Here is a 56,813-nt window from a genome sequence, read left to right as displayed (position 1 = left end):
ACTTCGCGCCGAGGGCGATCGAGGCGACGATGTCCGCCCCGTTCATGATGCCGGTGTCGACCATGACGGTGGCGTCCTTGCCGACCTCGCGCACGACCTCGGGCAGGAGGCGGAACGGGATCGGGGCGCGGTCGAGCTGGCGGCCGCCGTGGTTCGACAGGATGATGCCGTCGACGCCCGCATCGATGAGGCGCTTCGAGTCCGCGACGTTCTGCACGCCCTTGACGACGATCTTGCCCGGCCAGATCTCGCGGATGATCGCGAGGTCGTCGTAGCTGATGGTCGGGTCCATGGCCGAGTTGAGGAGCTCGCCGACCGTGCCGCCCGTCGTGGACAGCGACGCGAACTCCAGCTTCGGCGTGGTGAGGAAGTCGTACCACCACCACGGGCGGGGGATCGCGTTGACGATCGTGCCGAGCGTGAGCTGCGGCGGGATCGAGAAGCCGTTGCGCTTGTCGCGCAGGCGCGCGCCCGCCACCGGCGTGTCGACCGTGAACTGCAGCGTGTCGAAGCCGGCCTCGGCGGCGCGACGGGCGAGGCCGTACGAGATCTCGCGGTCGCGCATGACGTAGAGCTGGAACCAGTTGCGGCCGTTCGGGTTCGCGGCCTTCACGCCCTCGATCGACGTCGTGCCGAGTGTCGACAGGGTGAACGGGATGCCGGCGGCACCGGCCGCACCGGCACCGGCGACCTCGCCCTCCGTCTGCATCAGGCGCGTGAACCCGGTGGGGGCGATGCCGAACGGCATCGCCGACGGGCCGCCGAGGATCTCGGTCGACATGTCGACGTTCTCTGCCGGGCGCAGCACGTCGGGGTGGAACTCGATGTCCTCGAACGCCTGGCGGGCGCGCGAGAGCGACAGCTCGCCCTCGGCTGCCCCGTCCGTGTAGTCGAACGCGGCCTTGGGTGTACGGCGCTTCGCGATGTCGCGCAGGTCGTAGATCGTGAGCGCGGCGTCGAGGCGGCGCTTCTTGCCGTCGAGCTCGGGCTTCTTGAACTGCATGAGCTCGAGGAGCTCTTTGGGGTTGGGGAACTGGCGGGTGACCATGAGTGCCTCTCCGATGGGTCAGGTCTGCGTGGGCGCGGCGGTCGAGCGGGCGAGACCCGCCGCCGCGTAGTAGCCGACGATGTGGTCGTGGACGAGAGTGCGGGCGCGTGCGGGATCGCCCGCGTCGACGGCGTCGAGGATCGCGTGGTGCTCATGGCGAAGGCGGTCGGCGGCGGCGTCCCATTCCGCAATGCCAGCCGCACCCGCTTGCACGTAGGACTCGATGGCCGTGCGCAGTCCCGCCATCATCGCCGCGATGACGACGTTGCCCGAGGCCTCGGCGAGGGCGAGGTGCAGCTGGGCGTCGAGAGCGAGGAACTCGGGGGCGGTGAGGTCGTCGGCGTCCATCGCGTCGAGCACCTCGCGCGCCGGGGAGGTCGAGCGCGCGGGGTCGGCCGCGAGGGCCTGGACGACGGCCGACTCGAGCACGAGCCGCGTGGCGACCACATCGTCGAACGGGAAGCCCTGCGCAGCGACCTGAAGCCGCAGCAGCGCCGACATGCCGCCCTCGGGCGTCGCGATGATGATGGCGCCGGAGGTCGGCCCCGACCCGGTGCCGGTGCGGATGAGCCCCATCACCTCGAGCACGCGCAGGGCCTCGCGGACGCTGGAGCGCCCCACACCGAGCGTCGCGGCGAGCTCCCGCTCGGGGGCGAGCCGGTCGCCGGGCCTGAGGGCGCCGTCGAGCAGGTCGGTCTCGATCTTCTCGAGCACGACGCGCCAGGCGCGCGCGGGCGCGAGCGTGGGCGGAGTCGGGGTGCCTGCCACGGATCTCCTCGTCGATGTCGGATCCGGCGCCCTCCGTCTTTGAAGGACACGGTGTGGTCAGACCACGATAACCTGTGGTCGGACCACAGACAACCCGCGTGACGCCGGATGTCCCCCCGGGGGGCACTACGCTGACCCCATGGACCCCCTCCTCCTCGTCCTCATCGTCGCGGGCGTCGCTGCCGCATTCTGCTGGATCACCTCGCTCGTCACGAACGAGACGTCGTGGATCGACCGCCTGTGGTCGATCGTCCCGGTGATCTACGTGTGGATCTTCGCCGGCGCCACGCTCGTCGCGGGCGTCGACGCGACCCGGCTCGTCGTGATGGCGCTGCTGGTCACGGCCTGGGGCGCGCGCCTCACCTTCAACTTCGCGCGCAAGGGCGGCTACACCGGCATGGAGGACTACCGCTGGGCGATCCTGCGCGGCCGCATGAGCCGGTGGCAGTTCCAGCTGTTCAATCTCCTCTTCATCGTGCTGTTCCAGAGCGCGCTGCTCGTGCTCATCTCACTTCCGGCATACATCGCGTGGCAGCATCCCGTGCCGTTCACCGGCTGGGATGCCGCGTTCGCGGCGCTGTTCGCCGCGTTCCTGGTCGGCGAGACCGTCGCGGACCAGCAGCAGTGGGCGTTCCACCAGGCAAAGAGGGCTGCGGGCGGCACCCTCGAGCCCGGCTTCGTCACGACCGGCCTCTTCGCCTACAGCCGCCACCCGAACTTCTTCTTCGAGCAGGCCCAGTGGTGGGCGTTCTACGCCCTCGGCGGGACGGCCCTCGTCGCCGACGGCGGCAGCTGGCTGAACTGGACGATCGCCGGCGCCGCGCTGCTGACGATCCTCTTCATCGGCTCGACCGTCTTCACCGAGTCGATCTCGGCGTCGAAGTACCCCGCCTACCGGGAGTACCAGCGCACCACGTCGATGCTGGTCCCGCTCCCCCGCCGCCGCGGGCGTGCACCCGAGACGGCCTGAACCCGCGCCGTCTCGGAAGAGCGTCAATCCAGACGTCCGCCCGACGCGCGGAGGTAGTCCTCGGCGCACAGCGACTCGTATGTGACGCGGTCGGTGGTGAGCTCGTCGATCGCGACCTGGTCGCCGTCGAAGACGAACCGGCCGCCCACGAGACGAGCGTTGAAGAGCGCCTTGCGGCCGCAGCGGCAGATGGTCTTCAGCTCTTCGAGGCTGTGGGCGAGCTCGAGCAGCCGGGCCGAACCGGGGAACGCCTGGGTCTGGAAGTCGGTGCGGATGCCGTACGCCAGCACGGGCACGCCGTCCATGACGACGATCCGGAGCAGGTCGTCGACCTGCGCGCGCGTGAGGAACTGCGCTTCATCGATCAGCAGGCATGCGACGTCGACCTCGTGCTCGTCGGCCTCTGGAACGAGAGTGTCGGCGGCCTCGGCCTTGACGCGCGCGCGATGCTCGGCGAACAGCGCGCGGATGTCGTCGTCGGGGCGCACCAGGAAGTCGACGGTGCGCTTGACGCCCAGGCGGCTGTCGATCTGGTCGGCGCCTTTGGTGTCGATGGCGGGCTTCGCGAGGAGCACGTGCTGGCCGCGCTCCTCGTAGTTGTATGCGGCCTGGAGGAGCGACGTCGACTTGCCGGAGTTCATCGCCCCGTAGCGGAAGTAGAGCTTGGCCACGGATCGAGCGTAGTCGGTGGAGCCGCGCGCCCGCCGCCCGGGCCGCCGCGGCGCTGGACGGGCGTCAGCGCCCGCCGAAGCCGCCCCCGCCGCCTCCGCCGCCCGAGAACCCGCCACCGGACGAGCCGCCCGAGAACGACCAGCTCGAGCTCGACGAGGAGCTCGACGACGAGCCCGGCCGCGACACCGGTGTGGCCGCGAGCCGACCGATCGACGACGACGCATCGGAGAGCGATCGCGAGGTGACCGCGTCGAACAGGGCGAGCTGCGAGGTCACCTCGACCGCTCCCGTCGCGCGGATGACGTCCACCCACTCGCGCTCCATGCCGAAGAGCACCGCATACGGCAGCAGACGCTCGTAGAGGTTCACGACGGACGCGCCCGGCGCGCCCGGCGCGTCACCGTACGGGCGGCGCCCCGCCGACACGAGATCCGCGGTCTGGGGGGACTGCGCCGCGCGCAGGCGATCCTCCTCCGCGAGCTGCAGGTAATCGCGGATGCCGGCGAGATACGTCTTGTGCATGCCGCCCGCGACCGTCAGCACCGACTTCGGGAGCGAGAAGAACGGCAGCCCGATGAACGCGAAGAAGGCGCTGCCCAGTGCGGCGAAGTAGATGAGGTTCCCGAAGGATCCGAGCGGGTCGAGTACCACGAACGCACCGTCGGCGAAGAAGATGAGGAGCATCGCCAGCGGCAGCCCGGTCAACTGGATGAAGCCGCGCAGCAGCGTGACACAGTCCGGCAGCTTGCTGCGATATCCGCGCTGCACCGTGAACTCGTCGATGCGGCGCACGTAGGTGACGGCCCGCGACGGCGGCTTGCGAGCGAACGCGCCGAGGTCGACGTCGGCGCCCGGCTCCGCCTTGCGCCCGAACAGCGTGTCGACGATGCGACGTTCGTCGCTGTCGAGCCCGGCGGTGTCCCGCAGCACGACCTCGAAATCGTCGGCGTCCTGCCGGTCTCCGGCCGCCCGGATCTCGACCGCGTCCTTCACCGCGAGATCGACGACGTGCGCCGCCAGCGCCCGCTCCGGAACGTCGAGCACGCCGGCCGAGAGGGTCAGCGACTCGTCGTCAGGCGGCGTGTACTGCACGATCACCGGCGACCGGTCGGGATTGCGTCGCGCGGCGGCCTTCACCACGAGCACGAACACCAGTCCGCCGATGCCCGACAGCAGCGCGAGCGCGGGGAGGATCCAGAGCCACCACGGATAAGGGGGCGGAGGGGGTGGGCTCGACGCCGCGAAGGTGCCCTGCTCGAAGCCGAGCGCCACCGTCACGTTCTCGTACGGGCCGAGGCCTTCGTCCCTCGCTGTGAAGGTCACCGCGGTCGTCGCCGAGGAGCCGACGGCCTCCGCCCAGGCCTGGACGGCGTCCGGCAGTGAACCGGGTTCCGCCGCCCGCTCGATGGTGCACTGCCCGGTGGACCCGGACTCGCCGGTGTAGCAGAACGCGCGCCCGTCGATGAGGCCGGCCGCAGCATCCGTCGCCACATGCACGTCGGCGGTCACGACGCCGAACGGCTGCGCGTGGTCGGTGCCGACGGTGTCCCAGTAGAACTCATCGGCGGCGGTGTCTTCGTAGCGCAGCACCACGTCGCTCATCTCGTACGTGATGATGTAGGTCTGCGCGCCGTGCACGTAGGAGTCATCGCCGGTGAGCACGTAGATCCAGTCGCCGTCACGCTCGGTCCACCACGGGATCGCGGCGCCGTCGGCGCCGGTCACCGTGTAGACGACGGTGCCGAGGTCGAGGCCGCCGTCGACGACGGGCAGTGCCCGCACCAGGCCCTTGTTCTGATCGAAGTCGGGGAAGCGCGCCACGATCGTCTCGCTGGTGAGAAGCCGGCTGCGCTCGCCCGCACCACGCACGAGCCAGTAATCGGCCTGGAACGAATCGAACGTGAAATCGTCGACGGATGCTGCCGCCACCGCGCCGAGGACCGCGGGGCGTTCGCTCCCCCGCGCCGCGATCACCGTGGGCGAGGCCTGCGCACCCGCGACGCCGAGAGTGATCGCGCCCGCGACGAAGACCGCGACGACCACCCCTGCGGCGATCCCCCAGCGACGCCATCCGCGTCGTGACACCGACATGCACCCACCCTAGGGGCGGGTGGCTCGCATGCCCAGGATCGACGACCGGCGCCGCGGGTCAGGCGGTGAGCGCCAGTGCCTCGGCGGTCTCGCCGAGCGACTCGCGCGCGACCTCAGGGCGCGCGTTGAGCGTGTCGCCGTAGCTCGGGATGAGCTCGCGCAGACGCGGCTCCCACGCCTCGATGCGATCGGGGAAGCACGTCTTCAGCAGGCCCAGCATGATGGAGACCGCGGTGGAGGCGCCCGGGGAAGCGCCGAGCAGTCCGGCGATCGTGCCGTCGGCACCCGTCACGACCTCCGTGCCGAACTGCAGCACGCCGCCCTTCTCGGGGTCCTTCTTCATGACCTGCGCGCGCTGGCCGGCCTGGATGATCTCCCAGTCCTCGTCCTTCGCAGTGGGCATGAAGACGCGCAGGCTGTCGACCTTCTTCTTGTGGTTCTTCAGCAGTTCGCCCACGAGGTAGGTGATGAGGCTGGGGTTGTCCCACGCGACCTTGAGCATCGGGCCGAGGTTGCCAGGGCGCACCTGGCCCACGATGTCGAACCACGAGCCGGTCTTCAGGAACTTGGGGCTGAACGTGGCGAAGGGGCCGAAGAGGAGCGACGCCTCGCCGTCGACGACGCGCGTGTCGAGGTGCGGCACCGACATCGGCGGCGCTCCCACCGAGGCCTGCGAATACACCTTGGCCTTGTGCTGCGCCACGACGGCGGGGTTCGACGTCTTGAGGAACTGCCCGCCGATCGGGAACACGCCGTAGCCCGAGATCTCGGGAATGCCCGAGCGCTGCAGCAGCTTGAGAGCCCAGCCTCCGGCGCCCACGAAGACGAACTTCGCGCGGATCTCCCCCGGAGTGCGGCCGATCGTGCGGCGGTACTTCACGCTCCAGGTGCCGTCGGACAGGCGCTTCAGGCGGCGCACCTCGGTGTTGGTGCGCACGTCGGCGCCGTTCTCCGCGAGCCGGTCGACCAGCTGGCGGGTGAGGGCGCCGAAGTCGACGTCCGTGCCCGCGGGCACCCGCGTCGCCGCGAACGGCTCGCCCTTGCGGCGCTTCTGCATGAGCAGCGGCGCCCACTGGTTGATGACGCGGGAGTCCTCGCTGTACTCGATGCCGGCGAACAGCGGCTCGTCCTTGAGGGCCTCGTAGCGCTTCTTGAGATACGCGACATCCTTCTCGCCGCGCACGAAGGTCATGTGGGGTGCGGAGTTGATGAACGTCGACGGAGCGTCGAGCACGCCGGCGTCGACGAGCGACGACCACAGCTGCCGGCTCTGCTGGAACTGCTCGTTGATCGAGATCGCCTTGGCGGGGTCGACGGAGCCGTCCTTGGCCTCGGGCATGTAGTTCAGCTCGCACAGGGCGGCGTGGCCGGTTCCGGCGTTGTTCCACGCGTTCGAACTCTCCAGCGCGACGTCGCTCAGCCGCTCGAACACGGCGATCTTGAGGTCGGGCTGCAGCTCCTGCAGCAGCGTGCCGAGCGTCGCGCTCATGATCCCGCCGCCGATCAGCAGCACGTCGACGGTCTCGACGTGGGAGGTGAGTTCGGTGTGGGTCTCAGCGGGCGTTGCGGTCACCAGACGATTCTAGTTCGGCGTGAAAGCACCCCCGACCGGGGCCGGGCTCTCACAGCGAAAATCCTGCGGTTCTTGCCGAAACGACAAGGCGCTCCCCGTCCTTCCGCCCGCTCCCACGCCCCTCCCTCTTCGTTCATTCGTCACAGATGTACGGGAGAGCCTGCGATCGGCGTGCATCTGTGACGAACGAACGAGGAGGGCGAGCGGATGCCGATGGCCCGGCATCCGCTCGCCCGGAGCTTCGGCGCGCGAAGCGTCAGGCGGTGACGCCCAGGTTCGCGGCGACGACCTCGGCGATCTGGACGGCGTTGAGCGCGGCGCCCTTGCGGAGGTTGTCGTTTGAGATGAAGAGCACGAGGCCCTTGCCCTCAGGCGCGGACTGGTCGGCGCGGATGCGGCCGACGTAGCTCGGGTCGTTGCCGGCCGCCTGCAGCGGCGTCGGCACCTCTTCGAGGACGACGCCGGGGGCCGAAGCGAGGACCTCACGGGCACGGTCGGGCGTGATGTCGCGCGCGAATTCGGCGTGGATCGACAGTGAGTGACCGGTGAACACGGGCACGCGCACGCAGGTTCCGGCGACACGGAGGTCGGGCAGCTCGAGGATCTTGCGGCTCTCGTTGCGGAGCTTCTTCTCCTCGTCGGTCTCGTTCAGGCCGTCGTCGACGAGGTTGCCCGCGAGCGGGATCACGTCGAAGGCGATGGGAGCGACGTACTTCTCGGGCTCCGGGAAGTCGACCGCCGCGCCGTTGTGGACCAGGTCGAGCGTGTTGCCCTGCGCGAGGACGCCCTCGACCTGACCGAGCAGCTCCTGCGCGCCGGCGAGGCCCGAGCCCGACACGGCCTGGTAGGTCGAGACGATGAGGCGCTCGAGCCCGGCTTCGGCGTCGAGCACCTTCAGCACCGGCATCGCGGCCATCGTGGTGCAGTTCGGGTTCGCGATGATGCCCTTCGGCGGGTTCGCGATGACGTGCGGGTTGACCTCGCTGACGACGAGCGGCACCTCGGGGTCCATGCGCCAGGCGCTCGAGTTGTCGATGACGATGGCGCCGGCCTCGGCGAACCGGGGCGCGTGCGCGCGGCTGCCGGTGGCGCCGGCCGAGAACAGGGCCACGTCGATGCCCGACGGATCGGCGGTCGCGACATCCTCGATGATCACGGTCTCGCCGGCGAACTCGACGGCGGTGCCGGCCGAGCGTGCGGTGGCGAACAGACGCAGCTCGCGGATCGGGAAGTTTCGCTCGGCGAGAATCTCGCGCATGACCGTCCCGACCTGGCCGGTGGCGCCGACGACGGCGACGGAGAGTCCTGAATCGGAGATGCGGGTCATGGGGGTTTCCTCAGCGTGGGGCACAAGCGTGGAGCGGACGCGCGGGCGCCGTCGGTCGCGCGGGGTTTGGGCGATTCTACCGGCCCGTGCCGGACACTGACCGCGGTGTTACCAGTCAGAGCGGACAGCGTGCGTGTGATTCCTGCCGTTAGCCGACCGGTCGGCGAGATCAGGAGATCTGGCGGATGCAGGACGTTTCGCGCGAGGTCTTCCTGTCTGAGCCAGATCGCCTGATCTGGGAGACGGATGCCTCGGGCCGAGGCATCCGTCGATCGCGACCCGGTGTCAGCGGCCGGTGCCGGCGTAGACGGTCGCCTCGATGTCGCCGTCCAGTCCGTACGCGGTGTGGACGACGCGGGCGGCCTCGGCGAGGTCGTCGCCGCGCACCACGACCGAGATGCGGATCTCGGAGGTCGAGATCATCTCGATGTTGATGCCCGCGACGCTCAGCGCTTCGAAGAGCGTGGCGGAGACGCCCGAGTGCGTGCGCATGCCGGCGCCGACGACCGACAGCTTGCCGATCTGGTCGTCGTGCACGAGGTTCTCGAAGCCGATCTCGGACTGGTCGGCGGCGAGCGCCTTCAGCGCGATCGCGGCGTCGGTCTTGGGGAGCGTGAACGAGATGTCGGTGCGGCCCGTCGTCGCGGCCGACACGTTCTGCACGATCATGTCGACGTTGGCGCCGGACTTCGCAACGACCTTGAAGATCTCGGCGGCCTTGCCCGGCACGTCGGGAACACCGATGATCGTGATCTTGGCCTGGCCGAGGTCGGTGGCGACGCCGGCGACGATGGGCTCTTCCATCTCTTCTCCCTTTTCGCCCGCGGGAACGTTCATCCCGGGGCCGAGCACGTATGTCCCCACGCCCGAGCTGAACGTGGAGCGGGCGTGGATGAGCACGCCGTGACGGCGTGCGTATTCGACGGCGCGGATGTACAGCACCTTCGCGCCGTTGGCGGCGAGCTCGAGCATCTCTTCGGCCGAGACCACATTCAGCTTCTTGGCCTTGGGCACGACGCGCGGGTCGGCCGTGAAGATGCCGTCGACGTCGCTGTAGATCTCGCAGACATCGGCCTCGAGTGCGGCCGCCAGCGCCACAGCCGTGGTGTCGGAGCCGCCGCGGCCGAGCGTCGTGATGTCGCGGGTGTCGCGGTTGAAGCCCTGGAAGCCGGCGACGATGACGATCGCGCCCTCGTCGAGGGCCTCGCGCAGGCGGATCGGCGTCACGTCGACGATGCGCGCGGAGCCGTGGTCGGCGGTCGTGATCATGCCGGCCTGGCTGCCCGTGAACGAACGCGCCTCGAAGCCCATCGAGTGGATCGCCATCGCGAGGAGCGCCATCGAGATGCGCTCGCCGCTCGAGAGCAGCATGTCGAGCTCGCGCGGCGCCGGGATCGGGGCGACCTGGCCCGCGAGCTCGAGCAGCTCGTCGGTGGTGTCGCCCATCGCGCTCACCGCGACGACGACGTCATGACCGGCACGACGCGTGTCGACGATGCGCTTCGCGACGCGCTTGATGCTCACGGCATCAGCAACCGACGACCCGCCGTACTTCTGGACGATCAGCGCCACATCGAACTCCACGCGTTTGTCTGAGAGCGGGCGAGAACGGATGCCGCATCCCGCGGCCTCCGGTCACCCAAGGGTCCATCTTACGGACGCGGTCATGCGCCCTCGGCCATGTGTCGGGCGGCGGCGCGGGGCGGCGCACCGCAGCACAGGATCGGAGATCGGCGCCGACACGCCGCGCCGGGCGTGACCCGACCGGCGTGTCGGCGAGAGGTTCCGATTCTGCGCGCCGCGGCGGCACGCCAGTAGCATCCGAGCATGGAGCAGATCGAGACGTGGTCGGAGTTCAACGTCGCGATGGTCGGGGCGACGGCGGCGCTCGCGGGTCTCGTGATCGTCGCCGCGAGCGTCAACATCGGCGACATCATCAAGGAGGCGTCTCTCACCTCCCGCCTCGCGGCGGGCATCTCGGGGCTCGTGCTGGCCCTCATCGGCTGTGCGATCGGGCTGATCCCGGACGTCGGGGCCGTCCCGTACGGTGTCGCGATGATCGTCGTCGCGCTCGGCGCCGGCGTGTTCCAGGTGCAGGCGACCCGCAGAATCTTCGAGAATCGGCATCCCGCCAACCGCATGCGCGGGCTCAAGTCGGCCGTGGGCTTCTTCGCGCCGCTGGCTTATGTCGTCGGGGGCGGGCTGCTGGCGAGCGGCCGGACCGACGGGCTGGTGTGGTTCGCCGTCGGGTCGATCGTCGCCATCGTCGCCGCGCTGCTCGTGTCGTGGATCGTGCTGGTCGAGGTGCTCCGCTGACGATCACCCGGTCGACATCGGCAGATCGGCGCTCTCGGTCTTGCGGGCGCGCAGGGCGCCGCCGGTGGCGGCGAGCCAGCAGCCGAGGATCACCAGCGGGAAGCCGATCAGCAGGCCCGGGGTGAGCGGCTCGCCCAGGATCATCGTGCCCAGGACGATCGCGACGACGGGATTGACGTAGGTGAACAGCGGCGCGCGGACCGGACCGACACGGGCGATCAGCGCGAAGAACACGATGAACGCGAGCGCGGTGCAGAGCACGGCGAGGGCGATGAGCGACATCGTGCTCTCGACGGTCGGCGCCTGGTGCTGCGTCAGGAACGCGATCGGCGTGTAGAAGATCCCGACGGCGAACAGGGCGAGTGTGATCGAGCCCAGCGACGGGACGTCGCGCAGCTTCGTCGCGATGACGAACGGGGCGATCGCATAGAGCAGCGCCACGAGAAGGACCTCGCCCACCGCGAGGAGACCGCCACCACCCTCGATGGCCAGCCCGGGGCCGGCGACGATGACGAACACGCCCGCGAAGCCGATGAACAGTCCGATCGCCCGGGCCGGGCGGAGCACCGACCGATCGCCCCCGCCGAACGCGATGAGCGCCGCGAACAGGGGCACCGTCGCGACGAGCAGGCCCGTCAGGCCGGACGGCAGTGTCTGCTCGGCATGGCCGAGCAGGAGGAACGGCCCGGCCATCTCGATGGCGCCGAACAGCAGCACCCAGCCGATCTTCGCGAACGCGGGGCGCAGCGCCTTCTGACGCAATGCGAACGGGAGCAGCAGCAAGGCGCCGAGGAGCGTGCGGCCGGCCACCACCGCCGCGGGCGAGTACGACTCGACGGCCACGCTGATGAACAGGTACGGCACGCCCCACAGCAGCGCCATAGCGCCGAACAGCAGCCACGCGCGCGTGTCGAATCGCTGCGAGGAGTTCATGCGAGGTGTCTCCCAACGGTGTGTGGCGGGGCGCGGTGGCGCTGCCCGCCGGTCGTCATCGACTCAGGTTCGGGGGTCCCGGCGCTCGGCGCCAGACCGCCGACCGCCAATCTACGACAGACTTCCGACATCCTGGGCGGGTCGTCGCGTGGAGCCCACCCGCCACGGGGTCAGACGGAGCGCCGGCCCTCGAAGGCGCGGCCGAGGGTGACCTCGTCCGCGTACTCCAGGTCGCCGCCGACCGGCAGGCCCGACGCGAGGCGCGTGACCGTGATCTCGAGCGTGTGCAGCAGCCTGCTCAGATAGGTCGCCGTCGCCTCGCCCTCGAGATTGGGGTTCGTCGCGAGGATGACCTCCTGCACCGTCCCGTCGGCGAGACGCTGCATGAGCTGCGTGATGCGGAGGTCGTCGGGCCCGATGCCGGCGATCGGGCTGATCGCGCCGCCGAGCACGTGGTAGAGCCCTCGGAACTCGCGCGTGCGCTCGATGGCCGCCACGTCCTTCGCGTCCTCCACGACGCAGATGAGCGTCTGGTTGCGCCGCGGATCGCGGCAGATCGAGCAGCGGTCCTGCTCGGAGACGTTGCCGCACACCTCGCAGAAGCGCACGCGCTCGCGCACTTCGCTGAGCAGCTCGGCGAGGTGCGACACGTCGAAGTTCGGCGTCTGCAGGATGTGGAACGCGATGCGCTGGGCCGATTTCGGGCCGATCCCGGGAAGGCGGCCGAATTCGTCGATGAGGTCTTGGACGATGCCGTCGTACATGGGCTAGCTGAACCTCGTCGGCGGCTCGTAGGGCTCCTCGCGGACGAACGTGGCGCCCAGCACCTGCCGCACGACGGCCTCGCCGTACCGCTGCACGCCGCCGTTGCGCGTCGTGACAACGGGCGTCAGCGGCGGCACAACTGTGGGCGGCACGGGCGCGTCGGCGGCAGCATCCGTGTCGTCTTCGTCGTCATCGTCGTCGCGCTCCAGCGAAGGAGCGATGTCGGTGCGGGGCAGCACGTCGCCCTCGCGCGGCGGGGCGAGCGTCGCGACGCGCGCGGTCGCGGTCTCGGCCTCTTCGGGCTCGTCGTCGACCGCGAACTGCGCGGGCGTCTCGACCGGCATCGCGGCCGGGCCCGGGTCGGGCGGCGGGGCGTCGTCGTCGGACGGGATTGGCGCGACGGCCCAGTCGGTCACCGGCGCCGCGGAAGCCGGTGCCGACACCGGCGCCGTGGCCCGCGGTGCGGCCGGTGCGGTCGCGCGGGGCGTGGCCGGTGCCGCGGCTCGCGGGGCTGCGGCGGGGGCCGGCGGCGCGGTGCTCGGAGCCACGGCGGTGGCGCGCGCTGCCGCCGCGTCGGGGGCGGCCGCCTGACGGGGGGCTTCGCGGCCGGGCGCAGCCGGTGCGGGAGGCGTCGGCGCACCCGATCCCCCGCTTCCGCCCGAGCCGCCGGTGGGATCGTGACGGGCGATGTACTTCACACGGATGCCGAGCACGGCCAGGATCGCCTGCCGCAGATCTTCGCTGGGGCCCTTGCCTGCGGCGAGCTGCTTGAACTTCGCGACGTCGCTCTGGCTCGCGAACGCGAGCGTGAGCACGTCGTCGTCGAGGGCGACGGTGCGGGCGCCGGAGGCGAGCATCCACGACGAGCGGCTCACGTTCTCGAGCTGCCCGAGCACCTGCGGCCACGCCTGCTGCAGGAGACCAAGTGTGATGGGACCTGTGGGGACCGGGGGTGCCTCCGCGGGGGCCGGTGACGCGGGCTGCGCGACGGGAGCCGCCGGCGCGGCAGCAGGGGCAGCCGCGGCCGCGGGCGCTGCGGCCGGCGTCGGAGCTGCGGCGGCGGGCGCCGGCGGCGCGGCCGTCGCCGGAGCTGCGGCAGTGACCGGCGCCGCGGCGGGCGCGGCCGCTGCGCCACGCGCCAGCACGCGCGCGACCATCAGCTCGAGCTGCAGGCGCGGCGAGGTGGCGCCGGTCATGTCGTCGAGAGTCGCGATCACGAGGTCGGCGATGTGCGACAGCCGCGACGGACCGAACGCGTCGGCCTGACGCTGCATGCGCGCGAGGTCGTCGGTCGAGACGCCGCGCAGCACCGCCGCGGCACCCTGGCCGGTCGCCGATACGACGATGAGGTCGCGCAGGCGCTCGAGCAGGTCGTCGACGAAGCGGCGCGGGTCCTGCCCGGTCTGCACGACGCGGTCGACCGCGGCGAACGCGGCCGACGCGTCGGAGGCGGCGAAGGCGTCGATCACCTCGTCGAGCAGCTCGGCGTGCGTGTAGCCGAGCAGCGCGACGGCGCGGGCGTAGGTGACCTTCGCGTCCTCAGAGCCGGCGATGAGCTGGTCGAGCAGCGACAGCGTGTCTCGGGGTGATCCGCCGCCGGCGCGGACGACGAGCGGCAGCACGCCCTGCTCGACATCGACACCCTCCTGGGCGCAGAGCTGCTCGACGTACTCGAGCATCGCCGCCGGAGGCACGAGGCGGAACGGGTAGTGGTGCGTGCGCGAGCGGATCGTGCCGATGACCTTCTCGGGCTCGGTCGTCGCGAAGATGAACTTGACGTGGTCGGGGGGCTCTTCGACGAGCTTGAGCAGGGCGTTGAAGCCCTGCGGGGTGACCATGTGCGCCTCGTCGAGGATGAAGATCTTGAAGCGGTCGCGTGCCGGCGCGAACACCGCGCGCTCGCGCAGGTCGCGGGCGTCGTCGACGCCGTTGTGGCTCGCCGCGTCGATCTCGACGACATCGAGCGACCCGCCACCGCCGCGCCCGAGCTCGAGGCAGCTGTCGCACGTGCCGCAGGGCGTGTCGGTCGGGCCCTGCGCGCAGTTGAGGCAACGCGCCAGAATGCGGGCCGACGTGGTCTTTCCGCACCCGCGGGGACCCGAGAACAGGTACGCATGACCGACCCGGTCGCCGCGCAGGGCGGTCATCAGCGGTTCGGTGACCTGCGACTGCCCGATCATCTCGCCGAACGACTCGGGCCGGTAGCGGCGGTACAGGGCGGTGGTCACTCCCCCAGCCTACGGCGTGGGGCCGACACTTCGGCAGGCTCACGGGTTCGCATCGCGACGTGCGTCGACAGGGCCAGCGCCCGAGCCATCAGTCGCACGACGGGCGATGCCGACACACGGCACCGGCCCGTCGAGATCGCCTGCTAGATTGCTCCGCAGTGACACGGGGTGCCCGCGCGGCGGGCTGAGAACACACCCGTCGAACCTGATCTCGATCATGCGAGCGAAGGGATGTCGCGATGACCGCGCGCACCGAAGCACACCTGTCCGCCCTGTCCCCCGCCGCCGCGCTGACGGCGCTGCGGGAGGCCGCACCCCTGGTGCAGTGCATCACGAACGCGGTGGTGACGAACTACACCGCGAACGCCCTGCTCGCCGTGGGGGCCGCCCCCGCGATGTGCGACATCCCGGGCGAGGCGGGACTCTTCGCCGGCATCGCCGACGGGGTGCTCGTGAACCTCGGCACGCCCACCGCCGAGCAGCGCGACGCCGCGCGCGAGGCGGTGCGCGCGACGTCCCGCTGGGTGCTCGACCCGGTCGCGGTCGGGATTCTCCCGGTGCGCACGGCACTCGCCGCCGAACTGCTCGAGCACCGTCCCGCCGTCGTCCGCGGCAACGCCTCCGAGATCCTCGCCCTCGCCGGCGAGGGCGGCGGCGGTCGCGGAGTCGACGCGACGGACGGCACGGATGCTGCGGCCGGCGCCGCGCGATCGCTCGCGCTGCGCACCGGCGGCGTGGTCGCCGTGTCGGGCCCGGTCGATCTCGTCACCGACGGCGAGCGCGTGGTCCGCGTGCACGGCGGAGACGCGCTCCTCACCCGGGTCACCGGCGGCGGCTGCTCGCTCGGGGCGGTGATGACCGCCCTCGTCGGCGTGTGTGCGCCGTTCGAGGCGGCGGTGGCGGCATCCGTCCTCTACGCGGTCGCATCGGAGCGCGCCGCCGCCCGCGCGGCGGGCCCGGGCTCGTTCGCCGTGGCGTTCCTCGACGCTCTCGACGCCGTCGCCGGCGACCCGGCCGAGCTCGACGCGCGCGTCGCCGGCGCCCTGGCCGTCCGATGAGCGGCCGCTCCGCACACCTGGCCCTGCACCTCGTCACCGACGACCGCCTGCCGTTCGATCGGCTGCGCGAGGTCGTCGACGCCGCAGCCGGCGCGGGGGTCGACGTCGTGCAGCTGCGGGCGAAGTCGGTGACCGCCCGTGAGCTCATCCGCCAGGCGAGGTCGCTGTCGGACGTGATCGACCGCCGGTGCCTGCTCCTCATCAACGACCGCGCCGACGTGGCGGTGGCGGCTCGGGATGCCGGAGCCCGCGTCGACGGCGTCCACCTGGGGCAGGGCGACCTGCCGCCCGAGACCGCGCGGCGCCTGCTCGGGTCGCACGCCGTCATCGGGTGGACCGCGAACTCCGCCGAGCACCGAGCCGCGGCTGCCGCGCCCCGCCGCGGAACGATCGACTACCTCGGCGTCGGGGTGATCCGGCCGACGTCGACGAAGCCCGACCATCCGCCGGCGCTCGGGGTCGACGGCTTCGCGGCGTTCGCTGCGGGCACGGACCTGCCGTGCGTCGCGATCGGCGGAGTCGTCGAGTCGGATGTCGCGGCGCTGCGCGCCGCGGGGGCCGCCGGCATCGCGGTGGTGTCGGCGATCTGCGGCGCGGAAGACCCGGCGGCGGCGACGCGCGCGCTGCGGAGCACCGCGGACGCACCCTCGCTCGAGGGGGTTGCGCGGTGACCGACACCGCCCTCTCGGCACCCGCACCGACGACGGTCCGAGCAGCGGCGGTCCCGCGCGTGCTCAGCATCGCCGGCACCGATCCGACCGGCGGCGCAGGCGTGCAGGCCGACCTCAAGTCGATCGCCGCCCTCGGCGGCTACGGCATGGCCGTGGTCACCGCGCTCGTCGCGCAGAACACACGCGGGGTGCGCGAGGTGCACGTGCCGCCGACCGCGTTCCTGGCCGCACAGCTCGATGCCGTGTCAGACGACGTCGAGATCGACGCGGTGAAGATCGGCATGTTGCAGTCCGTCGAGATCATCGGCACCGTCCGCGCGTGGCTCGCCCGGGTGCGTCCGCCGATCGTCGTGCTCGACCCGGTGATGGTGGCGACGAGCGGCGACCGGCTGCTCGACCCCGCGGCCGAGGACGCGCTGCGCGAACTCGTGGGCGAGGCGGACCTCGTGACCCCGAACCTCGCGGAGCTCGCGGTGCTGGTCGGGCGTGATCGAGCGACCACCTGGGCCCAGGCGGTCGACGATGCGCAGGCGCTCGCTCGAGCGACCGGCACCACGGTGCTGCTCAAGGGCGGCCACCTCGACGGCGCCGACTGCCCCGACGCCGTCGTCTCGGCCGGCGGAGGGGTCGAGGAGGTCGCCGGCGCACGCGTCGAGACCCGCAACACGCACGGCACCGGCTGCTCGCTGTCATCCGCGATGGCCACGCTGCGCGCGGCGGGCGCGGCGTGGCCGGAAGCGCTGGAGCGCGCGAAGACCTGGCTCACCGGCGCACTGGCGCACGCCGACGCGCTGCGCGTGGGCGAGGGCAACGGCCCGATCGACCATTTCCACGAGCACCGGGCCGCAGCATCCGTTCCCCGCCCGACCTGGTCGACGAACGTGTGGGATGCCGCGGCCACCGTGCGCGCCGACGTCGACGCCCTCGAGTTCGTACGCGGGCTCGGCGACGGGACGCTTCCCCGCGAGACGTTCCTGCGCTATCTCGCACAGGACGCCGTCTACCTCGGCGAGTACTCCCGCGTGCTCGCGAAGGCGAGTGCGCTCGCTCCGACCTCCGAGGAGCAGGCCTTCTGGGCGCAGGCGGCGGAGTCGTCGATCGTCGAGGAGCGACGGCTGCACGAGTCGCACCTCGGCTCCGTGACCGCCGCTCCTGCGCCGCAGACCCTCGCGTACACGAACCACCTGCACGCGTCGGCCCGCTCGTACGGCGAGCTCGTGGCGGCGCTGCTGCCGTGCTTCTGGCTGTACACGGACATCGGCATCCGCCTCGCCGCCCGGCGGCACGACGCGCACCCCTACGACGACTGGCTCGCGATGTACGGCGACCCCGCCTTCACCGCCGCGACCGCCCGGGCGACCGAGATCGCGGACGCGGCTGCGCTCGAGGCCGGACCTCTCGAACGGGTGCGCATGGACGCTGCGTTCGCCCGGTCGATGGAGCACGAACGGGAGTTCTTCGCGCGGGCCTGACGCCCGCGCCCGGCATCGGCGAGATCAGGAGATCTCGCAGCGCCAGGGCGATTCCTCTCGGATCGTCCTGTGCTCGCCAGGTCTCCTGTTCTCGGAAGGCGTCAGACGTCGGCGCCGTGCTCGACGTCCGCGGCGCCCACGATGATCGGGATCGTCGAGGTCACGGTGGGCACCGACGCCGAGAGCAGCGAGCCGTCCTCGCGGCGCGCGTCTCCGAGCTCGCGCAGCGACGGCCGGCCCGGAATGACAGGCCCCTGGCCGTCGAGCGGTGCGACGACCTCTTCGCCCGCGCCCACGACGTAGCCCACGCCTCGCACGCTGAAGCCGACGGGGTCGCCCTCCGTGGCGCGCACGCGAAGCTCGTCACGGGTGACGGTGACGACCAGGCGCGTGCCGTGCCAGTGCAGCACGAACTCGAGCGACGGCCACGCGGCGGGCAGCCGGGGGTTGAACGACAGCTCGCCGAAGTGGTCGCGCATGCCGCCGAATCCCGCCACCAGCGCGGTCCACACCCCGCCGGCCGACGCCACGTGCACGCCGTCGGACGCGTTGTGGTGCAGGTCGCCGAGGTCGACGAAGATCGACTGCCGGAAGTACTCCAGCGCGAGGTCCTGGTAGCCGACCTCGGCAGCGAGGATCGCCTGCACCACGGCCGACAGCGTCGAATCGCCGGTGGTGAGCGGGTCGTAGTACTCGAAGTCGGCGAGCTTGTCCTCGTCGGAGAAGTGGTTGCCCTGCAGGAACAGCGCGAGCACGACGTCGGCCTGCTTGAGCACCTGGTACCGGTAGATCACGAGCGGGTGGAAGTGCAGCAGCAGCGGTCGCTTGTCGGGCGGGGTGTTCTCGAGATCCCAGATCTCGCGCTCGAGGAACACGTGATCCTGCGGATGGATGCCGAGGCTCGGGCTGAATGGGATGTGCATGGCCTCTGCGGCTCGCTCCCACGCGTCGGGCTCGCCCGGCTCCAGCGCGAGGCGGTCGACCATCTGGCGGTAGACCTCCCCGTCGGCCTCGGCCATCTCCCGGATCGTGCGGGCGGCGAAGCGGAGGTTGAACCGCGCCATGACGTTGGTGAAGAGGTTGTCGTTGACGACGGTGGTGTACTCGTCGGGGCCGGTCACACCGTGGATGTGGAACGTGTCGCCCTCGCCGTCGAGCACGCCGTCGCTCGAACGCCAGAAGCCGAGGGTCGCCCAGAGGCGGGCCGTCTCCACGGCGATGTCGACGCCCTCACGGAAGAGGAATTCGTCGTCTCCGGTTGCGCGCACATACTTCGCGAGCGCGAAGCTGACGTCGGCGTTGATGTGGTACTGCGCGGTGCCGGCGGCGTAGTAGGCGGATGCCTCTTCGCCGTTGATCGTCCGCCACGGGAAGAGGGCGCCCGCCTCGTTGAGCTGGAACGCGCGCTTCCGCGCGGCGGGCAGCATCAGGTACCGCATGCGCAGCGCGTTGCGCGCCCACAGCGGCGTGGTGTACGCGAGGAACGGGAGCACGTAGATCTCGGTGTCCCAGAAGTAGTGCCCGGAGTACCCGGAGCCCGTCATGCCCTTCGCGGGCACCCCCTGCCCGTCCGCGCGCGCCGAGGCCTGAGCAAGCTGGAACAGGCACCACCGGGTCGCCTGCTGCAGGTCGTCGTGGCCGCCGATGCGCACGTCCGAACGCTCCCAGAACGCGTCGAGCCACTCGCGCTGCTGTGCACGGACGGCGTCGACGCTCTCGCCCAGCGCACGATCGAGGGTGCGACGGCAGCGGTCGACGAGTTCGCGCGCGGGCACGCCGCGAGACGTGTGGTAGCTCACGAGCTTCGTGACGCGGATCGGCACGCCGGCCTTCGCGTTCACCCGGAACACGTTCTTCGCGATGTCGGGCTCGATGAGCGTGCGCGAGGTGTACTCGTTCGCCGTCTCGACGAGGTGATCGGCGACGACCGCGATCGTCATGCCCGAGTCCGTGACGCGGTACGACAGGGCCGAGCGCAGCTTGTCCTGCCAGTACTCCTCCGGCTGCAGGACGCGCTCGTGCAGCTTCTCGGTCTTGCGCGGGTCGAACCCGGCCTTGCGCGGTGCCAGGGGGGTCCCGCCGTAGACGTCCTCGCCGTCCTGCCGGTTGAGGATCTGGCAGCTGACGGTGACCGGCGCGTCCGCGTTCAGCACGGTGACGTCCACCGTCATGAGCGCGAGGTGCTTCTCCTCGAACGACACCAGCCGCTCGAAGTCGATCCGCACCTCCTTGCCCGACGGCGTGACCCACAGGATGTGCCGGCGCAGCACGCCGTCGCGCATGTCGAGCGTCCGCTCGTACTCGCGCACGTCGGCGACGTCGAGCGACAGCGGCTCGTCGTCGACGTAGACGCGCATGACCTTCGCGTCGGGGGCGTTGATGATCGTCTGGCCGACCTCGGCGAAACCGTACGCCTGCTCGGCGTGACGGATCGGGAACGTCTCGTGGAACCCGTTGATGAACGTGCCGTGCTCGTGCGCGTGACGCCCCTCGGGCTGGTTGCCGCGCAGGCCCAGGTAGCCGTTGCCCACCGCGAACAGCGTCTCGGTGACACCGGTGTCGTCCAGGTCGAACGACGTCTCGACGAGCCGCCACGGGTCGACGGGGAACCGGTCGCGATCGATCATCGTGCGAACTCCTCCAGATCCTTCACCACGACATGGGCGCCGGCCTCGACGAGGTCCGCCTCGCCGGCACCGCGGTCCACACCCACCACGAGCCCGAAGCCGCCGCCGGCTGCGGACTGCACGCCACTGATGGCGTCCTCCACCGCGACGCTGCGCGATGGCTCGACCTGCAGCATCCGTGCCGCCTCGACGAACACGTCCGGTGCGGGCTTCGACGCGAGGTGGTCGCGTTCGGCGATGACGCCGTCCATCACGACCGCGAAGCGATCACGGATGCCGGCTGCCGCCAGCACCTCCTCCGCGTTCTTGGAGCTCGACACCACCGCGACGGGGGTGCCCGCCTCGGCGAGCACGTCGAGCAGCCGCAGCGACCCCGGGTAGGGGGCGATGCCCTCGGCGCGGAGCACGCGCTCGAAGACGGCGTTCTTGCGGTTGCCGATGCCGCACACGGTGTCGGCCGTCACCGGGTCGGACGGGTGGCCCCACGGCACCTCGACATCGCGCGAGCGCAGCAGGCTCGCCACGCCGTCGTAGCGCTTCTTGCCGTCGAGGTGGTCGAAGTAGTCGCGCTCGGTGTACGGCGGGGTGATGTCCCACGCCGCGAAGAGCTCCTCGAACATCGTCTGCCACGCGTGCATGTGCACTTCGGCTGTGGGCGTGAGGACGCCGTCCAGATCGAACAGCACGGCGTCGTAAGCGGTCAGATCGGGCAGGGCGTCGTCAGCCACAGAACCTCCGAGAGCGGGTGCGGGTGCGTCGGCACTGCATCGCGCCGTCCAGCAAGCGTAATGCGGGCGGGTCTCCGGTCGACACCCCGTGACGGTTACGCGCGGGCGACACTCAGGGTCTGGCGCGCGATCTCGAGCTCCTCGTCGGTCGGCACGACGAGGACGGTCACGGCCGAGGCATCCGTCGAGATGACCCGGATGCCGCGCTCGGAGCCCTCGTTGCGCGCGGGGTCGATCTCGACGCCCGCGAAGCCGAGCGTCTCGAGCGCTCCGGCCCGCACGAGCGGGGCGTTCTCACCCACCCCGGCCGTGAACGAGATGACGTCGGCGCCGCCCAGCTGGGCGAGGTAGGCGCCGGCGTACGCCCGCAGGCGGTGGACGTACACCTCGAACGCGAGGATCGCGCGCTCCTCGCCCCGTTCGATGGCGGCGCGGATGTCGCGCAGGTCGTTGGATCCGGCGAGTCCCAGCATCCCGCTGCGCTTGTTCAGCAGATCGTCGAGCTCGTCGATCGACATGCCGGCCCGGCGCGCGAGGTGGAGAAGCACGGCGGGGTCGATGTCGCCGGAGCGCGTGCCCATCACGAGCCCTTCGAGGGGGGTGAACCCCATCGACGTGTCGACCGAGCGGCCGCCGTCGATCGCGGTGACGGACGCGCCGTTGCCGAGGTGGAACACGATCTGCTTGAGATCGGCCAGCGGGCGGCCGAGGAATGCGGCAGCCGCTTCGCTCACGAACTTGTGCGACGTGCCGTGGAAGCCGTACCGGCGGATGCGATGGGATGCTGCGACCTCGGCGTCGATCGCGTAGGTGTAGGCCGCCGGCGCCAAGGTCTGATGGAAGGCGGTGTCGAAGACCGCCACGTGCGCCACGTCGGGGAACGCCGACCGGGCGGCGGCGATGCCGGCGAGGTTCGCCGGATTGTGGAGCGGCGCGAGCACCGACAGCTCGTCGATGTTGATCTCGACGAGGGGTGTGATGAGCGTCGGCTCGAAGAACCGTGCGCCGCCGTGGACCACGCGGTGCCCCACGGCGACCGGCGGCGTGTCGGCGAGCGACGGCCCGTCGGACGCGAACGCGTCGAGCATGACGGCGAAGCCCGCGGTGTGGTCGGGGATCGGCAGCTCGCGCGTGCGCGTCGCGTCGAGGAAGGCCGGCGTGGGGCCGTCCGTCGGTGTCGCGTACACGGTGTGGCGCGCGATGCCGATCGGATCCCCGATGCGCTCGACGAGGCCCGAGGCGAGCGTGCGCTCGGTGTCCATGTCGAGGAGCTGGTACTTGAACGACGATGAGCCGCTGTTGATCACGAGCACCGGGGTCATCGCGCGTTTCCTTCCTCTTCCGGTCGCCGTTTCAACGACCGGCCTCCTGCGCCTGGATCGCGGTGATCGCGATCGTGTTGACGATGTCGTCGACCAGCGCGCCGCGCGACAGGTCGTTGATCGGCTTGTTGAGGCCCTGCAGCACCGGCCCGATCGCCACCGCGCCCGCCGACCGCTGCACCGCCTTGTACGTGTTGTTGCCGGTGTTGAGGTCGGGGAAGACGAACACCGTCGCGCGGCCGGCGACCGCGGAGCCCGGCATCTTCGCCGCGGCCACCGCCGCGTCGGCCGCCGCGTCGTACTGGATCGGCCCTTCCACGAGCAGCTCCGGGGCCCGCGAGCGGACGAGGGCGGTGGCATCCCTCACCTTCTCGACCTCCGCACCCGACCCCGACTCTCCCGTCGAGTACGACAGCATCGCCACGCGCGGGTCGATGCCGAACTGCGCCGCGGTCGCGGCCGACGAGATCGCGATGTCGGCGAGCTGCTCGCTCGTCGGGTCGGGGATGACGGCGCAGTCGCCGTAGACGAGCACGCGATCGGCGAGCGCCATGAGGAAGACGCTCGAGACGACCGAGACGCCCGGCTTGGTCTTGATGATCTCGAAGGCCGGGCGGATGGTGTGCGCCGTCGTGTGCGCGGCCCCCGACACCATGCCGTCGGCGAGACCCAGGTGCACCATCATCGTGCCGAAGTACGAGACATCCGTCACGGTGTCGGCCGCCTGCGCCACCGTCACGCCCTTGTGGGCGCGCAGCCGCGCGTACTCCTCGGCGAACTTGTGCACGTGGACGGCGTCCAGCGGCGAGAGCACCTCGGCGCCCTGGATGTCGATGCCCAGCTCGATCGCGCGGGCGCGGACCTCGAACGGCTCGCCGAGGATCACGAGGTCGGCGATGCCGCGCTTGAGCACCGTCGCCGCGGCACGGAGCACCCGGTCGTCGTCGCCCTCGGGCAGCACGATGCGCTTGCGCTCTGCGCGCGCCCGCTCGATGAGCTGGAACTCGAACATGAGGGGCGTGACGACCGTCGCACGCGCCAGGCCGAACGCGACGAGCAGCTCGTCGGTGTCGACGCTCTGCTCGAAGAGGGCGAGCGCGGTGTCGTAGCGGCGCTGCGAGTCGGCGGCGAGCCGGCCGCGGGTGCCCATGATGCGCACCGCGGTCTCGTAGGTGCCGAGCTCGGTCGTGATGATGGGCACGCTCGAGCCGAGACCGTCGATGAGACGGGTCACGGGCTCGGGCAGCTCGAAGCCGCCGTTGAGCACGATGCCCGAGATCGAGGGGAAGGTGCCCGACGCGTTCGCGAGAAGGGTCGCCAGCAGCACCTCGGAGCGGTCGGCGGGAATGATGACGACCGCACCTTCGAGCAGGCGCGGCAGCACGTTGACCATCGACATGCCCGCGACCACGACCGCCAGCGCCTCGCGGGTGAGGCGTCCGGGGTCACCGGCGAGCATCTCGCCGTCGACGGAGCGCATGATGCCGCGGATGGACGGCGCGACGAGGTAGCGGTCCTCGGGGATCGCCCACACCGGCACCGGCGAGGCGGGAGCGGCGCCGTCGAGGTGCGCGTGGATCGACCGGCGGACGGCCTCGAGGGTCTCGTCGGTGCGCACCGGGTCGGCGCGGTTCGCGACGACGGCGAACAGCTTCGCGCGCCCGTGGGCGAGCTCGGCGAGCGCGAGGTCGGCGATCTGGCCCATCTCGGCGGGTGTGCGGGCGAGCGACGAGCCCAGCGCCTCGGGCTGGGTCTCGTTCTGCGCGGATCGCCCGCCGAGGACCAGGAGCACCGGCGCCCCCAGGTTGGCGGCGATCCGCGCGTTGTAGGCGAGCTCGGCCGGGCTTCCCACGTCGGTGTAGTCGCTGCCGAGGATGACGACTGCGTCGCACTGGGCCTCGACGGCCTTGTAGCGTTCGACGATCGCCGCGAGCGCAGCATCCGGATCATGTCTGACGTCGTCGTAGGTGACGCCGATGCAGTCGTCGTACGGCAGGTCGACGCCGTCGTGGTCGAGAAGCATCTCGAGCACGTAGTCCCGCTCGACGGTCGATCGCGCGATCGCCCGGAACACGCCCACGCGCGGTGTCGCGTGGCTCAGCGCGTCGAGCACTCCGAGCGCGACCGTGGACTTCCCCGAATGACCCTCTGCCGACGTGATGTAGATGCTCTGCGCCACTCGCCCAGCCTATGGGCGGCACGGATGCTGCGGCCAGGCGTGCCACCGGATCAAAAGCGGCACCCAGCACTGTCACAGGGTCGGCAGCCGCCCGCGGATACCCTCGACGGCATGCACGAATCCCGCCCTGGAATCGATGTCCCCGATCACCGCGGCCGGACGGGCCTCGACCGGACGGGGCGGGGCCTGGATCGCAATCCCGACGTGCGCGTGACGGAGGTCGAGGTGCTCGCATCGGCCTGGCACGTGCTGCGACGGACCACGCTGGACTACCGCGGGCCGTCTGGCCGGTGGGAGACGCAGCAGCGCGAGACCTACGACCGCGGCAACGGCGCCACGGTGCTGCTCTACGACCCGGCTCGGCGCACGGTCCTGCTCACGCGCCAGTTCCGCTACCCGGTCTACGTCAACGACCACCCTGACGGCATGCTGATCGAGACGGCCGCGGGCCTCCTCGACGAGGACGACCCGGCCACCGCGATCCGGCGGGAAGCCGTGGAGGAGACCGGCGTCGACATCGGCGAGCTCGAGCATGTGTGGGACGTGTACATGAGCCCCGGCTCGGTCACCGAGCGCCTGCACTTCTTCGCGGCGTCCTACGACGGCGCGGCCGGGATCGGCGAGCGCGGCGGCCTGGCGCAGGAGGGGGAGCACATCGAGCTGCTCGACCTCGCCATCGAGGAGGCGCTCGCGATGGTCCGCGACGGGCGCATCCAGGACGCGAAGACCATCATGCTGCTGCAGTGGGCGGTGCTGGAGGGCCCCTTCGCCCGGAAAGATTAAGACTCTCCGCGAACCCGGCAGAGCCTGGTTACCCTTGCTACGTTTCCGTCCTGGGGGAGTTGGCCTGGATGCCGCCTCGCGGAGAGCTGTGTCCAGTCTAACCCGTCGCGCGGGTTCAGCCGGACCGGTCTGCGCGCGGTCCCGGGCGTCCAGCGTTCTCCCAGCGCGATCGATACCGATCCGATAACGCCGTCGCTAGGATCGAGCCGTGGGCGAGGACGCCCGCGCCCACCCGCCCGACCCGCCCGTTCGAGGCGGAACAGGAGGCCTCGATGGTCGACACCGCGACGGATGCCCGGACGGGACGCGGCCCCGCGACCGGCGCGCTGAGCGCCGAAGGATTCGCCCGCGTCACGGACGCGATCCTGGACGCGGTCGGCAGCGTCATCGATGGGAAGCCCGAAGCGGTGCGCAGCTCGCTGGTGTGCTTCCTCGCCGAAGGGCACCTCCTCATCGAGGACGTCCCCGGTGTCGGCAAGACGATGCTCGCGCGCGCCCTGGCGACCTCGGTCGATGCCACGGTCCGCCGCATCCAGTTCACTCCCGATCTGCTCCCGGGCGACGTCACCGGCGTGAGCGTCTTCAATCCCGTCGAGCGCGAGTTCGAGTTCAAGCCCGGCGCGATCTTCGCGAACATCGTCATCGCCGACGAGATCAACCGCTCCTCCCCCAAGACGCAGTCCGCGCTGCTCGAGGCGATGGAGGAGCGCCAGGTGACGGTGGATGGGCGCACGCATTTCGTGCCCGAGCCCTTCCTCGTCGTCGCGACGCAGAACCCGCTCGAGATGGAGGGGACGTATGCGCTCCCGGAGGCGCAGCGCGACCGCTTCATGATGCGGATCTCGATGGGCTACCCCGATCCGCGGTCGGAGGCCCTCATGCTCCGTCAGCGCGACACGCTCAACCCCCTCGACCAGCTCACGCCGGTCGTGTCGGCCGACGAGGTCGCCGGGCTCGTCGCGTGGGCGCGGGCGGTGCACGTGGCACCCGCGATCGAGGACTACGCCGTAGCGCTCGCGCAGGCCACCCGCACGCACAGCGATCTGCGCCTGGGCGCGAGCCCCCGCGCGACGCTGCAGCTCGTGCGCGCCGCCAAGGTGTGGGCCGCGCTCGACGGCCGCACGTTCGTCATCCCCGACGACATCACCGCGCTCCTCGCGCCGGTGTTCGCGCACCGTCTCATCCCGACCCGCGCCGCGGGCGGAGCCCGGGCGTCGAGCGCCGCCGATGCGATCGCGACGATCCTCGAGCGCATCGCCGCGAGTGTGCGGGTGCCGATCGCCGCGCGTCAGTGAGCGAACCATGAGAAGCGTGTGGCCACTGAGCGTCCGGGGAACCGGTGCGCTGGTCCTCGCGATCGCGTGCTTCATCGTGGCCAACGAAGCGGGCATCCTCGAGCTGATGTACTTCGGCATCATGCTGCTGGCGGTCGTCGCCGCGAGCATCGCGTCGCTGTACGTGGGTCGCCGCTCGGACGCGGTCACGAGGGCGATCGCCCCCGATGTGGTACCTGTCGGGCGCGAGGCGCGCGTGTCGGTGCGCGTCGAGGTGCGCACGGCTCTGCCCACCGCGCCCGGCACGTGGCGCGATGCGCTGCCCAAGGGACTCCGCGGCAAGGCCGAGGGCGCCTTCCCGGCGCTCGGCTCCGCCCTGCGCGGCGGCGAGCGGGGCGGCGCGCGCAGCATCGACCTCGTCTACACGGTCACCGGCGCACAGCGCGGGATCCACTCGATCGGGCCGCTGACCGTGCGGTCCTCCGACCCGTTCGGGCTGGCGCGGCGCACGGTCGTGTTCGGCCAGCGCACACCGGTCACGGTGGCCCCGGCGGTCATCGATCTGCCGCCGCTCGTGGACTATGCGGGTGCCACAGGCGGGATGCTGCACACCACGACCGACCAGCTGGGCCAGGGCGCCGACAACCTCGTCGCTCGCCCGTACGCCCCCGGCGACTCGATGCGCCGCATCCACTGGCGCGCGACGGCGCACCGCGACGAGCTCATGGTGCGCCAGGAGGAGCAGGAGTCCACGCCCGAGGCGAGCGTCGTGCTGGACCGGGCGGCGCTGCGCTGGTCGCCGGAGGCGCTGCGCGCACCCGGCGCCGACCCCGGCTTCGAAGCCGGGATCTCGGCCTGCGTGTCGGCGGTCGCGCGCCTCGTGCACGACGGCTACGCCGTCGAGGTGCTCGACACCGAGGGGACCGTGCTGGTCGACCGCATCGACGGCGGCGACATGACCGAGGTGGACGCGATGCTCGTGCGGTTCGCGACCGTCACCGCGCACCGCGACGACGCCCTGCCGCGCCTGTCGCGGCTGTTCGCGGGCGCGTCCACCGGTCCTGTGGTGCTGATCGTCGGGCGCCTCGACCCGGCCGACGCCGTGGCCCTGGGCCCGGTGGCCCACCACAGCACGCTCCCCCTCCTCCTGTGCGCCGCTCCCATGGGCGAAGCCCTCGACATCGCCGCCGACCACGGCTGGCACGTGGCGACGGTGGGCCCCGACCGCGACCTCGGTCTGGCCTGGGCGAACGCGATCGGCCGGGGGGTGCACCATGTCTTCGGCTGACACCGTTCGCCCGGTGCGGGCCCGCGGCGGCGAACGACTCCTGGCGTTCGCGATCCTCGCGGCGCTCCTGGCTGCGCTCCTGCCGGTCGTGCGGGTCATCGAGCCCGGGTGGTGGCTCGTCGCGGCGCTGACGCTGTCGGCGATGGTGCTGGCCGCCGGCTACGCCGCCCGGCGCTACCGCCTTCCGGCCGTCGCGGTGACCCTCATCGAGGTCGCGGTGTGGGTCGTGTTCCTGACCGTGATCTTCCTGCGCGACACCGCGCTGCTATGGGTGATCCCGACCCTCGACACCTTCCGTGCCGTGCCGCTGCTGGTCGAGGCAGCCATGGTGGAGATCACCGTCGGCGCGGCCCCGCTCGAGCCGACGCTGTCGCTCGCGTTCGTCGTGGTGGGGTCGATGGGACTGCTCACGATCATCGTCGATCACGTCGTCGTGACGGCACGGATGCCGCTGCTCGCGTCCGTCGGCATCGTCGCGGTGTCACTCATCCCGGCGATCGCCGCACCGAGCGATGTCGACGTCATCGGGTTCGTGTTCCTCGCCGTGACGGTCCTGTTCCTGCTGCGCTCCGAGACGCGCTCGCGCGAGAAGCCGCTCGAGCGCGAGGCGGAGCGCGCTGCCGGCGTCCCCGCGACCGCGCTCGGCATCGGCGCCATCGCGATCGTCGTCGCCGTCGTCGCGACGCCGGTGCTGCCGCAGCCAGGTGCGCGTGCGGGGTCCGGGATGGGTCCGGGGCCCGGGATCGACGCGACGCTGCAGCTCGGCGACGACCTCCGCCGCCCGCAAGAGGCCGAGGTGCTCCGGGTCCGCACCGACGCCCCCTCGGTGCCCTACCTGCGCGCGACGACCCTGTCCCGCTTCGACGGGGGGATCTGGGAACCCGACCGCTCCCAGACCGTGTCCCTCCAGAGCGAACGCGCCTTCGGGGTCGTCGACTCCGACGAGGACATCCGCGTCGGCGAGTACACGGCGAAGATCGACGTGGTGAACCTCGACTCGCAGTGGGCGCCGGTGCCGTATCCGGCGGTCGGGATCACCGGTCTCGGCGGAGGGCTGTGGGGAGCGGTTCCTTTCAACCACACGGTGGCGACGACGGGCGGCTCGACACAGGGCCAGTCGTACGAGGTCGCCTACAACCCGCCTCGCCCCTCGCTCGAGCAGGTGCGGGCAGCCGCGTCGGTCGGCTCGCAGGTGCGCGACGAGACGACGCAGCTCCCGGCCGACATCCCCCCGATCATCGGCGAGCTCGCCCTGCAGGTGACCGCCGACGCGACGACGGACTACGACCGGCTGACGGCGCTGCAGCGCTGGTTCCGCGGAACCGACTTCCGGTACTCGCTCGAGGCGCCGGTCGAGGACGGGTTCGACGGCAGCGGCGCCGAGGCGGTGGCGCAGTTCCTGGATGTGCGCCAGGGCTACTGCGTCCACTTCGCTTCGGCGTTCGCCCTCATGGCACGCACTCTGCACATGCCGTCGCGCATCGTCGTCGGCTACCTGCCCGGCACCCCGACCACCGAGACCGTCGACGGGCAGCCCGTCTTCTCCGTATCGAGTTCGCAGCTCCACGCGTGGCCGGAGGTGTTCTTCAGCGGGATCGGCTGGATCCCGTTCGAGCCCACCTCAGGGCTCGGCGTTCCGACGACGTTCTCTTCGGAGCTCACGCTGCCCGGCCAGCCCGCGGATCCCGATGCCGCTCCTCCCCAGGTCAGCGCCACCCCGACGCCGCGCGGCGACCAGGCCCAGATCGACCTCGAAGAGCAGCGACAGAACGCGGCCGGCAGCTCCTCCCGGGATGCGCTCGACCCGCTCCCGATCCTCGGCGCCGTGGTCGCGGTGATCGTGCTCCTCGCGCTGCCGTTCCTGATCCGCGAGCTCCGACGTCGGCAGCAGGACACCGCCGCGCGAGGCGGCGACGCGGCCGCCGCGTGGCAGTCCGTCCAGGAGGCCGCGATCGACGTCAGCATCGCCGTCCCCGCCAGCGAGACGCCGCGCGCGTTCGCCGCGAGGCTCGTCGCAGAGCACGGGGTCGCAGCATCCGAGATGAACACGGTCCTGCTCGCCATCGAGCGCGCCAGCTATTCACGCGCCGGCAGCCGCTCCTCCTGGATGGGGGATGCTGCGGCCGACGCCGCGACCGCGGTGCGCGCCTCGCTGCTCGCGTCCGTTCCCCCGTCACGCCGCATCCTCGCGCTGCTCGCCCCGCGATCGCTCGTGATCCGGCCCGGCAGCGTGTACGCGGGGACCACGCCGATTCGGGCACGGTAGCCGAGCAGGGTAGGATGGTCGGCGGCCCTCCGGGGCCGCCCGGAGGATTCGCCTAGTGGCCTATGGCGCACGCTTGGAAAGCGTGTTGGGTGCAAGCCCTCGGGGGTTCGAATCCCCCATCCTCCGCCACTGTGGTCCCAGTGTTTTCAAGGGATCGCGACCCGTTCGAAATCTCGTGGCACAGTTGGTGGCACAGTTAACCGGTCTTCAACCCATATTTTCGGGTTGAGGGTTGAAGGTTTGCAGCCCCACTCCGACCGCGAGAGTGTAGCGATCGGCCGTGCTCCGTGCCGGGCTTTCGCGGCTTCTATGTCTGTCAAGGTGCTTCGAACACGGGAGCGGCAGAGCCGCGAGGGGGCGCTGTTGGGGTCGCTGTTAGATTCAGTGACATGCGAACGCCCAAGGTTGCTGCTGCCGCCGCGGTCCTCACAGGGGTGCTGGCTCTCAGCGCATGTGTTCCCCCGGGCGTCGCATGCCCGGCCATCGGATACGTCATCGAAGGGCCGGTGGTCATCGAGATAAGTCCGAACTTGGTCGGCGATGGATCGGTGGCGGCGTGTCTGGGCGACGATTGCGAGCCCGCTCTCGTCGCGCCTGTGGAAGCCGGTAGGTGGGAGGTTCCGCAGGAGCCGCCGTACGCGCCTCAGGACACCATCGGGCTTGACCTCGGCGCTGGTGTCCGAGTCGCGATCATCGACGCCTCGGGCGTAAGCATCCGCGACGAATGGTTCGAGATCCCTTTCACCAGCAGCTCCGATGGCTTCTGCCCGGGGCCAGTCGAAGTTCAGCCGGTCGTGGTGACCTGACTTGTCTCTCTCGAAGCGGCTTGCGTCGCAGTGACGACGTAGGTGTCCCCTCCGACGGCGAGAGTGTAGCGGGGCGTTGACGACTCCGTTCCTGTCGCTCGCTATTTGCAGACTGCGCTCTCCGCTGCGCTGCGAGCTGCGCTTATCAACCGCTCGCTCGGGCACTGCGTCGTCCCCGCCCCGCTTGTTCAGCCGATTGTCGGAGCGAGGGTGGAGCTTGCGGCGGACTCCGGGGGGCCTTCGTAGAGCTTGTTGAGGGTTCGGTAGAGGTGTCGGGCGAGGTAGCGCTTGATACAGCGCCGGGCCTCGCGTCGGCTGCGACCCTCGGCGATGCGCCTCTCGAGGTATGCCTTCGTGCCGGGGTCGCGACTCATTCGTGTGATCGCGATGACGTGGAGTGCCTTGTTCAGGCGTCGGTCCCCGCCTCGATTGAGGCGGTGCCGTGTCGTGTTGCCGCTGGACGCAGGAATGGGGTTCACACCGCCGAGCGAGGCGAATGCAGCCTCGTTCCGCACCCTGCCGGGGTGGGACCACGCTGTGATGACGACCGCGGCGGTGTAAGCGCCTACCCCGGTCTCCTGCAGCAGCGGCGCGGCGGGACTCGCGGTGATCAGCTCGGTCATGGTGGCATGGTTCTCGGTCAGCGCTTGCTGGAGATCCACGATCCGTCGGGCCAGCCGGACCGCCTCACTTCGCGCGGTAGCGATCGCGAGCGGCTCGTTGCGCTTCTGCCACCGCGACGCCTGCCGGATCTGCGCGACGGTGAGCGGCTTACGGGCGTCGATGCCGAGATCGTTAGTTCGCAACAGCGCAGTGAGCGCGTTCACGTTCACCGTCTTCTCGACGGCCATCTGATCCCGCGCGGCCACCAGCACACGCAACGCTTGACGCATCCCGTCGTCGGCGCGCGGGCGACGCAGCTGGTTCTGCTCGAGCGGCAGTACGGCAGCCGCTATCGCACGAGCGTCTAACGGATCGGACTTCCCTACCCCGCGGCGGCTCCTCGCGCTGATCCGAGGCGCTTCGACCACTTCGTACCCGCTCTCGGCGGCGGCACGGGCCAGTCTCGCTCCGTAGGTGGCGACGCCCTCGATGGACCACAACGTGTCGACCTCACCTCTGGTCAGACGGCCGGCCCAGTTGATCGCGCGGGCGATGCCTGGTGGGGTGGCCGGAAACTGCTGGCAGTCCACCAGCTGCCCGGACCGCGTCTCGACGACGGCATAGGTGTGTGTCTTGGCGTGGGTATCCACACCGACGACGAACGGATGAGAGTGCGCGACGATGGCCATTTGCGAATCGGTCCTTCCTGTGGGTGAACACGGGCATGGCCGCGTGACGGCCAGCGCCGGCCCGGGAGGAATCACTTCGCGGCATCACTGTGACGGGCCACGACCTGGGCGGGTCGGGCAGGCTTCTAATCAGGCCATCGAGGTGGGCTGGGGAGGCGCCGGCCGCCTTCGCCAGGACGGACAGATCGAAAGAAAGGCCCACACGGGGCCAGCGGCATAACGAGTCACGACCAAGACAAAGACGACCAACACCACCCAGCCAGCCAGTCCCAGACCAGCCACGTCAAGACTCACAGCGGCATAGCCTCGTCGCTGCGCTCCTCGTTATTCCACGGTCCCGGCACTGCACACCGCCCGATCGCTGACGGCGCTGATGTCGGATCAGGGTCCGAAGTGAGCGGACCAGTTGCCTCTAGGCGAGGGGCGACGGCTCCGCCTCGGCCGACGCGAGCAGCTGGCCCACGAGCTCCGCTGCACCACGCTGGAGAGTTCTGACCGCGTGCGAGTACGTGTTCAGGGTGGTTTGGATGTCGGCGTGCCCTAGCCGCTCCGACACGATCTTGGGATGCACGCCGGCGCGCAGCAGCAGTGTCGCGTGGGTGTGCCGCAGCTCGTGCAGGTGCAGAGCATCGAGATCCGGATGTGCCTCAACTGCCTTGGCGACCCGCTCCCTCCACTGGCGGGAGAACTGCGTCGGATTGTGCGGCTCCCCGTAGCGATTGCAGAAGATCAGGTGTTCGCCTCGGGGATGCTCCGGTGAGACGGCACGGAGCACCTCATGCTTCGCGCGGAACACTTCCGCGAGGCGGGCGTCGATGTCGACGTTGCGAACACGGCCGCTCTTGGTGGCTCGGAGGTCGATCACCGGTCTGCTGCCCGCTTCCTTCACATAGGACATGGCGCGGGCGATCGTGATCACGTTGTTGTCGAGATCGAGGTCCTTCCATCGGAGGCCGAGGATCTCGCCACGTCTCATCCCGGTGCCGAGAAGCGTCAGCCAGGCGAGCCACAGGTAGTCCCCCGAGGACTCTGACCAGTCGAGGAAGAGCCGGGCATCCTCCGCCGACCACGTCGTCATCTCCGGTGGTGCGGCTTCGAGCTTCGTCGGGGGTGACGCACGCTTCGCGGGGTTGAAGCGGATCAGCCCATCCTCGAGCGCGTGCTGCAGCACTTGCGAGATCAGGACATGAACATGCCTGACCGTTGCTGCGCCCAGCGGCTCCCCGACGTGCCCACGATCCTTTCGGCCGGTCTGCTCGAGTTGCCGATAGAAGCGATTCAGCTGGTCCTTGGTGATGTCAGCGATGGGTGCGCGCCCGACCGACGACGGAAGCACGTGGACGCGGAAATGCTTGCGGTAGCCGGCCAGGGTGGTCGCGCGCACTCGCAGCGAATCGAAGTACTTCTCGGCATAGGCGTTGAAGGTCTCACGCGTCTCGTCGACATGGACGCCGCGACGGATGTCGACCTGCACATCGACGAGTGCGTTGAGCGCGTCTCGCTCGGTGGCGAACCCGCGCCGGAACCTGCGGACGGAATCGCCATCGGGACGCTCGACCCAATAGGCAACTCGGTATCTCGTCTCCCCCGACTGCGTCGTGTACGACGAGACTGTGCCGTCCTGATTCGATCGCCGCGGCATCCGTCTTCCTTTCAGCCGATCGTCGGACCGCCGGGAGTCGGCGCGTTGATCACCGGACCCGTCGCCGACGGGTCAGGGAGATCCACTCCCGGCGCGAGACCCGCCAGACGGGCCCGGTTCATCAGCCGTGTCGCGGTGCTCTGACTGACCCCGAGGCCATCGGCGACGGCCCTCAGCGGCGGCAGATTGATGGCGGTCGCGAGGCGGTACGTCGTCGACGCGTCCACCACGCTCGCCGTGAGGTCGCGCCCCTCGCGTGTGCGCATCCGCCGAATGTAGTCCCCACCCGAGCAGACCGCATGCTCGGGCTCCTCGACTGTGGAAACCTTCAGCCCACTCACTTGCAGAGCCGTCTGGACACGCACCTCTCGCAGGGTGAGGCTCGTCACTTCGTCACCTTGCCCGCCGCGAGTCACGCTGACCTCTGTCGCCACGATCCGGCCGAGGGCAACGTCGTACGCGGCCCTGACACGGATCTCGCCAGGGACGTCGGGCTCACCCCTCAACACGACGGTCCAGCTCGCCGGAACGCTGACGCCGTTACCCACCGCGACGCGTTCGTCGCTGACGTCGACGTTCTCGAGGTCCACCATGCACGCCAGTATCGCAGGCAGGAATTCGCTGAACAAGGTACGACATGACGCATTCATGACTTGACTGGCTCACGTTCGTGCTACGGTGTGCGCATGCGATGACATTGGTGGCTCACGAAGGAGAAGCAGATGAACCGCTCGCCGAACTCACTCGCTCTCACGTACAAGGACGCGGCCGCACTGGTCGGCGTCGAGTACCGCACCATAAAGCTCGGCGTCGAGCGGGGCACGATCCCTACCGTGCAGCTCGGGCCGCGCCGGATGATTCCTCGGGCCGCCCTGCTCAGGGTGTTCGGCGTCGAGCCGTAGACCCGGCCCATCCCATCGTCATGGTCGACGCCCGCCTTCCCGCCGAATGGCTGGGTAGCATTCGCATCGACGATCTGAGCGACCGAGCCTTCCGCGTGCTCGCCGGCGCACTGATGTGGTGCAACGGGCAGGGCACGGATGGAGCGGTGCCCGCTCGGTACACCAGGTACCTGCATCCCGACGGCGATGACCCGGCCGCGTTCGAGGAGCTTGAGCGCGCGGGCCTCTGGGAGCACACAGACGATGGCTACCACCTCGTCGGCTGGACAAGCGCGCTCCGACAGTCCACGGCCGAGGAGGTCGAACGGTACCGCGACGGCGCGAGACGCCGGCAGAAGGAGTATCGCGACCGGCAACGAGCCACCACTGCCGCTCCCCTGCCTCGCGCGATCGGTGGGCGAGCGACACGTGACGTGACGCAAAACGCGACGCGTGAGGTGACGGCGAACGTAGGCTCAGGCTCCTTAACCGAGACGATGAAGAAGGGCGCCTACGAGACGCGTGACGCGACGGGCCACGTCACGCATAACGCGGACTCGCCGTTCTGTGCCAAACATCCGGAGGGCACCTCGGAGCCTTGCGGCGCTTGCGCCCGCGCCAGGACGGCGCTGGAGGCCCGCCAGAACCGTCTCACGATCGGAGGCTGGGACTGCACCGTCGACGGCCACAAGCTCGTCACCGACGGCACGTGTGCAGTGTGCTCGTTCCGCCCAGATCGCTCCGTCGCTTAGCACCCCTCAGACCCTCGGCGGCATTGTCTGCGCGTGGGCACAAGGGTCGGTCGCAGGCCGGGAGGCCCCTTGCGGGGCGCGCGAACGATGAGGAACGGCTGTCGTTCACATGGCCCACTCGAGACGTCACTCGTTGGACCACATCGAACGCTTGCTCGGATCATCTCGTGCGGGCGCGGAGAGTTCGCGGTGGCTGAGGTGCTCGCCCCATCCCACCTGTCCGCCGGCGGCGGTGTTCCCGGGCAGCGTGTGGTCCTCAGCCCTGTTGGCTCTCACGGGCGATACGCATGGCGCCCATGGTGATGAGGACCGCGAGCCCGAGACCCGACATCACGAGGGCGATGATGAGGGGGCCGACGACTCCTAGTGAGGATTCGATGGCGGAGGCGCCGGCCCATGTGCCGACGGCGGTTCCGCCGTTGAAGGCTGCGACGGCGATCGCGGCGGCGAGGGCGGGAGCGGCGGAGGCGAAGCGCACGGCGAGACCGGTGCCGACCGGCGGGATGCCCATCGCCGCGATTCCGATGAGGAACGTGAGGATGAACAAGGCCGCCCCGTTCGTCGACATCGGGATCAGCAGCGCGGTGAGCCCGAGCGAGGAGGCGGTCGCGGTGATGAACGTGGCGATCGGCCGCTTGTCCGCGTACCGTCCCGCGACGTTGGATCCAATGATGGACCCGAGCCCGAAGACGACGAAGACGAAGGGGATTGCCCAGCTTGGGATCCCAGCACGCTCGCTGGCAAGTGGGGACAGGTAGCTGAAGACCGTCATGCCTCCGCCGGTGGCCAGGATTGTCGCCAGAACCAGGATGCCCATGCGGCCGGTAGCGATCGCGCGCAGCTGACCGGCGATCGAGGGCTTGTCGTGGGTATCTTGGGACGGAGTGAATTTCGCGATCACGGGCGCGGTCAGGGCTGCGAGGATAGCCAGCGCCCAGAACGTACCGCGCCAGCCCAGCAGCTGTCCGGCGAACGCGCCAAGGGGCACGCCCGCGACGGTGGCGAGACCCACGCCGCTCATCATCACGCCGAGTGCGCGGGACCGGTTCTCTGGCCCCGCGGCGGTGGTTGCGACCGCGGATGCCACAGCCCAGAACGCCCCGGCCGCAATCGCAGTGATGAAGCGTCCGATCATGACCATCGCGAAGTCGGCGCTCAGAGCAGCAACGATGTGGCCAAGCGAGTAGGCCAGGAGCGCGAGGACGAGCGTCGCACGGCGGGGAAGGCGGAGCGTGGCCAGCGCCATGACGGGCGATCCGATGATCATTCCGATGGCGAACGCCGTAATGAGCAGCCCGATCTGGGCGATGCTGACACCGAGGTCGGTGGACATCTCCTGAAGGAGGCCGGCGACCATGTACTCGGTAGTGATCATCAGGAAGGTGCCGACGGTCAGCAGCGGCACGATGAGGGGCAGTCGTCCCCTCTTCGTCGCGGACGTGAGGGGCGTGGAGACGGCGGTCATGGGAGAGCTGGGTCCTTTGCGAGTGAGCGAGGCAGCTGCGCGCGCGAGCCGATAGCGCGACGCGGATTGCGGCGGTGGTGTCGCGCGTCCCGATTTTGGGTCGGCTCGCGACGAGGGGTTGCTGGTGGGAGTCATCGGCGGGCCGATGTATCGACGCTCTCGCAGACCGCTTATCTGAGGAAGGACTGCTTGAGACGTGGTCTGACAGGTCCTGTTTCATCGCTAACAACGTGGCTAGCGTCGACGTTGACCCCACCGTCGCGGAGCGAGTGATTCTCGCCGTGGCGCTTCAGCAGCCGCCGTCACGGTGGCAGTTCCAGCCGTGAAAGGAGTCTTCGCCATGCGCGGAGCAATGATCTACGCCCCCGGCGATGTCCGTGTCGAGGATCGGGCGCTGCCCACGATTCAGGCGCCCACCGACGCGATCATCAAGGTGGTCGCCGCATGTGTCTGCGGCTCCGACCTGCACCCGTATCGCGGCACTGAGCCGGTCGACGAGGCGACCCCGATCGGACACGAGTATGTCGGCATCGTGCAGGAAATCGGGGACGCCGTGCGCGCCATCAAGGTCGGGGACTTCGTTGTCGGGTCGTTCATGGCCTCCGACAACACGTGCGAGATCTGCCGGGCGGGCTACCAGTCCCGGTGCGTGCACGGCGAGTTCGTCGGAGCAAACGGCGCGCAGGCGGAGTATCTGCGTGTGCCCCTGGCTGATGGCACGCTCGTCGCGACCCCGAGCCTGCCCGACGAGGACCTGATCCCTTCGCTGCTGGCGGCTTCGGACGTGTTGGGGACCGGCTGGTTCGGCGCGGTCGCAGCCGAGGCGGGACCGGGGAAGACCGTGGTTGTGGTCGGCGACGGTGCGGTGGGACTGCTGGCCGTTCTCGCGGCGAAGCAACTCGGCGCCGAACGCATCATCGCGATGTCCCGTCACGAGTCCCGCCAGAAGCTTGCCCTTGAGTTCGGTGCGACCGACATCGTCGAGGAGCGCGGCGACGAGGGAGTCGCCCGGGTCAAGGAGCTCACCAGTGGGCTCGGCGCGCACTCTGTGATCGAGGCGGTTGGCACGCAGGAGTCGATGATGCAGGCGATCCGGTCGACACGTCCCGGCGGGCACGTCGGCTACGTGGGCGTCCCGCACGATGGCCAGCTTCCGTCCGGCGAGCTGTTCTTCGCGGAAGTGCACCTGCTCGGCGGGCCCGCGCCCGTGCGCCGGTTCCTGCCGGAGTTGATCGACCTGATCTGGACGCGTGAGATCGACCCCGGCAAGGTGTTCGACCTGACCCTCCCCCTCGAGCAGGCCGCCGAGGGTTACAAGGCGATGGACGAGCGCCGGGCCATCAAGACGCTCCTGCGCGTCTGAACAGGCGACGGACCCTCCAAACGCTTCTTGGAACGCGCGCGGCCGGAACGGCGCCGCTCGCATTGATGAAAGGACATCTCTCATGTCAACGAACCCGAAGTACGACTTCACCGGGCAGGTCGCTCTCGTCACCGGCGGCGCTTCCGGGATGGGCCTCGCGGCCGCCCGCGCCTTCGCCGAGAACGGCGCGGCCGTTGCCCTCGTCGATTACGACCGCGACGCCGTCGAGCGGGCCGCGCAGGCGCTGACCGACGCCGGGCACAGGGCCGTCGGCCTGGTCGCGGACGTCGCTGACGAGGCCCAGGTCGCAGCGGCCGTTGACCAGGCCGTCGAGACCTTCGGCCGCTTGGACATGGCCTTCAACAACGCCGGCGTGCAAGCCCCGCCGTCCGATGCCGCCGACGAGACTGCGGAGAACTTCGACCGGGTCAACGCGGTCAACCTGCGTGGCGTGTGGGCGGCGCAGAAGCACGAGCTACGTCACATGCGGGCGCAGGGCTCCGGCGCGATCGTCAACAATTCGTCGCTCGGCGGCCTCGTCGGCCTGCCCGAGCGTGCCGCCTACCACGCCTCGAAGCACGGGGTGATCGGGCTGACCAAGAGCGCGGCCGTCGAGTACGCCCCGCGCGGTATCCGCATCAACGCCATCTGCCCCGGCGTTGTGGAGACGCCGATGGTCGCCGGCATGCTCGAAGGCCAGGCAGAGGCGATGGCCGCGATCATGCAGGAGCAGCCCATCGGTCGGCTCGGCACCGCCGACGAAATCGCTGCTGCCGTGCTGTGGCTGTGCAGCAGCGCATCGAGCTTCGTTGTCGGCGTCGCATTACCCGTCGACGGCGGCTTCACCACGCACTGACGAGAAGACACGAGCGACGGGGAGGTACAAGAGATGAGCATCTGGACCGAGGAGGAAGTGGGCACGTTCGCGTCGGCAGATGACTTCCACGTCTCGCCTCTGCGCGAGGACGGGAAAACGTTCGGCACGCCGACCTTCATCTGGTCGGTCGTGGCCGATGGTGAGCTCTACATCCGGCCCTATCACGGACGTCGGTCCCGGTGGTATCAGGCAGCCGTTCGCGAAGCCGCCGGGCGAATCCGCATCGGCGGGGCCGAGTACGACGTCACCTTCGCGCCCGCGGACGATACTGCGCTCACCTCAGTAGACGACGCCTATCGCGCGAAGTACCGCAGCAGCGCATACCTCGCACCGATGATCGCACCAGGGCCACGCTCGAGGACACTCCGTGTGACGCCCGATCGCGTGTCGGCATGAGCCGGCGACATTTGCCGTCATGACTCGTATCATCCGGAACATGGACTCCTCGGCCGAGATCAGCAGCTTCCTCACCGCTCGCCGAGCCCGGCTCACGCCCGAGCAGGCCGGGGTTCCGCTTTACAGCGGCAACCGCCGCGTGCCCGGGCTGCGCCGCGAGGAAGTCGCACAGCTGGCGGGAGTGAGCGTCGACTACTACGCCCGGCTCGAGCGCGGCAAGACCTCGGGGGCCTCGCAGGAGGTTCTCGAGGCGATCGCACGGGCACTGCAACTGGACGACGACGAGCGCGAGCACCTCATGAATCTCGTCACCATCACACAGCGACGCTCGCCTGGCAAGAGAATCTCGAATAGGTCCACCGTCCGCCCGGACGTACAGCTGGTCCTCGACTCGATCCAGGCGCCCGCGCTCATCCAGAACGCACGACTCGATCGCCTGGCCTTCAACCAGGCAGGCCGCGCGTTGCATTCGCTGCCCGCTGACGGATCGCAGGACCGCTACAACTACGCCCACTGGCTCTTCCTCGACCCGGCCGCGAAGCGCTTCCACCGAGACTACGACGACGCTCAGCGCAACGTCGTCGCCCTCCTCCATACCGCGAGCGCGCAGGATCCCTACGACAAAGAACTGATCCAGGTCATCGGCACGCTCTCCACACAGAGCCCCGAGTTCCGAACCATGTGGGCGTCGCACGAAGTGTTCCGCTACCGCAGCGGCGCTAAGCTGCTCACCCATCGCGACGTCGGAGACCTCGAATTCGGCTACGAGTCCTTCGAGCTGTCCGCCGATCCCGGGCTGACAATGCTCGTATTCACGGTTCAGCCGGGCTCACGCACGGCCGACGCCATGAAGCTCTTGGCCAGTTGGCACGCCTCGGGGCACACCGGCGTCGAACACCTGCACAGCCGCGAACTGTGATCGCATCCGCTTCTCCCGGATCGTTGCGTCGCTCGCGGGTAGGGGCGGGACGCCGTTTCCGGTTGCGTTCGGCAGGCCTCAGACGGAAGCCACCGAGCCCGTAGGCCAGCCCCGACGCCGGCCCGCGAACAGGATGTCGATTCTCGTTCGTGCAGCAGCGTACGCGGCGGCCATCGCAACGCAGCGGGGTTCGAAGCTGCCCTGCTCGCGCGACCGACACGTGGTCACAACGCTACGCGTCTCGATCCTGAGGAGACAGGACCTGGCAGACCACGTCTGCGCAGGTCCTGTTCCCCAAATCCGGTAGAGGCCAAAGTCGATTTCATCAGCCCGGAGGCAACGGCGCCGCCCAGAGTCTCCCGTCCAGCTTCGCCGCATCAGAAAGACCCGTGGATGAGATCATGACCCTGAACTACGACTTCACCAACCAGGTCGCGATGGTGACCGGAGCGAGTGCCGGCATGGGACTTGCCGCCGCCGAGGCGTTCGCCGCAGCGGGCGCTGCGACCGTTCTGGTGGACATCGACGAGAACGCGGTCCGCACCGCCGCCGATGAGCTCTCCGGCGCCGGACACGCCGTGCACGCCGTGGTCGCTGACGTCAGCGACGACGCGCAGATGGCCGCTGCCGTCGCGGAAACCGTCGCGGTCTATGGACGACTCGACGCGGCGTTCAACAACGCTGGCATCAACATGCCGCCGTTGGCGATCGCCGACACCGACCGCGCGGTCTACGACCAGGTGATCGGGGTGAACATGACCGGCGTGTGGAACTCGCTCAAGCACGAGATTCTGCAGATGCGTCGCCAGCAGTCCGGAGCGATCGTCAACAACTCCTCCATCGCCGGGCTCAAGGCCGGCCCGACGGCCTCCGCCTATATCGCCAGCAAGCACGCGATCCTTGCTCTGACCAAGTCGGCGGCCCTCCACGAGGGACGTCAGGGCATCCGCGTCAACGCCGTCTGCCCCGGCATCATCCAGACACCGATGGTCGATCGAATGGTCGCCGCTGGTGATCTCGACAAGGACGCCATGGCCGAGGGCGCCGCCATCCCCCGCATCGGCCGCGCATCCGAGGTCGCCGATGCCGTGCTGTGGATGTGCAGCAATGGCTCCTCGTACGTGACGGGCGTTGCTCTCCCCGTCGACGGCGGTCTTGCCGCCGGATGACTGGGCCAACCACGCGGGATCCGCTGCCCTCCCGGCTCGCAGATGAAGTCACGCGAATGAGAGCGGGGCAGTAGCTCGAGGCGGCTACACGCGCGGTCCGAGCTCCTCCCGTCTCACATTCCAAACCCCAACAAGAAGAAGAGGGGCGTCGATCCGATCGATGCCGCTTCCTCAGCCGCCAAAGGAGGCCGGTATGAGTTCTGTAAGTGGTGCCGCCGCAGGGAACCCCTCGGGGATGACCGCTGCGACGGCCATGGTCCGCGAACATCATTGGTTCAAGGAGCCCACCGACCCCGCACCGAAGAAGTATGTCGTCTGGCTGCTCATTGCTCAGCTTGTCTTCTTCATCGCCCTGCTCGGCCCGGCCATCGTCGGCGTCGGGCTCAAGATCCAGGACCTCGTGCACCTGGGCGCGATCGACGAGAACGCTGCAACCGGAGCCGCCGGCATCCTCGGTGGCGTCGGCGCCCTGTTCGCCACCATCGCCAACGTCGTCTTCGGTAAAGTCTCGGATCGCACGACCTCGAAGTGGGGCCGCCGTCGCATCTGGATCGTGCTCGGCACCGTCACCATGACCATCGCGTTCGTCATCATGGCGCTCGCCCCCAACCTGGTGATCGCGACCATCGGCTGGGCCTTGGCCCAGTTCGGCGCGAACATGACGCTCGCCCCGTTCACCGCGACCCTCGCCGACCATGTCCCCAGGTTCCAGCGCGGCAAGATCGGCGCGGCGCTCATGATCGCCCAGCAGGTCGGCGTGCTCGGCGGCGTCTACGTCGCCCAGTTCTTCGCGGATCAGATGCTGATCATGTTCGTCGTTCCCTCGATCCTCGCGATCGTCGCCATGGTGATCTTCGCGTTCGTGCTCGACGACCAGGTGCTTCCCGAGAAGCCCCCGGCGATGAGCATCCGCGAGATCCTTCAGACCTTCTGGGTGAGCCCCGTAAAGTTCCCCGACTACGCGCTCGCCTGGTGGTCGCGCTTCCTCATCATGTTCGCCGCGTTCGGGTTCAGCGCCTTCCGGTTCTTCTACCTGCTCAACCACGTCGACGTCCGCGAGGCAGACATCCCGAGCGTGATCTCCCAGAGCGTGCTCATCTACACCGCCGCGCTCGTCGTCGCCAGCTACACCTGCGGATGGCTCTCCGACCGCCTCGGCCGACGCAAGGTGTTCGTGTGGGTTTCGACCGCGCTCTACGCGGCCGGTACCGTCGCGCTGATCTTCGCCCAGGACATCCCGACCTTCATCCTCATCGAGCTCATCCTCGGCATCGCGTTCGGGATTTACCTCGGCGTCGACATGGCACTCGTCCTGGACGTACTGCCCAACCCAGATGATTCGGGCAAAGACCTCGGTGTGTTCAACATCGCCAACGCCCTGCCTCAGACCTTCGCCCCGATGCTCGGCGCGATCTTCGTCTACGTCGGCGACGAGACCGGCAACAACTACGGGTTGTGGTTCACGATCTGCGGCGTCCTGTGTCTCATCGGAGCGCTGGTGATCTTCCCGATCAAGAAAGTCAGGTAGCCATCCTGTGCGTGGTCGGTGCGGGAAATCACCCGCGCCGACCACACCGGCTCCCACCCGCGCGGACGCTGCGTCGCACGCCGGCGGCAAACACCGCCCGGACCTTGAGAATTGCGGCGCCTCTGACCGGCCGGCAGAACGAGTGGGTCGAGCTCGTCGCTTCCTCGACTGGGCCGTCGAGATTCGACGAGTCGTCGGGCAGCTCGAACGCGATCGAGTCGAACCACGCCACACCAGCTACTTACGCGCCGTCCGCGCGCCGCGGGCACTTCCCGAACGATGCCGCCGCGTTGAAGTGCTTGTAGCGGTACTGAACGCGTTCGTGATCGCTTTCGAAGGCCGCATCACCGATGACCGCCTTGCCAGAGACACCGTTCATCGGACAGACCCGTATTCCGTGGGCCTGTCCGATGAACGGTGGTGGGAGTACAGCCGCGCTGACTCCGAGGAGAGCGCCGTCCAATCGTCCGGCGCCGGTTACCGCACGCCTCGTAGGCGACGCGGACGGTGGCGGGCTACTGCAGGTGCTCGGTGAAGAAGGCGGACATGCGCTCCACGGCCGGCTCGACATGCTCGGCCTTGTCGTAGAGATCGAAATGCGAAGCGCCGGGCAAGATCACGAGCTCTTTCGGTTCGTTCGCCGCGTCATAAGCGGCTTGGCTGAAGTGTCGAGTCTCGGCGTTCTCCCCGGTGATGAGCAGCAGCGGACGCGGGGAGATGGCCTCGATCTGGGCGAACGGAAAATACCCCATGTGCAGACCCACACTCGTGACGACGTAGCGGTTCTCCGCGCGCGGGTGGCCGCCGCGCTCCGTGAGGTAGTAGTCGGCGGCCTCCCGGAAGAACGACGGTGTGTCAGCGGTCAGCTGGTCGGGGCTGGGCACGAGCTGCTGGACGAGCGGCTCGCCGCCGGCCTCCCGGTTCAGCTGCGCGCCGATCTCCTCAAGCTGAGCCATCCGCTGCTCGTACGAGACGGGTGCTCCCTCGATGCCCTCGCGCGCGGCAGCTCCCATGTCGTATGCGGCGACTGTGGCCACAGCCCGGACTCGCAGGTCGGTCTGGGCTTCATCGATGGTGTATCCGCCGCCGGCGCAGATGCCGAGCGTTCCGATCCGGGCAGCGTCGACCTGGGGGTGGTTGCTGAGGTAGGTGACCGCGCTGCTGATGTCGCGGACACGGTGGCTGGGATCCTCCAAGTTCCGCGGTTCGCCGCCGCTTTCGCCGTAGTGGGATGCGTCGTACGCGAGCGTGATGAATCCTTGCTCGGCCAGCGAGCGGGCGTACAGTCCCGCTGTCTGTTCTTTGACCCCGCCCCAGGGGTGCGAGACGACGATCGCCGGGTAGGTCTGAGAGGTGTCGAAGCCCGGCGGAAGGTACAGGTTGCCGGCGATGGTGACCGAATCGCTGAGGAAGGTCACGCTCTCCGACCCTGCCGCGTGACCAGTCTTCTCGCCGCGGGCGACGGTAGCGGCAGGGGTTTGCGAGGGCGGTGCGCTGCTGGCGCATCCGGACAGCAGCAACGCGGCTGACACCGTTGTTGCCACCAGGAGGGTGTGGCGATTGATGGCCGTACGTGTTCTCGTCATCGTTCGTCTTGCCTTTCTGTCGTTCTCGGGGTCGTGCTTACTGGGGTCGATGGATGGGAACGAGGAGCTATGTGCGTCGGGCCGTGGGGTCTACGGGATGACCTCGACCTCGAGGATCCGGTCGTCGCCTGCCGTGATCTCCCCACGACCGTCGGTGTTGCTGGTGAGCAGCCAGAGGTTCCCTTGTGGTGTGGCAACGACATCGCGAACGCGCCCGAAGTCGCCCGTGAAGTGATCAGTCGCGGTCGCAGGATCGGACGTTGGCACCGCACGCAGCCGCTCGCCGCGCAGGTTCGCGATCACAATGAGATCGCCGATCACGCTCATCCCGCTGGGGCTGGCTTCGGCGGGTTCCCACCGCTGGACGGGGTCCACGTAGTCGGGATCGCCTGCCATGCCTTCGACCTCCGGCCAGCCGTAGTTCCCGCCCGGCACGATCACGTTGAGCTCGTCGAAGGAGTTCGCGCCGAACTCGGTCGAGAACATGGTGCCGTCCTCGGCCCACCCGAGTCCTTGCGGGTTTCGGTGCCCGAATGAGTAGACGTACGAACCCTCGAACGGGTTGCCCTCTGGCACGTCGCCGTCCGGGGTGAGCCGCAGGATCTTTCCGTTCATCGACTCGATGTCCTGTGCGTCGGTGGCGCGGCCGGCATCGCCGACGGTGACGTACAGCATGCCGTCGGGGCCGAAGGCGATACGCCCGCCGTTGTGGTAGACCCCAGCGCCTGGTCCCGTGAGGATCGTCTCCGGCTGACCGAGTCGCAACGCTCCAGGCGCCCCCTCGATTTGGAATCGCTGGATGCGGTTGCCGTCGGCTCAGGTGGAGTAGACGTAGAGGCGGCGCTCGTCATCGACGTCCATGCCCAGCAGGCCGCCTTCAGGGCCCATGCCGCCACCGCTCTCGGGGCGGACGATGTCCGACAGCGTGTGGACAGTGCGTACCGAGCCGTCTTGTGCGATCTCGAGGATCCGGCCGCTGTCGCGCTCGCTCACCAGCGCCGTTCCGTCGACGAACACGATCGACCAGGGCGCCTCCAAGCCGGTAGCGATCTCGCGCACCCCGCCCAGTGCGGTCGTGCCTGCAGGAGTGTTCCGCGTACCGATCGCCGTCGTCGACGGAGAAGCTTGCCGCGGCTCGTGGTCTCCCGCGCCGCCGGCGCACCCCGCTAGGGCGAGACTGAGTGCGGTCAGGACAGTCACGGCCGCGCATCGGAAGGATTTCGTCACGATGCCGCCGTGATCCACAGCAGACGGTCCACCGACTCCGACCCTTCGGGCGCTCTCGGAGACGTGTTGGTAGACGTGACGTAGATCCCGTCCTGGTAGGGGAGCACGGCCCGGGATCGTTCGCCCGAACTGAACAAGGGCTCCATGCTTCGTGCCTGGTCGTCCATCACATACAGGATCTGGGCCGCGAGAGCTGCGACGACGAGTTCGTCGCCGGCGAAGGCGATGCCCGAGGGCGCCCAGGTGCTCGATCCGGATCCGAGATGGGCAGGCTCCATACCGTCTTGCTGGTCCGCGCCCCGGGCAAGCGGCCAGCCGTAGTTCGTGCCGGGAGTGATGAGGTTGATCTCATCGTTGGCCGACTCGCCGTGCTCAGACGAGAACAGCCGGCCGTCGGCGTCCCACGCCAGGCCTTGAGGGTTGCGGTGCCCGTAGGAGTAGACGAATGAGCCGTCGAACGGGTTGTCTTCGGGGACCGACCCGTCCAGTCCCACACGCAGCACTTTGCCGGCGAGGCTGTCCAGATCCTGGGGCATCTGCGCGTCGTGAACCCACCCCGTTGTCGCATACAAGTAGCCGTCGGGGCCGATCGCGATCCTGCCGCCGTTGTAAAGCTCGTGGCCCGGAATGCCGTCTACCAGCACCTCGATCTCCTGCCACGTCGAGCCGTCGAACTGCACCTCCACGATCCGGTTCGCCAGTCCAGAGCCGCCACGGTAGGTGTAGTAGACGTAGGCGGTGCCCGACTCGGCGAAGTCCTCAGCCAGCGCCAGGCCCAAAAGGCCGCTCCCGCCGTCGTGGACCACGGGATTGGACGTCTGGACTGTGTACCGATCAAGCCGACCGTCGTGTTCGATCATCGCGATCGTGCCGCCCACTTCGGTGACGATGAGCGTGCCTTCCGACTGACGCACCTCCCAGGGGTAGTCGAGGTCATCGGTGACCACCGTGACGTCGAAGTCATCCGTGCTCAGCCCGGCCAAACTCGGACCCGTGTAGGCAGACGTATCTCCGGTCGGCGCCGCTGCGTCGGCTTGGGTGGGAGACGGCGGTGCCGGTGGGGTCGCCGCATCTGGCGCACCCGTGCATCCGGCGAGGAGCAATGATGCAGTAAGGAACGGCGCGAGGAGGGCAGCTCGCTTCATGGTTGACTCCTGGTCGTGGTGATTCCGGGGAGGGATGGTGAGCCCGGGCCGCGTCGTATGTGGTTGCTGGCCCGCTTTGCACACTCCGGGAACGCTACGTGGGTCGGAGAGATCGAGACAGGACCCCTCAGACCACGATTCAGCAGTCCCTTCCGCGTCCGGGCGTTGTCGGTCATCCTCGCCTCACGACCAGCTGGCCGTTGAGCAACTGGCACTTTGGCGACACTCTCGCATCGTGACGCGGAGACTAAGGGGGAGACAGAACGGCTAATGACGCCACCCGCTCACACGGCGAGACAGACATGTCTAGCGGTGGCTCATGGCGGATCGGTGGCCCGGCGGATGCGGGTGGCCGAAGTTAGGGATCAAGCGCCGATTCTCACTGCTCGTGATACGGCGGTCGCCCGTTGGAATAGCCAGGCCGACGACATGCGCGATGGCGGTGCCATCGGCGGGCGAGCCAACGCTTGCCGAGCGAGCCACCCACCCCACTCGACGGAGACTGCACGAACGAGCCCGAGCGCTTCAAAGGGAGCCAAGAAGCAAGACCCAAGGCGGCGAGAGAACGAGTCCGGAATCGAAACCGGAATGTACGCAGGCACTTTTCAGTGGCACGCTCAGATCTCTTGAGAACACTGGGCACGCGTGACAACCTGGTTACATGGTCCGCGGACGCCGACATTCCAAGCGTCAAGCCGCTCAGGTGCGCGAAGTTGAGGCGCACGAACAAGCCGAACGCGCCCGTCGCGACGCGGACGAACGATCAGCGGCAGAGCGCCTGCTGGCGCGCAAATGGGGCGACACCCGTGCAGGTCTCGACCGTCTGAGCACACTCAGCCGCGACCTGGAGAAGCTTCACCGCGAAGAGGAGAAGCTCCTGCACGAACGCGACGAACTCGTGTCATGGCTCCGGGGTCGAGGGCAGACCTGGGTTGCGTTGAGCTCGCGGACGAAGCTCAGCCGGCAGGCCCTGATGAAGCGGGGCGTGATCCCTCGCTGAGTCGTCCTCATAGGTCGATAGGACCCGGTGACGGCACATGGTCAGGCAGACCGCCATCAAGGATGCGTCGCACCATCCCGACGGCACGGTCGCTGAGTCCATCGCCCGGGTAGTAGTCCTCGTAGAGGTCCTCCGCCGCCTCGAGCGTCGCGACCTCACAGAGGCTGAGCAACTGGCGGATGTCGTTGGTGTCCCGGCCGGGCCGATTGGCGCGGAGCTTCATTGCGAGCAACGCCTCCTTGGAAGCCACCTCGATCGCAATGCCGTTCTGGTCGAAAATCGTCTCCCACTCGACCTGGCGCCCGAGCGTTGGCAACGCATCAGCTTGCTCGACTCTGAAGTTCAGCCATTCCTGATCCCAACCGCGGCGATCCGCAACGCGCGCGGATGCTGCAGCCACCGCTTCATCGCTGCCGGGCTGAATGTGCAGCGAATCGAGATCCTGCGTGGTGCCTCGGTCGAAGTAGCGAAGTGCGAGTGCAGCACCGCCAACCAGACGGATGCCGGCGACTTCACCGGACGCACGCAGCTCTGCGATGAGCTCGCGGAGCCCATTGATGATGTCGTCGCGGTTCAGCGAGGTAGCCACGATCAGACGCTCGTGAAGGTGTCACGCCATACGTGCACACCGCGCTCTGCGAACTCTTTCGGGACCTCAGACCCTGGTGGGGCGGGATCTGCCGGATCCACGTCGAGTGTGCGAGGGGCGCTGAGGTAGCGACTCGGCGCGTTCACCCAGTCGGGCGCTGGAAGACCCTCCTCGCGCAATCGCCATGCCACGAGGCCGGCAATCGCCGCATCCCACACGGGATCCTTGGTGGACTCCGGCTCGGCCAGCCCGAGCACGCCGCGGACAAGCCCCCGTTCGGCCACCAGATTGTCGTTGAGCTGCAGGAGCGCGCGCAACGCGCGGTCCTTGTCTTTGACGTTGAGCTGCTCGCGGATCTCGACGGCGACTGCCGCGGCGTCGTCCCGCTGGGTGGGTGCCGAATACAAGCGGTGCCCTGCACCTGCGAGCAAACGTTGGATAGTGCTGAACTCCGCATCGCGGCCACCCTCGGACCGAGAAACACTGCTCTGATCGAGGTGGGTGCGCTCGGCGAGTTGCTGCTGGGTGAGCCTGCGGCTCTTTCGGGCAGCGCGCACGAGTGTCGAAGCGGCGGTCATGAGCACCTCCCAGATTATGTCGTCAAGAACATATTCTACTCGACCGAGTCAAGGGTCGTCCGTCAGCGCCCAGAAATCGACCGCGTAGCCGCGCGGCCGCTAGCGCCAACTGAGCCTGATGTGCACACTTGGCTCAGTTGACCCGATCTCGTGGCACAGTTAAGGCACATTAACCGGCGACACGCCGTGCAGATCGATGCAGGAACATGCTGGCGGCCATACGTCGAGGCATCCCGAAAACCGCGGAATTACGCGACAAAACGGCCCATACGTGCCTCAGAAAATGAGAGTTCGAATCCCCCATCCTCCGCACCTCTGATCCCAGTGTTTTCAAGGGATCGCGACCCGCTCGCAACCGCGTGGCACAGTCATCGTTCATATTCGGTCTTCGCGAGGCCCGGAATTCCGCGGATCTCGACCACGCGGGTGCCACCGTGCGCTCGAACGACTCCCGCGAATGCCTGCTGCTCGTCGAGGGATGCCAGTCCGCTGATCGCGGTGCCCCAGCGGCCCGCCATGTCGCGCCGCCCTCGGTAGTGGTTGGCGAGCCCCGCGCGAAGTTCTTCGTCCGGATACGCACGGAGCCGCGATTGAAGCTTGCCGCGAAGCCTCTCGAGGCGCTTTCCCTCAAGCAGCGGGATCACGCGAGTCGCATCCCACCGCTTCGATCCCATCCGACGAGTATGCCCGCGTCAGGCATCGATGCAGGTTGCGGCCCGCCCACACCCCGGTGCGCAGCCGTCAAATCGACGGCTGCATCAGTGTGTCCGAGAGCGTCAGCGTGAACGACGCGATCGGGCAGGCCCGCGGCGATCACCGAGCCCCAGACTTGAATCTGAGAACGCAGGTCGACCCGACCTCGGCCCATGACCTCAGCGTCAACTCGCAGAGCTTCGAAGATTGCCTCATTCCGCGACAAGCGTTCGATGACCGGTCCCGATCGTGCGACTTCGTCCTTGGACATGGCCGACGACCGCCGTCTGTGACCAGCCCAGGGATCGGATATCGCCCGACGTGCCAGGTCGCCCCCCCCCCCCCCCCGACGACGATCCGCACACTGGACCTCCCGGTCCTCGGCGTTACAGGCTGATGCGGATGCGGTAGAGGCTGGTGGATGCGGTGATGTAAAGCGTGCTACCGTCCTCGCCTCCGAAGCAGACGTTGGACACGATCTCGGGAACGGGGATCGCGCCGACACGGGCACCCGCCGCATCGAAGACGACGACGCCGGTGGCGCTGGATGCCCAGACCCGCCCGCGGGCGTCGACGCGCAGGCCGTCGCACACTCCGTCCCCGATCAGCGCGAAGGTCTCTCCCTGATCGCATGCGCCGTCGCGCACGCGGTAGCGGCGGATGTGGCGGGGGACGCCCGGCTGCGTGGCCCCTGCCGTGTCCGACACGTAGAGGACCGTCCCATCCGGTGAGAACGCGAGTCCGTTCGGATGCACCATATCGGTGATCACCGGCCGCAGCTCGCCCGTCCGCTCGTCGAAGCGGAACACGAAGCATCCTTCGTACTCAGGCGCCGCGGCGTGTCCTTCGTGATCGGAAAGGATGCCGTAGGGCGGATCGGTGAACCAGATCGCGCCGTCCGAAGCGACCACCACGTCGTTCGGCGAATTGAAGCGCACACCGTCCCACCGATCGACGATCGGCGTCACGACTCCGTCGACGTCGCGCTCGATCCGGCGCAGTCCGTGTGAGCACTGCACGACCCGACCCTCGAGATCGAGGGTCCGACCGTTCGTGAACTCGACTCCGGCTCGATACACGTCTACGCGCCCGGTCGCGGCGTCGAACTGCAGGATCCTGTCGTTCGGGATATCGCTGCAGCGCACGGCTCCAGCATCCGGGAGCCAGACCGGTCCCTCGGCCCACGCCATACCGGCGTACAGGCGCTCCAGCTGTGCACCCGGCTGAATCAGAGGCGTGGTCTCGGTCATTCCAGGGTCAACTCTGTCATGTTGCTACCGAACGCGCCGACGGGCCTGCGGATCCTCGGAGCCGAAACCGCGTCGGGGTGCGCGGCGTCGTCCATGAGGTCGTCCGGCCGGTCGCGGGGCCCTCAAGGGGTCCTTCACCCGGGCGCTTGAAGGCTTCAGTCCGTCGGGTTCTACGCGCCCTGATCGCCGCGACGCAGGCGGCTAGCGCCCCGCCGAGGATCAGCGCCGATGGCAGCAGTGGCGGACCCACCGAGTCGCGTGCGCCCGTGTCGGTCGCGATGAACACCGTTTCTGATCTCTGATACAGCCAGCCCAATCCCTCCACCGCGAGCTAGTGACTGGGCACCGGCGACCGCACACGGGTCGCTCAGCGTACTAGTGGCGCTGTCCTCAAGGGCTGCGGCCGAAGCGCGTGCGGCGGCAGCACTTTCGTCAGGGCACCTGCTCGCGACGTCTGCATCGTCGCCCCACGGGTGCTGGGCATTGTCCTCTTGTTGCCGATGCCTGTGAAGGCCCTCAGTGGATCGGGGCGCGCGCACACACCATGAGGGCTCCTCGCCGACACCGACGCTGAACGTAGGGAGAAGTCATGGGTGTGAAGACGGCGGTCGCTGTAGGTGCGGTCGGTGTGGCTGCGGGGCTGGTGGCCAGGTCGCTCGTTCGACAGCGGCCCGCCTCCGAGGGTGACGGTCGGCATCCGGAGGGATGGAAATCAGTCACAGTCTTGGGAGAGTCCGCAGCCTTCACCGAGAGCGGGTATCCGGCACCGTTGCAGCGGCTCGCTGAGTTACTGGAACTCCGGATCGATACCGCGCCCGGCGACAAGGGCTTTGAGGTGCACGCGCGCATCCGGGAGGACGCCGATGCGAAGGCGCTGCTGGGCGACGACGATCCCGACCAGGTGTTGCGTGTCGCTCTGCGCGATGCGAAGCAGGTATTCGAGACCGGCGAGGTGCTGCTGGCCAAGCCGCGACCACATGGACACCGCCCGACCACTCTGCTGGGCAGTGCGGTTGATAAGGCTGAGGACGAGGCGAAGGGCGAGGGTGTGCTGTGAAGGCTCTGTGCTGGACCGGGGTGAACAAGCTCGCCGTCGAGAGCGTCGACGACCCGGCGATCCTGAACGCGCAGGACATCATCGTGCGCGTCCTGCTCACTACCACGTGCGGGTCCGATCTGCACCTGCTCGGCGGGTATGTGCCGACGATGCGCGGCGGGGATGTGCTGGGTCACGAGTTCCTCGGGGAGGTGGTCGAGACCGGGTCGGCTGTGACGAAGCATCGAGTCGGCGACCGGGTGGTCGTGTGCTCGTTCATCAGCTGTGGGAAGTGCTGGTACTGCCGGAACGAGCTGTTCTCGCTGTGCGACAACGGTAACCCCAATGCCGGGATCCCGGAGATGCTGTGGGGCCAGGCGCCGGGTGGATGCTACGGCTACTCCCACGCTCTCGGCGGGTGGGCCGGCAGCCATGCCGAGTACATCCGAGTTCCGTACGCCGATCAGGGAGCATTCCCCGTCCCCGAAGGCGTGAGCAACGAGAGGGCGCTGTTCGCCTCCGACGCTGCCCCCACCGGGTGGATGGGTGCCGACCTCGGCGGAGTGAAGCCCGGCGACACGGTGGCGGTCTGGGGCGCCGGCGGCGTCGGCCAGATGGCGGCGAGAGCATCACTGCTGCTCGGTGCCGAGCGGGTCATCGTCATCGACCGGTACCAGGAGCGGCTCGCGCAGGTGAGGGACGTGATCGGCGCCGAGACCATGAACTACGAGACGAGCGAGGTGCTCGCCGAGCTGCGCGAGTTGACCGGAGGGCGCGGCCCGGACGTGTGCATCGAGGCGGTCGGTATGGAGGCGCACAGCGATCGGATCGATTTCGCGTACGACCAGATCAAGCAGCAGCTCCGGCTGCAGACCGACCGGCCGACCGCCGTGCGCGAGGCGATCTTCGCGGCTCGCAAGGGCGGGAGCGTCTTCGTGCTCGGCGTTTTCGGCGGGTTCGTGGACAAATTCCCCCTCGGGCCGCTGATGAACAAAGGCCTCACGCTTCGCTCGGCCCAGCAGCACGGGCACCGGTACATCCCGATGCTGCTGGAGCGGATGGCCCGCGACGAGCTGGTCACGGAGCACCTCGCGACGCACGTCATGCCGCTTGAGGAGGGGCCCGCCGGCTACGAGATGTTCAAGGACAAGACCGACGGCTGCGTGCGGGCGGTCTTCCAGCCCTAGACGCCTCACCAAGCAGAAAGCCTGTCCGTCTCGTCGGCTCAGCGCCGCGAAGAGAACGAAGGTCGACCATCCCAGCTGCCACCGCACGGTGAGAACGCATCGCTTCGTACACCCATTATCGGAAGGCAACATCATGAAAGCTGTCGTCTACGACGGCCCCCGCAAGGTCAGCGTCAAGGATGTCCCAGACGCCCGGATCGAACGGCCCACCGACGTCCTCGTCCGCATCACCACCACAAACATCTGCGGCTCCGACCTGCACATGTACGAGGGCAGAACTGACTTCGAGACGGGCCGCTGGTTCGGCCACGAGAACATGGGGGAGGTGATCGAAGTCGGCGACGGGGTCGACAAAGTGCAGGTCGGCGATTACGTGGTGCTGCCGTTCAACGTCGCCTGCGGCCACTGCAAGAACTGCGAACGAGGCTTCACCAACTACTGCCTCACCGCGCAACCCGATCCCCTGCTGGCCGGAGCGGCCTACGGCTTCGCCGATATGGGGCCCTGGGCCGGCGGTCAGGCCGAGTTCCTGCGCGTGCCGTGGGGCGACTTCAACTGTCTCCGCCTGGGTGAGGATGCGGAGGAGAAGCAGACCGACTACGTCATGCTCGCCGACATCTTCCCGACCGGGTACCACGCCACCGAGCTGGCAGGCGTCAAACCCGGAGACCAGACCGTGATCTACGGCGCCGGGCCGGTGGGATGCATGGCCGCCTACTCCGCCATCCTCAAGGGCGCCGGCAAAGTCATGGTCGTCGACCGCCACCCCGACCGGCTGCGACTGATCGAGGAGATCGGCGCGATCCCCATCGACGACTCCGCCGTCGACCCCGTCGAAGCCGTCAACGAGATGACAATGGGATTCGGCGCCGACAACGGCTGCGAATGCGTCGGCTACCAGGCGCACGACCCCGACGGGAACGAGGACCAGAACCTCACCCTGAACCGCCTCGTACAGTCGGTCCGGTTCACCGGCGAGATCGGCGTGGTCGGGGTGTTCCTCCCGCAGGATCCCGGCGGCCCCGACGAGTTGGCGAAGCAGGGAAAAGCCGCGTTCGACTTCGGCGAGTTCTGGTTCCGCGGGCAGAAGCTCGGCAGCGGCCAGTGCCCGGTGAAGCGGTACAACAGGCAACTGCGGGATCTCATCGCAGGAGGGAAGGCGACCCCCTCGTGGATCGTCAGCCACGAAATCGGCCTCGACGAAGCGCCCGACGCCTACGAGCACTTCGACAACCGCGACGACGGCTGGACCAAGGTCGTGCTGCACCCCGAACTTGCGACGGCCGGTTCCTGATCAGTCCGAAACGACGTGCGGCAGCAGGTGTGACGGTCCGCCGTGATCGGTGAGCCGTCGCACCCGCCCGCGAAGGAGGACGAGCACAGTGCAGGACGACAACGAACGTCGGCAGCAGAGGCGATCGAGCGGTGTGTCCACCAGGGCGGACCCGGCGCGTGCGGTGGCGTTCAGCGATGCGATCATCGCGATCGTCATCACCCTGCTCGTCCTGGATCTTCGGCCGCCGGACACCGAACCCGGGGGTCTGCTCGCTGGTCTGCTGGATGAGTGGCCCACGTACCTGGCGTACGCGGCATCCTATGTCTATCTCGCCGTGATCTGGATGAACCACAAGGCCGCGTTCACCCGCATCCGCGAGATGGACATCGGGCTGCAGTGGATGAACCTCGCAATCCTTGCGACACTCGCGCTGGTTCCATGGCCGACCGCGATCATCGCAGAGACAGCCAGAACGGGCGATCTCGCCGACCAGAAGGTCGCCGTCGCGCTCTACGCGCTCATCGGCGCACTGCTATGCCTGTCCTGGCTGCTCTTCTTCTCTTACCTGGCACGGCACCCGGACCTCACCAAGGAGGAAGTCGACGACTCCTACTTCGCCCACGAACGGCCCCGCGCAGTCATCGGGGTGATTTTGTATCTGGCCGCCGGGGCCGCCGGCGTCGTGCTCCACCCCCTCGTTGCATCCGCGGTCTTCCTATTCCTCCCCGTCTTCTACGCATTCACCAGCCACGGACACGACCACCCAGCGAAGCTCCGCCGCAGCGATCGCGACAGCGCCCGCACCGGCAACCATGACCGCTAGCCAAGCCGTCCCTCCGCCGATGCCACTCTGGTGACAACTCGTGGGGACGGCCACCCCAACCGGAAGTGACGCGAGCCGGTCTTTGCGGTCGCTGACGGCGCTGACTCTGAGGCTGAGTGGCCGGCCTGGCGCCGCGACGCAGCCGCGCGTAAGTCGGTCCTCAATCGCGCTGCCGAGATTGCGTAACGGCACTGAACCCGTGATCAGCTCGACCGCACCACCGTGTGCACCGTTCCTCTTCGCCCAGAATATTGAAGAGGAGCAGACGGTCTTGCCAGTCGGATTCAGCGTCGCTACGATCCGAAACGAAACCGCGGAAGCCGCCGGCAGTCAGGCATGCACCGGTCACGAGGCAATCTCAGCTGGGGGCCAAAACGGCGCCAACTCGGTCACCACTCGTCGACGTCCTGGGCCTGATGCGCATGCCTGGCTCAGTCGATCGATCCTCGTCGATATGTCCCGCTCGCCCCGTGTCGCAACCCCCCTTGACAGGATCACCGTGGGGCGTACGGTGGCGCGCAGACGTCTCCTCACGAATCTGGACGTCTCCCCCAAGGCGCGTTGCGACCGTGAGGAGACGTCGTTGTTGCACCGACGGGCTTCCACCCGCAGAAACGCGATGCGACCTCCTGATGACGGGGAAGGGCAGGAAAGCAGTCGCGGCTCACTTGACCTCGCTTTGCACGTGGTCCTCAGCTTCTCATCTTCCGCGCAAGGACCGGCGCCTGGTCGAACGCGCTCTCGGCACCCCCGTGCGCTGCAACCGGGGCAGGCTCCAGATCGTCCGATCTCCGAAGGGGTGACGGCTCGCTGTCGGCCGAGGGCTCCGCGGCGCCTGCCCAGAGTGCCGCGTCGTTCCCGTCATGCTGGTGACGGCGGTCGCGGCGGTAGGCGAGTGTGGGGCCGCTGCGGGCGCGGGTGACCAGGAGCGCGGCGATGCCGCCGACCATCAGCCCGAGGAACAGCCCGCCGGC

Annotated in this window: 50 protein-coding genes, 1 tRNA gene, 1 other RNA gene and 1 riboswitch (1 of these 53 running past the window's edge); of the genes, 24 read left to right on the top strand and 28 right to left on the bottom strand. The window is 69.0% G+C overall.

Features of this window, described 5'->3' with window-relative positions; translation table 11 throughout:
- Both ACFQ7C_RS19060 and ACFQ7C_RS19055 read right to left on the bottom strand, forming a co-directional pair.
- Positions 1-1,048, bottom strand: partial view of an alpha-hydroxy-acid oxidizing protein gene (locus ACFQ7C_RS19060; RefSeq protein WP_378905061.1) — the 5' portion only. 338 nt of this gene lie to the left of the window's left edge; the window shows 1,048 of its 1,386 coding nt (coding positions 1-1,048); the start codon lies at positions 1,046-1,048; the stop codon falls past the left edge of the window.
- 18 nt (positions 1,049-1,066) lie between these two features.
- Positions 1,067-1,816, bottom strand: a complete 750-nt coding sequence (locus ACFQ7C_RS19055) for a FadR/GntR family transcriptional regulator (protein ID WP_378905059.1) — start codon at positions 1,814-1,816, stop codon at positions 1,067-1,069.
- Between the two features lie 139 nt (positions 1,817-1,955).
- On the opposite strand from ACFQ7C_RS19055, the gene ACFQ7C_RS19050 reads away from it, so the two are divergent.
- Positions 1,956-2,786 (top strand): DUF1295 domain-containing protein, encoded by an 831-nt coding sequence (locus ACFQ7C_RS19050; protein ID WP_378905057.1) that lies wholly within the window; start codon positions 1,956-1,958, stop codon positions 2,784-2,786.
- Between the two features lie 23 nt (positions 2,787-2,809).
- Here the strand turns inward: ACFQ7C_RS19050 and ACFQ7C_RS19045 are convergent, their stop codons facing one another.
- The 5 genes from ACFQ7C_RS19045 to ACFQ7C_RS19025 all read right to left on the bottom strand — a co-directional run bounded on the left by ACFQ7C_RS19045 (position 2,810) and on the right by ACFQ7C_RS19025 (position 10,021).
- On the bottom strand, positions 2,810-3,457 hold the full coding sequence (locus ACFQ7C_RS19045; protein WP_378905055.1) for a thymidine kinase: 648 nt from the start codon (positions 3,455-3,457) through the stop codon (positions 2,810-2,812).
- A 64-nt stretch (positions 3,458-3,521) separates the two neighbouring features.
- A complete protein-coding gene (locus tag ACFQ7C_RS19040; protein ID WP_378905052.1) occupies positions 3,522-5,549 on the bottom strand; it encodes a DUF2207 domain-containing protein in 2,028 nt (675 codons plus the stop codon).
- A gap of 58 nt (positions 5,550-5,607) precedes the next feature.
- The gene (locus tag ACFQ7C_RS19035; RefSeq protein ID WP_378905049.1) at positions 5,608-7,122 is read right to left on the bottom strand and encodes a malate:quinone oxidoreductase; all 1,515 of its coding nucleotides are present in this window, start codon (positions 7,120-7,122) and stop codon (positions 5,608-5,610) included.
- A 256-nt stretch (positions 7,123-7,378) separates the two neighbouring features.
- Positions 7,379-8,449: an aspartate-semialdehyde dehydrogenase gene (locus ACFQ7C_RS19030; protein ID WP_378905046.1), complete on the bottom strand. Its 1,071-nt coding sequence runs from the start codon at positions 8,447-8,449 to the stop codon at positions 7,379-7,381.
- A gap of 285 nt (positions 8,450-8,734) precedes the next feature.
- Positions 8,735-10,021: an aspartate kinase gene (locus ACFQ7C_RS19025; protein ID WP_378905088.1), complete on the bottom strand. Its 1,287-nt coding sequence runs from the start codon at positions 10,019-10,021 to the stop codon at positions 8,735-8,737.
- A 255-nt stretch (positions 10,022-10,276) separates the two neighbouring features.
- Between ACFQ7C_RS19025 and ACFQ7C_RS19020 the strand changes: the two genes are divergently transcribed.
- Positions 10,277-10,765 (top strand): hypothetical protein, encoded by a 489-nt coding sequence (locus tag ACFQ7C_RS19020; protein WP_378905043.1) that lies wholly within the window; start codon positions 10,277-10,279, stop codon positions 10,763-10,765.
- Positions 10,766-10,768: 3 nt separating this feature from the next.
- On the opposite strand, the gene ACFQ7C_RS19015 is transcribed toward ACFQ7C_RS19020, so the two are convergent.
- The 3 genes from ACFQ7C_RS19015 to ACFQ7C_RS19005 form a co-directional block, all read right to left on the bottom strand.
- Entirely contained in the window at positions 10,769-11,698 is a 930-nt protein-coding gene (locus ACFQ7C_RS19015; protein WP_378905040.1) for a DMT family transporter, read from the bottom strand.
- 170 nt (positions 11,699-11,868) lie between these two features.
- On the bottom strand, positions 11,869-12,462 hold the full coding sequence (recR, locus tag ACFQ7C_RS19010) for a recombination mediator RecR (RefSeq protein ID WP_116196093.1): 594 nt from the start codon (positions 12,460-12,462) through the stop codon (positions 11,869-11,871).
- Positions 12,463-12,465: 3 nt separating this feature from the next.
- Entirely contained in the window at positions 12,466-14,691 is a 2,226-nt protein-coding gene (locus ACFQ7C_RS19005) for a DNA polymerase III subunit gamma and tau (protein WP_378905036.1), read from the bottom strand.
- 154 nt (positions 14,692-14,845) lie between these two features.
- Positions 14,846-14,940, top strand: a riboswitch (TPP riboswitch).
- Between ACFQ7C_RS19005 and thiM the strand changes: the two genes are divergently transcribed.
- The 3 genes from thiM (at position 14,931) to thiD (ending at position 17,892) form a co-directional block, all read left to right on the top strand.
- The gene (thiM, locus tag ACFQ7C_RS19000; protein ID WP_378905033.1) at positions 14,931-15,749 is read left to right on the top strand and encodes a hydroxyethylthiazole kinase; all 819 of its coding nucleotides are present in this window, start codon (positions 14,931-14,933) and stop codon (positions 15,747-15,749) included. It overlaps the preceding riboswitch by 10 nt.
- Positions 15,746-16,420, top strand: coding sequence for a thiamine phosphate synthase (thiE, locus tag ACFQ7C_RS18995; protein WP_378905030.1), 675 nt, complete (start codon positions 15,746-15,748; stop codon positions 16,418-16,420). Before thiM ends, thiE begins: the two co-directional genes overlap by 4 nt.
- Positions 16,417-17,892 carry a bifunctional hydroxymethylpyrimidine kinase/phosphomethylpyrimidine kinase gene (gene thiD, locus ACFQ7C_RS18990; RefSeq protein ID WP_378905027.1) on the top strand — a complete coding sequence of 492 codons (1,476 nt, stop codon included), beginning with the start codon at positions 16,417-16,419 and terminating at the stop codon, positions 17,890-17,892. Before thiE ends, thiD begins: the two co-directional genes overlap by 4 nt.
- A gap of 101 nt (positions 17,893-17,993) precedes the next feature.
- Here thiD and ACFQ7C_RS18985 read toward each other — a convergent pair whose 3' ends face one another.
- The 4 genes from ACFQ7C_RS18985 to pta all read right to left on the bottom strand — a co-directional run bounded on the left by ACFQ7C_RS18985 (position 17,994) and on the right by pta (position 24,748).
- Positions 17,994-20,519, bottom strand: coding sequence for a glycoside hydrolase family 65 protein (locus ACFQ7C_RS18985; protein ID WP_378905024.1), 2,526 nt, complete (start codon positions 20,517-20,519; stop codon positions 17,994-17,996).
- Complete coding sequence (locus tag ACFQ7C_RS18980) at positions 20,516-21,247, bottom strand: HAD family hydrolase (RefSeq protein WP_378905021.1); 732 nt, start codon at positions 21,245-21,247, stop codon at positions 20,516-20,518. The genes ACFQ7C_RS18985 and ACFQ7C_RS18980 overlap by 4 nt, the downstream gene beginning before the upstream one ends.
- Before the next feature lie 95 nt (positions 21,248-21,342).
- Positions 21,343-22,569: an acetate/propionate family kinase gene (locus ACFQ7C_RS18975; protein WP_378905018.1), complete on the bottom strand. Its 1,227-nt coding sequence runs from the start codon at positions 22,567-22,569 to the stop codon at positions 21,343-21,345.
- A gap of 31 nt (positions 22,570-22,600) precedes the next feature.
- A complete protein-coding gene (pta, locus tag ACFQ7C_RS18970; protein ID WP_378905015.1) occupies positions 22,601-24,748 on the bottom strand; it encodes a phosphate acetyltransferase in 2,148 nt (715 codons plus the stop codon).
- A gap of 111 nt (positions 24,749-24,859) precedes the next feature.
- Here pta and ACFQ7C_RS18965 point away from each other — a divergent pair, with 111 nt between their 5' ends.
- The gene (locus ACFQ7C_RS18965) at positions 24,860-25,531 is read left to right on the top strand and encodes an NUDIX domain-containing protein (protein WP_378905012.1); all 672 of its coding nucleotides are present in this window, start codon (positions 24,860-24,862) and stop codon (positions 25,529-25,531) included.
- Here ACFQ7C_RS18965 and ffs read toward each other — a convergent pair.
- An RNA gene (ffs, locus tag ACFQ7C_RS18960) (signal recognition particle sRNA small type) lies at positions 25,526-25,622 on the bottom strand. The genes ACFQ7C_RS18965 and ffs overlap by 6 nt on opposite strands.
- 181 nt (positions 25,623-25,803) lie before the next feature.
- On the opposite strand from ffs, the gene ACFQ7C_RS18955 reads away from it, so the two are divergent.
- The 5 genes from ACFQ7C_RS18955 to ACFQ7C_RS18935 all read left to right on the top strand — a co-directional run bounded on the left by ACFQ7C_RS18955 (position 25,804) and on the right by ACFQ7C_RS18935 (position 31,165).
- On the top strand, positions 25,804-26,826 hold the full coding sequence (locus ACFQ7C_RS18955) for an AAA family ATPase (RefSeq protein WP_378905009.1): 1,023 nt from the start codon (positions 25,804-25,806) through the stop codon (positions 26,824-26,826).
- A gap of 7 nt (positions 26,827-26,833) precedes the next feature.
- On the top strand, positions 26,834-28,093 hold the full coding sequence (locus tag ACFQ7C_RS18950) for a DUF58 domain-containing protein (protein ID WP_378905006.1): 1,260 nt from the start codon (positions 26,834-26,836) through the stop codon (positions 28,091-28,093).
- Positions 28,080-30,359 carry a transglutaminaseTgpA domain-containing protein gene (locus ACFQ7C_RS18945; protein WP_378905003.1) on the top strand — a complete coding sequence of 760 codons (2,280 nt, stop codon included), beginning with the start codon at positions 28,080-28,082 and terminating at the stop codon, positions 30,357-30,359. Before ACFQ7C_RS18950 ends, ACFQ7C_RS18945 begins: the two co-directional genes overlap by 14 nt.
- Before the next feature lie 41 nt (positions 30,360-30,400).
- Positions 30,401-30,488, top strand: a tRNA-Ser gene (locus ACFQ7C_RS18940).
- A gap of 260 nt (positions 30,489-30,748) precedes the next feature.
- A complete protein-coding gene (locus ACFQ7C_RS18935; protein WP_378905000.1) occupies positions 30,749-31,165 on the top strand; it encodes a hypothetical protein in 417 nt (138 codons plus the stop codon).
- Between the two features lie 188 nt (positions 31,166-31,353).
- Here ACFQ7C_RS18935 and ACFQ7C_RS18930 read toward each other — a convergent pair whose 3' ends face one another.
- The 3 genes from ACFQ7C_RS18930 to ACFQ7C_RS18920 all read right to left on the bottom strand — a co-directional run bounded on the left by ACFQ7C_RS18930 (position 31,354) and on the right by ACFQ7C_RS18920 (position 34,692).
- Positions 31,354-32,457, bottom strand: coding sequence for an IS110 family transposase (locus tag ACFQ7C_RS18930; protein ID WP_378904997.1), 1,104 nt, complete (start codon positions 32,455-32,457; stop codon positions 31,354-31,356).
- A 412-nt stretch (positions 32,458-32,869) separates the two neighbouring features.
- Positions 32,870-33,931 carry a tyrosine-type recombinase/integrase gene (locus tag ACFQ7C_RS18925; protein ID WP_378904994.1) on the bottom strand — a complete coding sequence of 354 codons (1,062 nt, stop codon included), beginning with the start codon at positions 33,929-33,931 and terminating at the stop codon, positions 32,870-32,872.
- A 179-nt stretch (positions 33,932-34,110) separates the two neighbouring features.
- Positions 34,111-34,692, bottom strand: coding sequence for a hypothetical protein (locus ACFQ7C_RS18920; protein WP_378904991.1), 582 nt, complete (start codon positions 34,690-34,692; stop codon positions 34,111-34,113).
- Positions 34,693-34,821: 129 nt separating this feature from the next.
- On the opposite strand from ACFQ7C_RS18920, the gene ACFQ7C_RS18915 reads away from it, so the two are divergent.
- Complete coding sequence (locus ACFQ7C_RS18915) at positions 34,822-35,001, top strand: helix-turn-helix domain-containing protein (RefSeq protein ID WP_378884357.1); 180 nt, start codon at positions 34,822-34,824, stop codon at positions 34,999-35,001.
- Positions 35,002-35,021: 20 nt separating this feature from the next.
- Positions 35,022-35,732, top strand: a complete 711-nt coding sequence (locus tag ACFQ7C_RS18910; protein ID WP_378904988.1) for a hypothetical protein — start codon at positions 35,022-35,024, stop codon at positions 35,730-35,732.
- Between the two features lie 256 nt (positions 35,733-35,988).
- Here ACFQ7C_RS18910 and ACFQ7C_RS18905 read toward each other — a convergent pair whose 3' ends face one another.
- Positions 35,989-37,137 carry an MFS transporter gene (locus tag ACFQ7C_RS18905; protein ID WP_378904985.1) on the bottom strand — a complete coding sequence of 383 codons (1,149 nt, stop codon included), beginning with the start codon at positions 37,135-37,137 and terminating at the stop codon, positions 35,989-35,991.
- Positions 37,138-37,537: 400 nt separating this feature from the next.
- Here ACFQ7C_RS18905 and ACFQ7C_RS18900 point away from each other — a divergent pair, with 400 nt between their 5' ends.
- From ACFQ7C_RS18900 to ACFQ7C_RS18875, 6 genes are all read left to right on the top strand, one after another.
- The gene (locus tag ACFQ7C_RS18900; RefSeq protein ID WP_378904982.1) at positions 37,538-38,560 is read left to right on the top strand and encodes a zinc-dependent alcohol dehydrogenase family protein; all 1,023 of its coding nucleotides are present in this window, start codon (positions 37,538-37,540) and stop codon (positions 38,558-38,560) included.
- 82 nt (positions 38,561-38,642) lie between these two features.
- Positions 38,643-39,416, top strand: coding sequence for an SDR family NAD(P)-dependent oxidoreductase (locus tag ACFQ7C_RS18895; protein WP_378904979.1), 774 nt, complete (start codon positions 38,643-38,645; stop codon positions 39,414-39,416).
- A 33-nt stretch (positions 39,417-39,449) separates the two neighbouring features.
- Complete coding sequence (locus ACFQ7C_RS18890) at positions 39,450-39,833, top strand: DUF2255 family protein (protein WP_378904976.1); 384 nt, start codon at positions 39,450-39,452, stop codon at positions 39,831-39,833.
- 40 nt (positions 39,834-39,873) lie between these two features.
- Positions 39,874-40,752 carry a helix-turn-helix transcriptional regulator gene (locus tag ACFQ7C_RS18885; protein WP_378904973.1) on the top strand — a complete coding sequence of 293 codons (879 nt, stop codon included), beginning with the start codon at positions 39,874-39,876 and terminating at the stop codon, positions 40,750-40,752.
- Between the two features lie 401 nt (positions 40,753-41,153).
- Positions 41,154-41,921 carry an SDR family oxidoreductase gene (locus ACFQ7C_RS18880; protein ID WP_378904970.1) on the top strand — a complete coding sequence of 256 codons (768 nt, stop codon included), beginning with the start codon at positions 41,154-41,156 and terminating at the stop codon, positions 41,919-41,921.
- A gap of 193 nt (positions 41,922-42,114) precedes the next feature.
- A complete protein-coding gene (locus ACFQ7C_RS18875; RefSeq protein WP_378904967.1) occupies positions 42,115-43,449 on the top strand; it encodes an MFS transporter in 1,335 nt (444 codons plus the stop codon).
- Positions 43,450-43,964: 515 nt separating this feature from the next.
- Here the strand turns inward: ACFQ7C_RS18875 and ACFQ7C_RS18870 are convergent.
- The 4 genes from ACFQ7C_RS18870 to ACFQ7C_RS18855 form a co-directional block, all read right to left on the bottom strand.
- On the bottom strand, positions 43,965-44,867 hold the full coding sequence (locus ACFQ7C_RS18870; protein WP_378904964.1) for an alpha/beta hydrolase: 903 nt from the start codon (positions 44,865-44,867) through the stop codon (positions 43,965-43,967).
- 258 nt (positions 44,868-45,125) lie between these two features.
- Positions 45,126-45,836 (bottom strand): PQQ-dependent sugar dehydrogenase, encoded by a 711-nt coding sequence (locus ACFQ7C_RS18865; protein ID WP_378905085.1) that lies wholly within the window; start codon positions 45,834-45,836, stop codon positions 45,126-45,128.
- A gap of 15 nt (positions 45,837-45,851) precedes the next feature.
- The gene (locus ACFQ7C_RS18860) at positions 45,852-46,235 is read right to left on the bottom strand and encodes a hypothetical protein (RefSeq protein ID WP_378904961.1); all 384 of its coding nucleotides are present in this window, start codon (positions 46,233-46,235) and stop codon (positions 45,852-45,854) included.
- 23 nt (positions 46,236-46,258) lie between these two features.
- Complete coding sequence (locus tag ACFQ7C_RS18855; RefSeq protein ID WP_378904958.1) at positions 46,259-47,407, bottom strand: PQQ-dependent sugar dehydrogenase; 1,149 nt, start codon at positions 47,405-47,407, stop codon at positions 46,259-46,261.
- Between the two features lie 661 nt (positions 47,408-48,068).
- Between ACFQ7C_RS18855 and ACFQ7C_RS18850 the strand changes: the two genes are divergently transcribed.
- Positions 48,069-48,407 carry a hypothetical protein gene (locus ACFQ7C_RS18850; RefSeq protein WP_378904955.1) on the top strand — a complete coding sequence of 113 codons (339 nt, stop codon included), beginning with the start codon at positions 48,069-48,071 and terminating at the stop codon, positions 48,405-48,407.
- A gap of 7 nt (positions 48,408-48,414) precedes the next feature.
- Here the strand turns inward: ACFQ7C_RS18850 and ACFQ7C_RS18845 are convergent, their stop codons facing one another.
- The 4 genes from ACFQ7C_RS18845 to ACFQ7C_RS18830 form a co-directional block, all read right to left on the bottom strand.
- Entirely contained in the window at positions 48,415-48,996 is a 582-nt protein-coding gene (locus tag ACFQ7C_RS18845; RefSeq protein ID WP_378904952.1) for a hypothetical protein, read from the bottom strand.
- Between the two features lie 2 nt (positions 48,997-48,998).
- Entirely contained in the window at positions 48,999-49,574 is a 576-nt protein-coding gene (locus ACFQ7C_RS18840; RefSeq protein WP_378904949.1) for a helix-turn-helix domain-containing protein, read from the bottom strand.
- 368 nt (positions 49,575-49,942) lie between these two features.
- The gene (locus ACFQ7C_RS18835; protein WP_378904946.1) at positions 49,943-50,218 is read right to left on the bottom strand and encodes a hypothetical protein; all 276 of its coding nucleotides are present in this window, start codon (positions 50,216-50,218) and stop codon (positions 49,943-49,945) included.
- A 435-nt stretch (positions 50,219-50,653) separates the two neighbouring features.
- Positions 50,654-51,517, bottom strand: coding sequence for an SMP-30/gluconolactonase/LRE family protein (locus ACFQ7C_RS18830; RefSeq protein ID WP_378904943.1), 864 nt, complete (start codon positions 51,515-51,517; stop codon positions 50,654-50,656).
- Positions 51,518-52,106: 589 nt separating this feature from the next.
- Between ACFQ7C_RS18830 and ACFQ7C_RS18825 the strand changes: the two genes are divergently transcribed.
- From ACFQ7C_RS18825 to ACFQ7C_RS18810, 4 genes are all read left to right on the top strand, one after another.
- Positions 52,107-52,574, top strand: a complete 468-nt coding sequence (locus tag ACFQ7C_RS18825; protein WP_378904940.1) for a hypothetical protein — start codon at positions 52,107-52,109, stop codon at positions 52,572-52,574.
- On the top strand, positions 52,571-53,740 hold the full coding sequence (locus ACFQ7C_RS18820) for a zinc-dependent alcohol dehydrogenase (RefSeq protein ID WP_378904937.1): 1,170 nt from the start codon (positions 52,571-52,573) through the stop codon (positions 53,738-53,740). The genes ACFQ7C_RS18825 and ACFQ7C_RS18820 overlap by 4 nt, the downstream gene beginning before the upstream one ends.
- 133 nt (positions 53,741-53,873) lie before the next feature.
- Complete coding sequence (locus ACFQ7C_RS18815) at positions 53,874-55,034, top strand: glutathione-independent formaldehyde dehydrogenase (protein WP_378904934.1); 1,161 nt, start codon at positions 53,874-53,876, stop codon at positions 55,032-55,034.
- Between the two features lie 88 nt (positions 55,035-55,122).
- Entirely contained in the window at positions 55,123-55,839 is a 717-nt protein-coding gene (locus tag ACFQ7C_RS18810; protein WP_378904931.1) for a TMEM175 family protein, read from the top strand.
- A 692-nt stretch (positions 55,840-56,531) separates the two neighbouring features.
- Here ACFQ7C_RS18810 and ACFQ7C_RS18805 read toward each other — a convergent pair.
- On the bottom strand, positions 56,532-56,813 hold a 282-nt coding region (locus tag ACFQ7C_RS18805; RefSeq protein ID WP_378904928.1), incomplete at its 5' end, for a hypothetical protein.

The organism is Microbacterium sp. NPDC056569, from assembly GCF_042793475.1.
Taxonomy (GTDB): domain Bacteria; phylum Actinomycetota; class Actinomycetes; order Actinomycetales; family Microbacteriaceae; genus Microbacterium.
This window is presented reverse-complemented; position numbering and strand designations above follow the sequence as displayed.

Excerpts from the sequence above, each read along its gene's own strand:
- ACFQ7C_RS18875 (WP_378904967.1), top strand. The coding sequence starts at position 42,115 with ATGAGTTCTGTAAGTGGTGCCGCCGCAGGGAACCCCTCGGGGATGACC.
- ACFQ7C_RS18920 (WP_378904991.1), bottom strand. The coding sequence starts at position 34,692 with ATGGTGGACCTCGAGAACGTCGACGTCAGCGACGAACGCGTCGCGGTG.
- thiM (WP_378905033.1), top strand. The coding sequence starts at position 14,931 with ATGACCGCGCGCACCGAAGCACACCTGTCCGCCCTGTCCCCCGCCGCC.
- thiE (WP_378905030.1), top strand. The coding sequence starts at position 15,746 with ATGAGCGGCCGCTCCGCACACCTGGCCCTGCACCTCGTCACCGACGAC.
- ACFQ7C_RS19030 (WP_378905046.1), bottom strand. The coding sequence starts at position 8,449 with ATGACCCGCATCTCCGATTCAGGACTCTCCGTCGCCGTCGTCGGCGCC.
- ACFQ7C_RS19040 (WP_378905052.1), bottom strand. The coding sequence starts at position 5,549 with ATGTCGGTGTCACGACGCGGATGGCGTCGCTGGGGGATCGCCGCAGGG.
- ACFQ7C_RS18825 (WP_378904940.1), top strand. The coding sequence starts at position 52,107 with ATGGGTGTGAAGACGGCGGTCGCTGTAGGTGCGGTCGGTGTGGCTGCG.
- ACFQ7C_RS18880 (WP_378904970.1), top strand. The coding sequence starts at position 41,154 with ATGACCCTGAACTACGACTTCACCAACCAGGTCGCGATGGTGACCGGA.
- recR (WP_116196093.1), bottom strand. The coding sequence starts at position 12,462 with ATGTACGACGGCATCGTCCAAGACCTCATCGACGAATTCGGCCGCCTT.
- ACFQ7C_RS19050 (WP_378905057.1), top strand. The coding sequence starts at position 1,956 with ATGGACCCCCTCCTCCTCGTCCTCATCGTCGCGGGCGTCGCTGCCGCA.
- ACFQ7C_RS18900 (WP_378904982.1), top strand. The coding sequence starts at position 37,538 with ATGCGCGGAGCAATGATCTACGCCCCCGGCGATGTCCGTGTCGAGGAT.
- ACFQ7C_RS18840 (WP_378904949.1), bottom strand. The coding sequence starts at position 49,574 with ATGACCGCCGCTTCGACACTCGTGCGCGCTGCCCGAAAGAGCCGCAGG.
- ACFQ7C_RS18985 (WP_378905024.1), bottom strand. The coding sequence starts at position 20,519 with ATGATCGATCGCGACCGGTTCCCCGTCGACCCGTGGCGGCTCGTCGAG.
- ACFQ7C_RS18930 (WP_378904997.1), bottom strand. The coding sequence starts at position 32,457 with ATGGCCATCGTCGCGCACTCTCATCCGTTCGTCGTCGGTGTGGATACC.
- ACFQ7C_RS18910 (WP_378904988.1), top strand. The coding sequence starts at position 35,022 with ATGGTCGACGCCCGCCTTCCCGCCGAATGGCTGGGTAGCATTCGCATC.
- ACFQ7C_RS18830 (WP_378904943.1), bottom strand. The coding sequence starts at position 51,517 with ATGACCGAGACCACGCCTCTGATTCAGCCGGGTGCACAGCTGGAGCGC.
- ACFQ7C_RS19020 (WP_378905043.1), top strand. The coding sequence starts at position 10,277 with ATGGAGCAGATCGAGACGTGGTCGGAGTTCAACGTCGCGATGGTCGGG.
- ACFQ7C_RS18915 (WP_378884357.1), top strand. The coding sequence starts at position 34,822 with ATGAACCGCTCGCCGAACTCACTCGCTCTCACGTACAAGGACGCGGCC.
- ACFQ7C_RS18950 (WP_378905006.1), top strand. The coding sequence starts at position 26,834 with ATGAGAAGCGTGTGGCCACTGAGCGTCCGGGGAACCGGTGCGCTGGTC.
- ACFQ7C_RS18890 (WP_378904976.1), top strand. The coding sequence starts at position 39,450 with ATGAGCATCTGGACCGAGGAGGAAGTGGGCACGTTCGCGTCGGCAGAT.
- ACFQ7C_RS19015 (WP_378905040.1), bottom strand. The coding sequence starts at position 11,698 with ATGAACTCCTCGCAGCGATTCGACACGCGCGCGTGGCTGCTGTTCGGC.
- ACFQ7C_RS18815 (WP_378904934.1), top strand. The coding sequence starts at position 53,874 with ATGAAAGCTGTCGTCTACGACGGCCCCCGCAAGGTCAGCGTCAAGGAT.
- ACFQ7C_RS18885 (WP_378904973.1), top strand. The coding sequence starts at position 39,874 with ATGGACTCCTCGGCCGAGATCAGCAGCTTCCTCACCGCTCGCCGAGCC.
- ACFQ7C_RS18955 (WP_378905009.1), top strand. The coding sequence starts at position 25,804 with ATGGTCGACACCGCGACGGATGCCCGGACGGGACGCGGCCCCGCGACC.
- ACFQ7C_RS18935 (WP_378905000.1), top strand. The coding sequence starts at position 30,749 with ATGCGAACGCCCAAGGTTGCTGCTGCCGCCGCGGTCCTCACAGGGGTG.
- ACFQ7C_RS18945 (WP_378905003.1), top strand. The coding sequence starts at position 28,080 with ATGTCTTCGGCTGACACCGTTCGCCCGGTGCGGGCCCGCGGCGGCGAA.
- ACFQ7C_RS18855 (WP_378904958.1), bottom strand. The coding sequence starts at position 47,407 with ATGAAGCGAGCTGCCCTCCTCGCGCCGTTCCTTACTGCATCATTGCTC.
- ACFQ7C_RS18975 (WP_378905018.1), bottom strand. The coding sequence starts at position 22,569 with ATGACCCCGGTGCTCGTGATCAACAGCGGCTCATCGTCGTTCAAGTAC.
- ACFQ7C_RS18965 (WP_378905012.1), top strand. The coding sequence starts at position 24,860 with ATGCACGAATCCCGCCCTGGAATCGATGTCCCCGATCACCGCGGCCGG.
- ACFQ7C_RS18895 (WP_378904979.1), top strand. The coding sequence starts at position 38,643 with ATGTCAACGAACCCGAAGTACGACTTCACCGGGCAGGTCGCTCTCGTC.
- ACFQ7C_RS18850 (WP_378904955.1), top strand. The coding sequence starts at position 48,069 with ATGGTCCGCGGACGCCGACATTCCAAGCGTCAAGCCGCTCAGGTGCGC.